This is a genomic window from Acidovorax sp. FG60 (genome assembly GCF_057808995.1).
The window spans coordinates 1-57,671 of sequence record NZ_JBMDJC010000028.1 but is presented as its reverse complement, the minus strand read 5'-3'; the positions used below and the strand labels follow the sequence as shown (position 1 = coordinate 57,671).

The following is a 57,671-nucleotide window of genomic DNA, read 5'->3' as shown; positions in this document are numbered from 1 at the left end:
AGGCATTGGCTTCATTCACGCTCAACTGGTAGGGACCCGTGATGTCGATGGATTCGGAGCCCTTGACGAACTCCAGCGGGTAGTGCCGGCCGCTTTGCGGAGAAAAATAGATCACGCTGGCGTGTTTTTCCTCAATCTCCAGCGGATGGGTGGGCGTGCCCTTGCGCGCCAGATAGTCGGGCGATGCCACCGTGATGAACTCCAGGTTGCCCACCCGCCGCGCCACCAGCGACTGGTCGCTGAGCTCGCCACCGCGAATCACGCAGTCCACGTTGTCTCCGATCAGGTCCACGATGCGGTCGCTCACCCCCAGGTCCACCTGGATGTCCGGGTACCGCGCATGAAACTCTGCCAGGTTCGGAATGATGAGCAGCTGTGCCACCGACGTGCCGACATCGATGCGCAGGCGACCGCGCGGATTGGCGCGTGCATTGGTCATGCTGGCCTCAATGTCATCCAGGTCGGTCAGCAGCCGGACGGTGCGGTCGTAGTAGGCGGCGCCGTCGGGCGTCACTGTCACGCGCCGCGTGGTGCGGTTGAGCAGCTTTACGCGCAGACGCTCCTCCAGCGCCTGCACATGCTTGGTCACGGTGGCTTTGGGCAGCGATAGCGAATCCGCTGCCCGGGTAAACGTGCCGGCCTCCACCACCCGCACGAATATGCGCATGGCCTGTATTTGGTCCATGGCTTCTCCTTGAATCTGGAACGTCAGCACCCACCAGTGGGTGCTGCGGAATTCTCACACGGGCACTGTCATTTGATTGTTGAGCTTTTGGAAACAGTGCGGTGGTGTTTGACCTGTTTATCTGAAAGGCCCGAGCCACTACATTTCATCCATCGTCAATCCAATGGGTACATGCCATGCAGCCCGACCAGCCGTCCTCGCTATCTTCCACATTGCCACCCGTTGCCAAACCCACCGAAGGGGGCAAGGCCGCCTCCGTGTGCTCCGACTCCACTATTGAAGTGACCAAGGGGCAGGATGTGGCCGTGCGCATGTATGGGCGCAAGAAGACGGGCCAGGCGTCGCCGGTGGTGGTGCATTTTCATGGAGGCGCATTTACCTCGGGGGGGCTGGACAACGGCTGCACCGTGGCCTCGCTGCTGGAAGGTGTGGGGGCCGTTGTGGTGTCGGTGGCGTACCCGCTCACCCCGTTCCCGCAGCCGGTGGACACGGGCTATGACGTGCTCAAGTGGGTGCACCGCAACCGCACCAAGCTCGGCGGGCAAGGTGCACTGGTCTACCTGGCGGGTGAAGAAGCGGGCGGCAATCTGGCTGCGGCTGTGGGGCTGATGGCGCGCGACCAGTCGCACCCGCCGCTGGCCGGGCAGATCCTGCTCTCGCCCATGCTGGACCCGTGTGTGGGCACAGCCTCGCTGCGCGAAGCCACGGGCAATGCCACTGGCTGCAAATGGGCCGAAGGCTGGCGCAATTTTCTGCGTTGCCCGCGCGATGCCGAGCACCCCTATGCGGTGCCTGCCGCAGCACACCGTCTGGCCGGCTTGCCGCCTACGCTGGTGCTGGTGGGCGACACCGACCCCATGCACGATGAGGCACTGGCCTATGCCGCCCGGCTGGAGGCGGCGGGCCTGCAGGTGACCCGCCATGTTTTCTCGAAAACGGCGCAGTGGCCCGATGCCTTGCTGCAAACCGGCCCCCACGAATGCCCTTGCGCAACCGGTGCGCAGGAACAGTTCCGCCTGTTCTTTGAAGCCACCCGATGTCCGGTGCCTTCCTGAGACCCTGAACCCGGCAAGGCTGTCTCCAGAAAGTCATTGACCTCAACTTTGGTTGAGGTTTGATACTGCGGCCTTACCGCCAACCACCTGGTTATCAACGCTGATTTTTCTGGCCCGCACGTGCCGGAGGGAGAAGCTTTGCCCACGTATTTCTGCACGCCGGGCCCATCAGGGCGCAGACGGCGGGCAGGTGCCATTGATGTCAACGATACATACGGAGGAAATCACACCATGAACAACCCGTTGGGCGACTTGCCTGTCTGCAGCCACGGCTGTCACAACACACAGTGTTGCCGCGTCTTCTGACGTCGGTTCTCAGTGTCCCGGCGGTGTGCTGCCGGGGCCTTGACTTTGCCACGGTGTCATTGCCGAGACTGCCCATCTGCCCACGGTTGTGACACCTTTTTTGATTCTTGTCGGCACAACGCCACCTACCGGGGCGCGGCAGAAAACCTCCACTGGCTCGCTCCACAAGGGCGGCCTTAACGATTGAAACGACCATGAACTCCAATCCTCTCTCCAAGAGCCGCCCGCTGGGCCTGGCCACCCTTGCCACTGCTGTGACGGCCACCGTGGCCGCCATCATCCTTGTGTTCCAGGCGCCCGCCGCCCAGGCCGATGGCACCCCTGCTGCGCCCCCGGCCATGCCGGTGTCGGTGGCGGCCGTGCTCCAAAAAGACATCGCCCTGTGGGACGAGTTCTCCGGCCGCCTCGAAGCCGTGCAGCGCGTGGACGTGCGCCCGCGCGTCTCGGGCGCCGTGCAGGCCGTGCACTTTCGCGAAGGCTCGCTGGTCAAGCAGGGCGAGCTGCTCGTGACGGTGGACCCCGCCCCTTACGCCGCCGAAGTGGACCGCGCCGAAGCCCAGGTGGTGGCTGCACAGGCACGCGTGTCGTACACCCGCAGCGAACTGGAGCGCGCCACGCGCCTGCTCGAAGAAAAAGCCATCGCCCAGCGCGAGCACGATGAGCGCCTGAACGCCCAGCGCGAAGCCGATGCCAACCTGCGCGCCGCCCAGGCCGCGCTGCAGACCGCGAAGCTGAATCTGGGCTACACCCAGGTGCGCGCCCCGGTGGCGGGCCGTGTGGGCCGCATCGAAGTCACCGTGGGCAACCTGGTGGCGGCCGGCGCGGGCGCCCCCGTGCTGACCACGCTGGTGTCCGTGAGCCCCATCTACGCGAGCTTCGACACCGACGAGCAGATCGTGGTGAAGGCCCTGGCCGATCTGCAAAGCGGCCAGCGCGGCAATAGCGCCCGCCAGCTCATCGAGCGCATCCCTGTACAGATGGGCACGGGCACCACGGGCGGCACGCCGCACGTCGGTCGCCTGCAGCTCATCGACAACCAGGTCGATGCCAAGAGCGGCACCGTGCGCGTGCGCGCCGTGTTCGACAACGAAGACGGCTCGCTCATCCCCGGTCAGTTTGCCCGCGTCCGCATGGGCCAGGCCCGCAACACGCAGGCGCTGCTCATCAACGAACGTGCCGTGGGCACCGATCAGAACAAGAAGTTCGTGATGGTGGTGGGCGAGGGCAACAAGGCCGAGTACCGCGAGGTCACCCTGGGCGCGCCGGTTGACGGCCTGCGCGTGGTCACCTCGGGCCTGAAGGCGGGCGAGAACATCGTCGTCAACGGCCTGCAACGCGTACGCCCCGGCGCCGTGGTCGCACCCCAGCCTGTACCCATGACCGCCAAGGCCGAGATTGCGGGTGATCGCAAGGAAGCCAAGAACGCCGTCAAGTCGCCAGCCGCCTGAGCGCTGGACACCAGGAATTTGCACCCATGAACCTGTCCCGCTTTTTCATCGACCGCCCCATCTTTGCCGGGGTGCTGTCGGTGCTCATCTTCCTCGGGGGGCTCATCGCATTGCGCGGTCTGCCCATCTCCGAATACCCTGAAGTCGCGCCGCCCTCCGTGGTGGTGCGCGCACAGTACCCCGGCGCCAACCCCAAGGTGATCGCCGAGACCGTGGCCACGCCGCTGGAGGAGTCCATCAACGGCGTGGAAGGCATGCTCTACATGGGCAGCCAGGCCACCACCGACGGCGTGATGACGCTCACGGTGACGTTTGCCCTCGGCACCGACCCCGACAAGGCCCAGCAGCTGGTGCAGAACCGCGTCTCGCAGGCCGAGCCGCGCCTGCCCGAGGAAGTGCGCCGCCTGGGCGTCACCACCGTCAAGAGCGCGCCGGACCTGACCATGGTGGTCCATCTGGTCTCGCCCAACAACCGCTACGACATCGACTACCTGCGCAACTACGCGGTGCTCAATGTGAAGGACCGCCTCGCCCGCATCGGCGGCGTGGGCCAGGTGCAGATCTTCGGCGGCGGCGACTACTCCATGCGTGTCTGGCTCGACCCGCAAAAGGTCGCGCAGCGCGGCCTGTCGGCCAGCGACGTGGTGACCGCCATCCGCGGCCAGAACGTGCAGGCCGCTGCCGGGGTGGTGGGTGCATCGCCCGGACTGCCCGGCGTGGACCTGCAGCTGTCCATCAACGCCCAGGGCCGTCTGCAGACCGAAGAAGAGTTCGGCGACATCATCGTCAAGACCGGTGCGGATGGTGCGGTGACACGCCTGCGCGACATCGCCCGCCTGGAGCTGGGCGCGGCCGACTACTCGCTGCGTTCGCTGCTCAACAACGACCCGGCCGTGGGCATGGGCGTGTTCCAGGCGCCGGGCTCCAACGCGCTCGACATCTCGTCGAACGTGCGCGCCACCATGGACGAGATCCAGAAGAACATGCCCGAAGGTGTGGAGTACCGCATTGCGTACGACCCCACGCAGTTTGTGCGTGCCTCGATCAAGTCCGTGATCCACACGCTGCTCGAAGCCATCGCCCTCGTGGTGCTGGTGGTGATCCTGTTCCTGCAGACCTGGCGCGCGTCCATCATCCCGCTGCTGGCTGTGCCGGTGTCGGTGGTGGGTACGTTTGCGGTGCTGCACCTGCTGGGCTTCTCGATCAATGCCTTGAGCCTGTTCGGCCTGGTGCTGGCCATCGGCATTGTGGTGGACGATGCCATCGTGGTGGTGGAGAACGTGGAGCGCAACATCGAGGCGGGATTGACCCCGCGCGAGGCCACCTACCGCGCCATGCGTGAAGTGTCCGGCCCCATCATCGCGATTGCGCTGGTGCTGGTGGCAGTGTTCGTGCCGCTGGCCTTCATCAGTGGCCTCACAGGCCAGTTCTACAAGCAGTTCGCGGTGACCATCGCGATCTCCACGGTGATCTCGGCGATCAACTCGCTGACGCTGTCGCCCGCCCTGTCAGCACTGCTGCTCAAGGGCCACAACGAGCCCAAGGACGCGCTCACGCGCGGTATGGACAAAGTCTTCGGCGGCCTGTTCCGGGGCTTCAACCGCCTGTTCCACCGTGGCTCCGAGGCGTACAGCGGCGGTGTCAAACGCGTCATCGGCCGCAAGGTGCTGATGTTTGTGATCTATCTCGCGCTGGTGGGTGCCACCATGGGTCTGTTCAAGATCGTGCCCGGCGGCTTTGTGCCCGCGCAGGACAAGCAGTACCTCATCGGCTTTGCCCAGCTGCCTGACGGCGCCACGCTGGACCGCACCGAGAACGTGATCCGCCGCATGGGCGAGATCATGAAGGAGAACCCGAACGTCGAAGACGCGATCGCCTTCCCGGGTCTGTCGATCAATGGGTTCACCAACAGCTCCAACGCCGGCATCGTGTTCGCCACGCTCAAGCCCTTTGCCGAGCGCACCCGCGCCGACCAGAGCGGCGGCGCGGTGGCAGGCCAGCTGAACCAGGCCTTTGGCAGCATCCAGGACGCGTTCATCGCCATGTTCCCGCCACCCCCGGTGGCGGGCCTGGGCACCACGGGCGGCTTCAAGCTGCAGATCGAAGACCGTGCCTCGCTGGGCTACGAAGCCATGGACGGCGCGGTGAAGGCTTTCATGGCCAAGGCCTACCAGACGCCCGAGCTGGCGGGGTTGTTCACCAGCTGGCAGGTCAACGTGCCGCAGCTGTACGCCAACATCGACCGCACCAAGGCACGCCAGCTCGGCGTGCCCGTGACGGACATCTTCGACACGCTGCAGATCTACCTGGGCAGCCTCTACGCCAACGACTTCAACCAGTTTGGCCGCACCTACAGCGTGCGCGTGCAGGCCGATGCGGCCTACCGCGCGCGGGCTGAGGATGTGGGCCTGCTCAAGGTGCGTTCCAGCACCGGCGAGATGGTGCCCCTGTCGGCGCTGATGAAGATGGAGCCGAGCTTCGGCCCCGAACGTGCCATGCGCTACAACGGCTACCTGGCTGCTGATGTGAACGGCGGCCCTGCACTCGGTTATTCATCGGGCCAGGCGCAGGCCGCCATCGAGCGCATCGCGGCTGAGACGCTGCCCCAGGGCATCACCTTCGAGTGGACCGAGCTGACCTACCAGGAAATCCTGGCGGGCAATTCTGCCGTGCTGGTGTTCCCTCTGGCCATCCTGCTGGTGTTCCTGGTGCTGGCCGCGCAGTACGAAAGCCTCACCTTGCCGATTGCCATCATCCTGATCGTGCCCATGGGCATCCTGGCGGCCATGACCGGCGTGTGGCTGAGCAACGGCGACAACAACGTGTTCACGCAGATCGGGCTCATCGTGCTGGTGGGGCTGTCAGCGAAGAACGCGATCCTGATCGTGGAGTTTGCGCGCGAACTGGAGTTTGCCGGGCGCACCCCCGTGCAGGCCGCCATCGAAGCCAGCCGTCTGCGCTTGCGTCCTATCCTGATGACCTCGCTGGCCTTCGTCATGGGTGTGCTGCCCCTGGTGCTGTCCACCGGTGCCGGCGCCGAAATGCGCAGCGCCATGGGTGTGGCGGTGTTCTCCGGAATGATTGGGGTGACGGCCTTCGGCCTGTTCCTTACGCCCGTGTTCTACGTGCTGCTGCGCAAGCTGGCAGGCAACCGCCCGCTGGTGGAGCATGGCACGCATGTGGCGCCCATCTCGCACACCCCGGGCAGCGGCGGCATTGCCCACCCGGTGCTGGCAGCGCCGCGCAAGGAGCACGAATGATGCTTTTGAAAACGGTGACAAGAAAAATCTTTGTGGCCCTCGCCACGTGCTCCGCGCTGCCGAATGCACCGGGCGTAACGACTGGGGCAGGAGAACAACCATGACCGAATTGCTTTTGAAGAAAAACTCCACCGAGGGTGCTGTCTTTGGCGTGCGCAAGCGCAGCCTGCTGGCGCCCCTGGCCGCCGCCCTGGTGCTGGCCGGTTGCATGACCCAGCCCGTGGCCCCCGCGCCGCATGCGGGTGTGCCCGTGCCCACCAGTTTCACGGCAGGCGGCGACGCACTGCCCGCGGCGCCCTGGACAGTCGCTGCCCCCGCCGAAGCGCAGCCGCGCGGCGAGTGGTGGCTCGGCTTTCAAGACCCGGTGCTGGCCGATCTGGTGCAGCGCGCGGGCCAGGCCAACACCAGCATCCAGCAGGCCGCCGCGCGGCTGGCCGAAGCGCGCACGCTGCTGCGTTCTGCTGACGCCGCGCGCTCGGTGCAAGTGGGCGCCTCGGCGGGCGTTGCGCGCCAGGCCGGTGCCAACAGCACGGGCAGCGTGGTGCCATCCACGCTTGGCACGGCGGGGCTCAACGCATCGTACGAGCTGGACCTGTTCGGCCGCCTCTCGCAAACCAGCGACGCCGCGCGCTTGGACGCCGACACGCGCGAGGCCTTGCTGCAGAGCACGCGCCTCATGGTGCAGGCTGACGTGGCGCAAACGTACCTGCAGCTGCGGGCGGTACAAGCCGAGCAGGTGCTGGTGCAAGAGAGCCTGGCCGCGTACCAGGACACCCTGCGCCTGACGCAGCGCCGCCTGCAGGCCGGCGATGTGGCCGAGCTGGACGTGGCCCGTGTACAGACCGAGGTGGCGGCCACCGAGTCCGATGCCCTGGCCTTGCAGCGCCAGCAGGCCCTGCTGACCAACGCGCTGGCCGTGCTGGCCGGCGAGGTGGCCAGTGGTTTTGTGCTGCCGCCCGCGACGGGCGACGCCGCGTTGCCGGTGATCCCGCCCGGCGTGCCTGGGACGGTGCTGGCGCGCCGGCCCGATGTGTCTGCCGCGCAAACTGCCGTGCTGGCCGCGCAAGCGCGCGTGGGCGTGGCGCAAAAGGCGTGGTTCCCGGCCGTCACGCTCACCGGCAATGCGGGGCATGCGTCGCCAGAGCTGGGTGACCTGTTCAAGTGGTCGGCCCGTGCCTGGGGTGTGAGTGCGCTGCTGTCGCTGCCGATCTTTGACGGCGGCCAGCGCGATGCACAGATCGAGGGCGCCAAGGCGCGTCTGGAGGCTGCGCTAGCGGACCATCGGGGGCAGGTGCTCAACGCGTTTCGTGACGTGGAGGATCAGCTGACCTCGCTGCGTTTGCTCTCCGGCCAGGCTGAGGCGCAGGGGCGGGCAGTGACTGCCGCGCGGCGCGCAACACAGTTGTCGGATGTGCGGTATCGCAACGGCTTGGTGAGCCAGCTGGAGTTGCTGGACGCGCGGCGCAGCGAATTGCGCAATCGGCGGCAGGAGTTGCAGGTGCGGACGGCGCAGTATGTGGCGACGGTGGGGTTGATTCGGGCGCTCGGAGGCGGGTGGGGGGATCAGCCTGCTGTGAAGGTGGCGCAGGTGTCGCAGTAGGTTTTTTGAGTGATTTTGGCTGCTGGCGCTTATCTATCAAGCGGAGGTTGCTATTATTTTTGTAGCTACTGGGGTTGACTTGGGCCGTTCGGTCTGAGCTTGTCGAAGCTGGGGCGTGCTGGTTTGAAAAGCATGCTGGGGTTGAGGGCGGAGGCCGGGTTGTCGCCCCGGCGGGCGACTCACTTTTCTTTGCTTCGCCAAAGAAAAGTAAGCCAAAGAAAGGCGACCCCCAGTCTGCGACCCCTGCGCTTCGCTACGGGGCAAACCTGCGTCGGGGCGGTTGCGGGGTGCGCCGTGGAACTCGCTTTGCTGCTGCGCAGCGCCGCTCGGACAACCACGGCGATTCAGTTCACGAAGCACGCGCGCTCCGACGCGCGTGCCACCCCACAACCGCCCCGCCGCAGGCGCAGCCAGCAGGGGTGGACAACCGAACATCCAACAGCCGAACAGCCACACGGGCCATCGCTGCGCTCGGCCCAGCTTTCGCAGCGCGTGGCGCTTGCGCCCGCGAGATTGGGCCGAGCAAAGCGATGGCCCGGATGGATGTCCGATTCGCGGGTTCCCTTCTGGATGCGCCTGGGGCGCGCAGGGCGCGGGGTGGCATGCGCGTCGGAGCGCGCATGCTTCGTGAACTGACTCACCGCAGTTGTCCGAGCGGAGCGCCGCAGGCGCGCAGCGAGTTCTGCGGTGCACCCCGTGACCGAGCACCCCAGGTTGCCCCGCAGCGCAGCGAAGGGGTCGCAGACAGTAGGGTCGCCCTTTCTTTGGTTCCTTTCTTTCGGCGACGCGAAAGAAAGGGACTCGCCCGCCGGGGCGACATCCCGGCCTCTGCCCTCAACCCAAGCACGCCGCCCAAACTAGAGAACGAGCTTCCACCGGCTCCGACAAGCTCAGCGCGAACGGGAAGGAGAGCCCCAATAACTATAAAAACAATAGCTGCTAGCGCTTATTCCAAAAGCGCCAGCAGCCAAAATCGTTCAAAAATCCCTTTCCATCACCCCTTCAACCACCCCCTCAACCTCCCCACCCCTTCCCCCAACCTCCCCACATCCCGGCTCGCAAAACACCACCGCAACCACCCCTGTGCCTCGCCCCCGAACGCACTGCCCGGCGCCAACCCCAACCCCGCCTCCCGCACCAGCAGCTTGGCCAGCGTCAGGCAGTCGTCGTAACCGTCGATGCGGAAGAACGCATACATGCCCCCACGCGGCGTGGCCACCGACACCCCCGGCACATCGGCCAGCAGCGGCACCAGCGTGTCCCGGCAGCTCTTCAGATGCGCCACCAGCGCAGGCGTCACCTCCTCCGTGCGCTGCAGCGCCACCGTGGCCCCGCGCTGCACAAACACCGGCGCGCACGAGGTGTTGAACTCGATCAGTTTGCCAACGGCATGCGTCAGCGATGGCGGCAACACCAGCCACCCCAGGCGCCAGCCGGTCATCAAAAAACTCTTGGAAAAACTGTGCGTCACCACTAGGCGGTCCTCGGGCTCGGCCACGTCCAGAAAGCTGGGTGCGGCGCCGTTGGCCGTGTCGCCTGCGTAGTACAGCCGCTCGTACACCTCGTCTGCCAGGATCCACGTGCCCGTGCGACGGCAATGCGCCAGGATGGTGGCTTGCTCCTCGCGCGTCAGTGTCCAGCCCGTGGGGTTGTTGGGGGCGTTGACGACCAGCAGGCGCGTGCCGGGCGTGATGGCGGCCAGCAGCGCGTCCATGTCCAGGCGCCATGCGCCGTGCACGTCGGCCACCAGCGGCACGGTGTGCACCTGCGCCCCCAGAATGCGCGGCTGCGCCACCAGGTTGGGCCACACGGGCGTCACCAGCACCACTTCGTCGCCCGCGTCCACCAGGGCCTGCACGGCCACCATCAGGCCGTTCACGCCGCCGGATGTCACTGCGATGCGGTCAAACCACGCATCGGTATGCTGCTGCGGGTGCAGACCGTGCATGTAGCCCGCAATCGCGTGGCGCAGTTCGGGCAGACCCAGGTTGTGGGCGTAAAAGGTCTCGCCCTTTTGCAGTGAGGCAATGGCCGCGTCGCGGATGAAATCGGGCGTCACCTCGTCGCTCTCGCCGAACCAGAACTTCAGCACATCGCTGCGCCCCAGGCCTTCGTTGGCCACTTCGCGGATGCGCGACTCTTCGAGGCTTTGGACTACTTCTCGCATGCAATCTCCTTGAAATACACAGCCATCATCGCAGGCGTATAGTCGTTTTTTTGATTTTTTCACCACCTTGGCTGACCAACCAACGCTCATGACCTATCCCAACACCCAGCTCTTCATCGCAGGCCAGTGGCAAGACGCCGCTGAAGGCAAGACCCTTGCCGTGTTCAACCCCGCCACGGGCAAGGAAATCGGCCGCGTGGCCCATGCCACCAAGGTCGATCTGGACCGCGCGCTGGACGCCGCACAAAAGGGTTTTGAAGCTTGGCGCGACATGCCTGCCGCCGAGCGCGCCAAGACCATGCGCCGCGCAGCGGCCCTGATGCGCGAGCGCGCCGAGGCCATTGCCGCCATCATGGTGCAAGAGCAGGGCAAGCCCCTGGCGGAGGCCAAGGTCGAGACCATGGCGTCTGCCGACATCATCGAATGGTTTGCCGACGAATCGCTGCGTGTGTATGGCCGCATCGTGCCCTCGCGCAACCTCAAGGCCACGCAGATGGTGCTGAAGGACCCGGTGGGCCCCGTGGCCGCGTTCACGCCCTGGAACTTCCCCATCAACCAGGTGGTGCGCAAGTTGGCCGCCGCGCTGGGTGCAGGCTGCTCGATTCTGGTGAAGGCGCCTGAGGAAACCCCCGCCAGCCCCGCCGAGCTGATCCGCGCGTTTGCCGATGCCGGCGTGCCCGCAGGCACCGTGGGCCTGGTATACGGCGACCCCGCTGAAATCTCCAGCTACCTCATCCCGCACCCCATCATCCGCAAGGTCACCTTCACCGGCTCCACGCCCGTGGGCAAGCAACTGGCCGCGCTGGCCGGCAAGCACATGAAGCGCGTGACGATGGAACTGGGCGGCCACGCCCCGGTCATCGTGGCCGAAGACGCCGACCTCGAACTGGCCATCAAGATCGGCAGCGGGGCCAAGTTCCGCAACGCAGGCCAGGTCTGCATCTCGCCCACCCGCTATCTGGTGCACGAGAGCATCCGTGCCGATTTCGTGGCTGCCTTCGCCAAGTACGCGCAGGGCCTGAAGGTGGGCGATGGTCTCACGGCCGGCACGCAGATGGGCCCGCTGGCCAACCCCCGCCGCATCACAGCGATGGCCGACCTGATGGCCGACGCCGTGCAGCAGGGCGCCACGCTGGTGACGGGTGGCGAGCGCATCGGCACCGAAGGTAACTTCTTCCAGCCCACGGTGCTGAACGACGTGCCCCTGTCGGCCCGCATCGTGAACGAAGAGCCCTTTGGCCCCGTGGCCGCGATTCGCGGGTTCGAGAAGATTGAAGACGCCATTGCCGAAGCCAATCGCCTGCCGTTTGGCCTGGCCGGTTATGCCTTCACTTCGTCGCTGAAGAACGCGCACCTGTTGGCGCAGCGCCTGGAAGTGGGCATGTTGTGGATCAACCAGGCCGCCGCGCCCGCAGCCGAGCTGCCGTTTGGCGGGTTGAAAGATTCGGGCTATGGCTCGGAAGGCGGCCCCGAGGCCATCGAGGCGCACCTGAACACGCGCCTGGTCTCGATCATGAACGTGTAAGGACGAAACGCCGGAGAGCTGGCGCGGCTGGACTGTCGCGCGCAGCCCGGCTGCGGGTGTGGCCAAGTCAAAGCCTGCGCGCGATCTTTCAGGAGCCTTCCTGCGAGATCGTCCGCAGGCTTTTGTTTTTGCGCGCTGAACCAGTCTGGCAAGCAGTGCCAGGGCAGCCGCGAAGAAATCGATTGACGTGGCCTGTCAAATACATATCATGATATATATCTAAGGAAAAAACATGATCCAAGATGTCGTCAAGGAACTCGGATTCCTCACCCTCGGCACCCGCTTCAAGCGTATTGGCGAGGCGCTGCAGGCGCAAACGCAGGCACTGTTGACCCAGCACGGCATCGACATGCCTGCAGCGCACTTCCCGCTGTTGGCGGCGCTGGATTGGCATGGTGCGCTGGGGGTGGGCGAGCTGAGCCAGGCCGTCGGCGTCAGCCAGCCGGTGGTCACGCGCTCCTTGAAAGGGCTGGAAGACAGCGGGCTGGTGCAGTCGGAGGCGGTGGAGGGTGACCGGCGTGTGCGCCGCGTGGCGCTCAGCTCGCAAGGCCAGGCACTTGTGCAGCGGGCGCAACGCGATGTCTGGCCCGTGCTGGAAGCCTCCGTAGCCCAGGTGTGTGCGTCGCTTGAAGGCCCCTTGCTGGACCAGTTGGAGGCGCTGGAGGCGGGGCTCGCGCGCACCTCGCTGCTGCAGCGCTCGGCTGTCACCATCGCCGTAGAGCACGCCACAGGCCGTCGCAAGAAAACTCCCCGTGCCCCAGGAAAGGAAACAGCACGATGACCACCACCAACCCCTTCGACCGGCCCGTCTGGGCATCGCTGACCTCCACTCCCGGCCTGGCAGAAGGTGGCGACCTGGCCAAGCGCTACCGGCGGGACGTCAACCTGTTTGCTTCGGCCCGGGATGACGCCGATGACGCCAGCCTTGCCGCGCTGGCCGGTCTGATGGCCGAGGGGGAATCGGTCTTCGTGCTGCAAGCGCAGCCCATGCCGGTGCCCAAGGGGCTGCAGGCCCTTCGCCGCGCCGAGGGCGTGCAGATGGTGGCCGGGCGGGCTATCGCAGCCGAGCCCGGCGCGGAGGCCGTCGTCGTGCTGGGTGATGCCGATGCTGCCGCCATGCTGGCCCTGGCGCAGTTGACCGAACCCGGTCCGTTCCTTGCGCGCACCCACACCATGGGCCGCTTTGTGGGCATCCGGTCCGAAGGTGTGCTGGTGGCCATGGCGGGTGAACGCATGCGTTTTGAAGGCGGCACCGAAGTGAGCGGCGTGTGTGTCCACCCCGAGTTTCGAGGGCGCGGTTATGCCCGCCGGCTTTCATCCGTGGTGGCCCACGCCATTCAACAGCGGGGGGACCAGCCCTTTTTGCATGCCTGGACCACGAATGAAGCCGCCATTGCCTTGTACGAAAGCCTGGGGTTTGAAATCCGCACGGAGGTGCAGGTGGCTGTCTTGGGAAAATAAGGCAGTAGACCGGCTGAGGACACGCCATCCCAGACCGCCGCATTTTATGCTGACCATCTCAAGGGGCTAAGCGGACTTGAGACAATGAAATTCTGAAGAGTGAAAATAAAATGCACCGCACCATTGATACTTTTTGCAGGATCAATTGAGTTAAGCAAAAATTAATCTGGCATGGCTAGCATGGAACCATCATTCCATTGGAGGCCTGTCGATGAACCATGCTGTGAGAAGCGCCGCTGCGAGTGCGGTGGGGGCCTTGGCCTTGGCTGTGTCCGCGCTTGCGGCGGAGGCCGACAAGCCGCCCGTCCAGTCGGCGGGGCCAACCAGTTTCAGCCGTGAGCGCACTGAAGATGTGTGTACGCGGGAGCCGCGAAGTCAGTGGTTGCCTGAGGCGGAAATGCGCCTGCTGGCGGAGTTTCGTGGCTACAAAATCGCCACATTCAAAATCGCCAATGGCAGTTGCTACGAAATATACGGATTCAAGAGTGGCAATATGGTCGAGGCCTATTTCGACCCCGTAACGTCGAAACTCGTGCGGCAGAATATTGCCAAATAAAACCGCTGCAAAAAAGCTGGATGCTGTAGCGTAAAAAAACCCCGCACTCCGAAGAAGTGCGGGGGTAAATAGCTGTATGTCTGCCCTCCCACCAGTTAGGGCAGCAGCGGGATCAGGCCATCAGAAGTTGTGGCGCACACCCATCGCGAAGGAGCTGAAGTCGTTGCCCGCAGTGGCCACGCCGTAGCTGGCGTTGTGGTTGTTGTTGATGCGGGTGTAGTACGTGTAGATCTTGGTGCGCTTGCTCAGGTTGTAGTTGTAGCCCACGGTGTACTGGGTGGCGGCGCTGTCGGCCACGTTGGAGTACTTGCCGGCACGGCCCACGTTCAGATGGAATTCCGACACGCCCATGATGTAGGCACCCGACAGGCGCACGTTGGTGCGGTTGCCGCCGTTGGCGAAGAACACGTTCTTGTCGCGCTGCACGTAGGCGCCCACCACGAAGGGGCCGGTCGAGTACGAAGCACGCACCGCGAACTGGTTCTGGTCGTCCAGCTTGGAGTAACCGGCGCCCAGGCCCAGCTTGCCGATCTCGTAGTTGGCAGCCAGGTCGAGGCTGTTCTTGCCGCCGGTGCCGCTGGCTTGCTCATGCATGGCCCAGCCGGCTTCGAACGTGGCGCCGCCCAGGCTGGGGGCGCGATAGGCGATCTTGTTTGCGTCGCGGGCAGGGTAGGCGTACAGCGCATCCGACGACGAACCGGTGTCGTGGTTGTGGTTGCTGATGAAGTCAGCGGTGGCGTAGTAGGACTCCGAAGTGAAGTTGCCCAGACGCAGCATGCCGAAGCCACCGGCAAGGTTCACTTCGCTCTGGCGGCCGAAGAAGGTGGAGCTTGTGGCGCCGGTGCTGGAGTCAAAGCCGCTTTCCAGCTGGAAGCCTGCCATCAAACCGCCGCCCAGGTCTTCCTGGCCCTTGAAGCCGAAGCGGGAGGAGTTGTTGAACAGGCCGGTCTTGGACACATTGCCTTCTTTTTGGTGCTCGAACGTGGTGTTGACCCGGCCGTACAGGGTGACGCTGCTCTGTGCAAAGGCAGCAGACGTACCCACCAGGGCCAGCGCGGCGAGGGCGCAGCGGTTAATCGTTTTCATTAGCAAGGTTTCCTTAAATCAAATTTTGTTTGATGACAAATAATCACCGGCCAAAAACGCACAGGGGTGATGCTTTCGGGCCGTCGCTACAAGCAAGTTTGATGCCTGTGGTGATGTGATCGTTGCACTTTGCAACGGAGGGGGATGCTAATGGCCTATTTGTATGTCCGCCACAGGGGTAAACACCTTTTACCCGTGGGGGTGTTGGTGCTGTGCAACAAAGTGGAACATTTTTCCTGCAGCGCCCCGGCTGGGCTCTCGGGCGCTTCGTCGATGCCGATGGTGCAGGCCCGTCCGGGCGAGCACCGATGCGGCGCACGGGGCTCTGTGGCCGCAGGCTCAGCACGCGGCGGGTAGGTGGTTTAGGCCTGGTCGCGTGCAGCTCCGACGATCAAGTCGTAACAGGCTTCAGAGACTTCGGGCCCAATCAAATGCTCGGATGGATATGGTGCCCATCAGGAGCGATATTTTTGAGGCGGCTAGATAATCGCTTCTACCAGGGCGCGGGCCATGGCGGGTGCTGTTGAGTATTTGCCGGTGTCGACGGATATATAGTTTCCGAGTCTTTGAATGCCATATTCCGACCGGGAGTGCAATGTGGAATCTCGGTCCGAAAGCACACCTTGCCCGACAGCAAAGACCCATCCGCCTTGAATGGTGGAGCGCTCCGCTTGCTCGCGAATTTGCGCTACCCACGGTAACAAGGATTGGAGATGGTCGAAAATGGAGTTTGGCAAGTTCTCCAAGTTCTGGGCAGTCAAATGAGGCTCCGGTGGTGAAATATCGGAGCTGTCCACGCGCAAGCCATCGGAATACCAGGAGAGATAGAAATCCCGCCCATTGTAATTTTTGATGTCTCCGAAGGGGCCGGTGGCAATGACCACACAAGGCGTATGAACCGGTTCTTTGGTGCGCAAGAACAGTGACTGGCGGTATCTGTGTGACCAAACTCCCGTGGGCTCCAGCCCAGCAGTCCGGTCTATGGCCAATCGGCCTTGCCACAGCGAGTTGATGACGTAGTCGAATGGTCCAAAGATGCCTTCGGAAGTTTCAATTTCCCACTTGCCGTCGATTCCATCTTTTGCGGGGCGCACCGCCGTGATGCGGGTTTTCATAAACTGCTGGATCGATGCTTCTGCATCCATCGCAGGTATGAATCGTTCAGCCACCCAATTGGTGTCAACGGATCTCTCAGGAGTCCGAAAGCCCGCAACAATCTCTGTCGATGAGGTCAATCCAGCCAGTTCAGAAGTGCTCAGCGGGTGAACCCGACTGCCAGACGCATCTGCCAAGTATTGCGCCGCATCTGGGTGATTGCGTACACGCTCGACGACCTTCTCCATGTACGTCTTCATTTCTGCTGCAGATGTCACGGATTTGCGGTGACACAGGTACAGATCATCTTCGGAAGTGATCGCTGGAGCGAGGGATGTGCCGACCAATTCCTCGATCAAGGGGCGAAATTTGAGCCCGCCGGGAATGACACGGTCCGCAGTGCTCAGGGACGGATCTGCGCTGTAGAGGCAGCCTAAGTGGATTTTCCCTTCATTCCATCGGCTCGCTGCGCTGAATGGTTGCTCTGCCATATCGAAGACAGATACTTCGATTCCTTTGCGGGCCAGAAATATCGCAGTCGAACAGCCCATGATTCCGGCGCCAAGGATGGCAATTCGGGGAGTCTTTCGCATTTATATCAGTTCCAGGTGGACATATATGACTCTGGATCATACGGTTCGCTGGCCAATACCAATAGTACGGAATTCGAAACGAGGTAAGTCTGGCGGCACCACACGCCTGCGCCCAAAAGTAGGCCTGGCCCCGCTGGGGTGAGCGCCGTAGTGGCATCTTCGTACCCCTTTCTGAGCAAGAGGTCGATTTTCCCTTGCAGGCAAACGAGCAGTTGTTCCCCACTGCGGTGGCCATGCTCCCCCCGGATGGAGCCGGCGGGGACGCCTGTTACGGTGAATACGCGGCGTGGCATGAACGGAAGGCGGTCGAAGTCGAGCGGTAGCAGGTTGCCACGCTCGTCTGAATGAATGGGGAGATCAACCAGGCAAGCTCGCCCTCCAAACCAGCTCGAACAGGATGCCGGGTCGGCGGTATTTATCACTTGCCCTCGCCGAGTCGATCAGGATTATTGTGGTAGAGCCATCTTGCCAAGGGACTGGCAAGCGTGAGCTTTTGCTCAGTGGTAAGGCCGGAAATCCATATTTCGCGCATTATGGCCGCGTAAACTTCATAGATCTGGTGCTTGGAAAACTGCCAGCTTCTCGACAAGCTTCCAGGCTTGTAATACTTGTAGCACAGGGTTTTGGGAACTCGGGCGAATTCTCCCAAAAGGCTCATATGGAACAGCCATGGCCAGTCTGCCGAAAATTCTCCCGCGTGGTGGGTTTTGAGGCCGTTGATTTGCCGAGCTTGACCAAGGCGGAATAACCCTCGGTTGGGCACCCACCATTTATTTTTTCCACTCATCATGAGAACACCCCGCTGAACCGGGTCACGAACGCCTTCAAGTTCGGTGAATACCCAGTGTTCTTCCGTTCCATTGGTGTTTGTGAGGTGAACGTCCGAATAACTCATGACGACCTCTGGCCGTGCGTCAAGCACTTCTGCCAGCAGCGTGATGTAGTCAGGGTTCAGGATGTCATCATGAAATGCAAAAAGTACGTAATCAGCTTCGGCCTGATTGAGCAAAAAGTTGCAGTTGCCCACATACCCTAGCCGCTGCGATTGGCGGATTACTCTAAAACGAGCATCTTTCTGAGCATGGGCGATGCAAATCTCATAGGTCGAATCATTGCACTCATCGACAGAGACGATGACTTCCAGGTGTGGGTAAGTCTGGGCTGAGAGAGAGTCGAGGGTTGCTTGAATGAACGCCGAAGACTGCCACGCCGGAACCAGCGCGGCCACTTTGGAGGGCTTTGAATGGGGTTGCATGGGTTGGGTGAAGTGAACGCCAACGCCCAGTGTAGTGGGACTGAACAGGTGGGCGGTGCGGTAACCCGCCCACCTCCACTTCACGCCTGCTGTGTGCATGAATGCCGAGGCAGAGTGGGGGCTAAGTTGGGGCACCCCACGGCGTACTCTCAGTGCGCTTGGGGCGCCCCTTCCAGTCGTCAGAACCGGTACGTCGAAGTCAGCGTGTACGTCCGCGCCTGCCCATAGAAACAATCCCCTCGCGCCAGGCACTGCGTGATGTGCACCTTGTCCGCCAGGTTCACCACGTTGAAGGCCACGCGCCAGTCGCCGGCGTCATACGCCACCATGGCGTCGGCCAGCGTGGCGGCCGGGGTGCTGATGGCGCTGGTGCCGCTCCACTGCGAGCCGGTGTAGCGCACGCCCGCGCCCACCGTCCAGCCACCACGGCCTTCGCTGGCGAAGCGGTGGCTCAACCAGGCGGATGCGGTGTGGCGCGGGGTGCTGGCAACGGGCTGGCCCTGGTCGCCGGTGTTGCTGCGGCTGATCTTGGCGTCGGTAAAGGCGTAGCCGACCGTGAAGTCCCAGTTGCGCGCCAGGCTGGCCTGCACTTCGGCCTCAAAACCTTTGACCTTGACCTCGCCGATCTGAAGGCTGTTGAGCGGGTTGCCCGGGTCGGTGGTCTTGCGGTTCTTTTCGCGCAGCTGGTAGACGGCGGCGAAGGCGTTGATGCCCTGGCCAGGCGGCTGCCATTTCACACCGGCCTCCCACTGCTCGCCGCGCTGGGGCTTGAAGGGGGTGCCGTAGGCATTGGCGCCGCCCAGCGGCTGGAAGGACTCGGAGTAGCCCGCATACGGTGCCCATCCACCATCCATCTGGTAGGTGACGCCCGCGCGTTTGCTCCAGGCCTTGTCGTCGGCTGCAGCGGCGGGTCGGCCTTCGGTGTCGCTCTTGGCGTTGTCGTGGCGCAGGCCCAGCGTGGCGGTCCAACGGCCCCACTTGATCTGGTCCTGGGCGTAGAAGCCCAGCTGGCGCTGCTCGACGCTGGGCACGCGTGCCAGGGCCGATGCCGATGGCGCCGTGAAGTTGCCGTACACGGGGTTGTACACATCGATGGCCGGTGCCACGGCGCGCCAGCTTTGCTGGCCCCAATGGTTGCGCTGCACATCGAGGCCACCCAGCACGGTGTGCTCGGTTTCACCCCAGCGCAGCTTGCCTTCGACCTGCGTATCTACCAGCAGCATGCGCGCGTTGCCCAGCGTCCACGAGGCGTCGCGCAGCACGGTGCGGTTGTCGGCGTTGAACACGGGGCGCGCGGGGCGGCCCAGTGCGGCATTGGCGGCAAAGCTGGTGTACAGCGTGCGGTAGTCCACGTCGCTCACACTGCGGCGCAGGTTCTGGCGCACAGTCCAGGCGCTGTCGATCTGGTGGCTGAACAGGTAGCCCCAGGAGGTGCTTTCGGAGTTGTAGCGGTCCCAGCCGGGTTCGCTGATGAAGGTGTTGGTCGGGATCTGCCCGTAGCGGTTGGGCAGCTGCGTGCCCTGCCAGGGGAAGAAGCCGATGAGCGAACCGCTCTTGTCCTTCTGGTGCGTGAGCTGCAGCGTGAGCGAGGTGGCGGCGCTGGGCTTCCAGGTGACGGTGGGGGCGATCACTAAGCGGTCGTCGCGCACATGGTCCACCTGCGTGTCGCTGTCGCGGCCCACGGCCACCAGGCGGTAGAGCCATTCGCCATCCTGCGTGAGCTTGCCGGTCATGTCGGCGGCGAGCTGCTTGCGTGCGTTGCTGCCCAGCTGCACTTGCACTTCGCGCTGCGTTTCGGCTTGCGGGCGCTTGCTGGTGAGGTTGAGCACACCGCCCACGCTGCCCTGGCCATACAGCACCGACGAGGGGCCGCGCAGGAACTCGACACGCTCCAGCGTGTAGGGGTCGGGCCGGGTGTCGTTCCAGTAGCCGATGAAGCGCACCATGCCATCGAGGTACTGCGTCACGTCACCGCCGCGCGCCTTGAAGGTGTCCTGGCGGCTGTCGAAATAGTTGGACACGGCGCCTGCCGTGTACGCCGTCACCTGGCGCAGCGTCTGCACGCCCTGGGCCTCCATCTGGTCGCGGGTGATCACGCTGATGGCCTGCGGGGTTTCGATGAGGGGCGTGTCGGTTTTGGTGGCGCTCAGGGCGCGTTTGGCCACAAAGCCGGTGACCGGCGCGGTGGGGCTTTCCTGCTCGGCGCCCGCACTCACGGTGACGGGGGCCAGGGCTTTCTCTGCAGCGGGCGCCGTGGGAGCGGTGGGGGCGGTGGGGGCGGTGGTGGCTGTGGGGGTGGCCTGCTGCGCATGGGCGGCGCCGCACAGGGCGAGCAGGGCCGCGTGCGCGATGGCGGTGCGGCAAACGGTGATGCCAGATTGCATGGTGCTGTTTCTCCGATGGTTGAAAAAAGGGGGCGGGCCCGAAGGCCAGGCACGGCGCGTGGAGTGCCAGGAGCGCTTGGCTTTCGGGGCTGGCGATGGGACAGGCGCAGCCTTGGCGCTGGTCTTCAGAACGTGTAGTCCAGCGACACCTGAAGGCTGCGTGGCGTGCCGGGCACCACGGCGCCAAAACCGGCGGCGGTGGTGGTGCCGTCGATGTAGTAGCGGCGATTGCCCGCGTTCTTCAGGTTGGCCTGCAGCCGCACGCCGCCTGCAAACTGGTAGCCCACGGCCAGGTCGACCACGGTGTAGCCTGGCAGGCGCCACTTGTTGTCGTTGGCCGTGAACTTGTCGCCCTGGTGCACCAGGCCACCACCCACCCACAGGCCGGGCAGTTGCGGCAGGCGGTACTGTGTCCACAGCGATGCGTTGCGGCGCGTGGCCCGCTCGACGCGGTTGCCCACGTTGGCACCGGCCGTGGTGTCGGCCAGCACCTTGGGGTCGTGGAAGCTGGTGTTGGCCGTCACCGTCCAGCCGGGCGTGATGCGGCCCTGCAGCTCCAGCTCGATGCCCCTGATGCGCTGGCGCGCGGTGAGCACCGAGTAGCCGGGGCGCGCCGGGTCGGTGGCGGGGGCGTTGGTCAGCTCCAGGTCAAAGGCCGACACGGTGGTCATCAGGCGCTGGTCCAGCCATTCCTGTTTCCAGCCCACCTCCAGCTGCTTTCCCTCCGAGGGCGGGGCCGATTGCGCCCCCCACACCAGCGTGCCCGAGTTGGCCTGGAACGAGCGCGCATGGCTCGCGTAGAGCATGGTGCCCGGGCGAGGCTCCCAGCTGATCGCCGCGCTCGGCTGTGTCTTGGTCACGTCGGTGACGGGCGTGGTGTAGGCGTCTTTGAAGCGGTCGTGGCGCAGGCCCAGCAACAGGCCGAAATCGCCCAGCACCATGCGGTCTTGCACAAACACACCGGTGTTGCGGGCGTCGGAGGAGAGCTTGCCCACGCCCGTGGAGGCCACGGGTGGCACCAGGCCTGCAACGGGGTTGTAGAGGTCGATAGCGCCCAGGTTGCCTGTGGTGCGCGCGCCATAGAAGCCCGCAATGGCGCGCCAGTCCAGGCCCGCCAGCACCGTGTGCTTGACCGCGCCGGTCTGCAGCTGCGCGCGCAGTTCGGCCAGAGCCGTGTCCGACGTGTATTTTTGCCCCGGCGCCATCCAGTAGCCGCGCGCCACGCGGCCGTTGGTCACCGGGCCCATGGGCGACACGATGTTCACGTTGCGAAAGGTCTCGTTGCGCGACAGGTGCACGCGGCCTTCCACCTGGTCCGAAAAGCGGTGCTGCAGCTCGGTGGAATAAAAGCGCAGATGGCCATCGGTTTTCAACCAGGGCTCGCCGTAGAACGCGCCCACCGGCAGCACATCCGCGCTGCGTGGATTCTTGGGGTCGGGCACGGCCAAACCGGAGGTCGAAGTGCCGTCGATGCTTTGGGTCTCGGCCTGCGCGCGCCAGACGGTGTCGGGCGTGATCTGCCACTCCAGGCTGCCTGCAATGCCTTGCTTGCGCGGGGTGTTGCCATCCACAAAGCTGCCGCCCCGGCTGGCGCCACCGTCCAGGCGGTAGCGCAGCGTGCCGTCGGTGTTGAGCGGGCCGGTCAGGTCAAACTCGGCACTGCGCCAGCCATGGCTGCCTGCGCCGATCTTCACGGTGCGCAGTGGGTCGGCCTGGGGGCGCTTGCTCACGTAGTTGACGAGGCCGCCCGGTGCGACCTGGCCAAACTCCAGCGCGGCCGGGCCCTTGATGACTTCCACCCGCTCGATGTTGAACAGCGGTGGGTCCAGCAGGTGGATGAACTTGGCGCCGTCGCGCAGGAAGTTGTAGGTGTTGTTGGCCCACAGCCCCCGGATGGAGAACTGCGAGTACGAGCCGTAGTACTCGCTGCGCGACGACACGCCCGAGGCATTGCGCAGCACATCGCGCTCGGTGGTGGCCATTTGCTGCTCCAGCAACGCGTTGTCGATCACGCTGACCGAGCGCGGCGTCTCCAGCACCGACAGGCCCAGGCGCGAGCTGCTTTGCGCGCGCCGTGCGGGCGTGGCGGCTTCGCCTGCCGTGGAGTCGATGACATCGACCTGGCGCAAGGAGGGGGCGGCTGCTGGAGCGTCGGAGGGTATAGGTGCGGGTGCTGTGCTGTTCTGCGCGAACGCGGTGCCGCACACAGCCAGCAGTGCGGCTTGCGCCACCGCGGTGCGCAAGAGATTGGGGTGAATCATGGCGCTATCGAAGTAATAGCTGTCGGCGCTTTTACGTAAAGCGCTACAGCCCATTTTTAGTGATATGAATGCCAGCCGCCCGAGCGTGCCAAGGCAGTACCACGCGCCCCGAGAGGGCGGTGGTTTGTGCGGCTAGCAAATCGGCGGTGGCGGCAGCCGGGGCTCAGTGGGCCTTGGGCGGCTCGGGCAGGGCGGGCGACGCCATGCCGTCGGCCAGCACAAACGTGAGCGTGGTCACGTAGCTGGCTTCGCCGTACTTCTCGCCTTGCACTTCGCCGGGGGTCTTGTCGCTGTGCTTTACCTCGGCCACGTACTGGCCCTTCCAGGGGGTGATGAAGGTCACCGTGCCGTCTTCACCCGCCTCGGCTTCGCGCGTCCAGCCCGACGGGGCGGCCAGCTGCACCTTGGCCTTGGGCAGTGGCGCACCCTTGTAGACCACCTTCAGCTCGCCGGGCTTGCCGGTGGGCACCAGGTCCAGCGGCGCGGTGGGTGCCACGGGCTTGGCCAGGCTGGCCACCCAGCGGGCGGAGGGCTGCCAGATCATGGCAGGCAGGTTGCGCTTGCTGCGGTCGATCAGCGGGTAGGTGGCGGCGGCGAACAGCGTGTCGGGCGTGCCCGTGGTGGTGTAGACAAAAGCGTCTTTGGCGAGCTGGCCTTCCACGCGCTGGGCGGCGGCACCTGCGCGTTGTTGTTCCAGTGCGGGCACACCCTTGAACTGGTCCAGCCGGCCGGGCGAGGTCTCGCGCAGGTTCTCGTTGAACTCGCCAAAGTGCAGGCGCGCCTGGCCGCCAGCGTTTTCGAGCCAGACCTGGTGGGCTTGGGCGGAGTTCACCGCGGTGAGGGCGCCGCAGGCCAGCAGGGCGGACAGCAGCGGGGCTTGGAGGCGTTGGTTCGAGGACATGGACGTTTTCCTTTCGGTGGTTTGGTGACAGCAAAAACAGCGGAGCGCAGTGCTCCACACCCCCGGCGCTACGGGGGAAAATACTCATTTTTTGATAGCTGCCTGCGCTTGTTGGATAAGCGCTGGGTGGCTTTTCTGACCCTGAAATGGGTCTTGGCAGTGCCTGTGTGGCGCGGGTTGCCGCTTTAGAAGTCCACGCTCACGCTCAGCGACAAGGTGCGCGGCGCACCCACCACCAGGTAGCCCGAGCCGGGGTAGCCGCCGACTGAGGCCCAGTAGTTGCGGTTGGTCAGGTTGTCGATGCGGGCGCGCAGCGTAACGAGCTTGCCTTGCACTTCCGTCATATAGCGGGCACCCACGTCGAGCCGGTTCCAGCCGGGCACGCGCAGGGTGTTGGTGGCGTTGGCATAACTGGCGCCGGTGTGCACCCAGCGGCCGTCCACGGCCAGGCCCGGCACGCCGGGCACGTCCCATTCCGCCCCCAGGTTGGCTTGCAGCTTGGGCACACCGATGACGCGCTGGCCGTCGGTGGCGGCAGCGCCGGTGGTCAGCTGCTTGGCATCCAGCCACGTTAGGCCGCCCAGCAGGCGCAGGCCCTGGGTGGCCTCGCCTTGCACGGCCAGCTCGATGCCCTGGTGGCGGTCCTTGCCGCTGGTGCTGAAGAGGTTGGCCGCGTTCAAAAACGCACGCGGCTTGGTGGTGGAGAACAGCGCCACGCTGCCGCCCACGCGGCCGGCGTCAAACTTGATGCCCACTTCCTTTTGTTTGGAGACATACGGCGCCAGCATCTCGCCCCGGTTGGTCGCCGTGCTGGGCGCGGTCTGGCCCTGGCTCAGGCCTTCCACATAGTTGGCATACACCGACAGGCCCTTGTTGACCTTGTAGACAGCCGCCAGCAGCGGGCTGGTGCGGCTCTGGTCGTAGCGGTCGGTCTGCAGCCCGGTGCCGTAGTCGTAATTGGCGATCTCCATCTTCTGGTGGCGCAAGCCCACGGTGAAGAGCATGCGGTTGTCCATGAACGCCATCGTGTCACCCAGCGCAAAGCTGGACAGGCGCGTGCTGCCGGTGCGCAGGGGATTGGCCAGGTCGCCGCCAAACAGGGTGTTGGCGCTGAAGCCGGGCAGGTTGGTGGCTATGGGGTTGTAAAGATTGGTGGCGTGCGTGTTGCGCCAGTCCATGGCGTAGGCGTTCTTCTTTTCGAAGTCGTAGTGCGACGCCACCGCCACCCATTCATGCCCAACGCTGCCGGTCTGCAGCTTGCCACGCAGGCCCAGCTCGCCGGTGTTCACGCTGTCCTTGCGGGTGTTGTCAAAGCGGTAGGTGGTGGCGGCGCCGCCGGCGGCGTTGGTCACCGTGAGGTTGGCCAGTGAATTGGCTTCTTCGCCACGGCGCGCGCCCGCCGCAGCCCAGGCCGTGGTGCTGGGCGACAGGTCCCACTCGCCACGCAGCGTGCCGAACACATCGCGTTCGTTGGAGTAGCTCCAGGGCTGGGCAAAGTTGGTCTGGTTGTCGGGCACGCTCGGCACCGTGGTCACAACGCTGCCCAGCGTGACGTTGGTGCGGGTGTTCTTGAGCTTGTGGTCCTGCCAGCCGATGTCGCCCGACAGGCGCACGTCACGGCTGCGCCAGTCCAGGCCCACGGCCAGCAGGCCGAGCTGCACGTCTTCGTGGTCCACCGCCGTACCGCCATTGCGGGCAGCAGCATTCACGCGGATGCCAGTGTTGCCATCCGGCCCGAAGCGGCGGGCAATGTCGGCCGCCACCTGCGTCTGGCCGCCGCTGGCTACGCCAAAGGTCACGCGGTTCAAGGGCTCGTTGGGCGCGCGCTTGGGCAGCAGGTTGATGCTGCCGCCCAGGCCGCCGCCGTTGGGGCTGGCGCCGTTCAAAAAGGCCGATGCACCGCGCAGCACCTCCACACGCTCGAACAGCTCGGTGGCGATGTATTGGCGCGGCAGCAGGCTATACAGGCCGTTGTAGGCCGTGTCGTCCGAATCGAGGATGAACCCCCGGATGAAGAACGCCTCCTGAAAATTGCCAAAGCCACGTGCCACGCGCACCGTGGGGTCGTTCTGCAGCACATCGCCCACGCTGCGGGCATGGCGGTCCTGGATCAGTTCGTTGGTGTAGCTGGTGATGGAAAACGGCGTGTCCATCGCGTCCTTGGTGCCCAGGATGCCCGCACGGCCCCCACGGGCCACCTGGCCGCCGGGGTAGGCGGGCGACAGGCCTTGCACCGATGCGTCGGCGCTGGCGTTGACCGTGACGGTGGACAGGGTTTTGCCGTCGGGCTCGGTACCGCTGGCCGTCGCTTGCGCCCAAGCGGCGGGCGCGGCCAGTGTGAAGAGCAACGCGGCGGCCAGTGCGGCTGGGGTCAGGGTAGGGCGGCGAGGGGAATGGGAATTGCGCATGGCGTGGTGAAGGTGCGGGGAATTTTCAGAGTGGCGTGGCGTTGGCGTTGGTGCCCGCTTCGTCGGCATCGGTGTGGGGTTTGTCATGGTCGCGTTGCGCAGTGGCCCTTGGCGTGGTGCGCGGCCAGCAGGTCCAGCCCATCACCACCACCGGAATGCCCAGACCCACCCACGACCACCAGTCGCCCCAGGTGTCAGACACCAGTGCCGTGATGAGGCCGGTGGTGGTCAGCACACCCATCAAGATGGGCCAGCCCCACAGCGACCAGAAAGGGCTCGCCTTCATGCGCGGCCCTCCGTGCTTGGCAGCGCGCCGCCAGTGCGTGCGGCAGCCGTTGGCGGCAGGCCGGTGTGGCCGTGCACGGTGGCGGCCGCCGTGGCGGTGCTGGTACTGGCGTTGCCCGCCTGCGCACCTTTGCGCAACCACAGGTACAACCCGCTGCCCAGCACCACGATGGTGGCAATGTCGAGCAGCGCCCAGAGGATCTTCATCGGCATGCCGCCGTAGTCGCCAAAGTGCAGCGGCTGCGAGACCAGCAGCGCAGTCAGGTACCACGGCAGCTGGGGCGCGGCAGTGACCTGCGCCGTGCGCGCATCCACCAGCACTGGCTTGAGCAGGCGCGAGGTGAGCGGCTCGTTGCCACGCAGAAAAAACGTGTTGTGATGCGGGCTGGAGAACGCCGTGCCCGGGAACGCAATGAACGACAGCTTGGTGCCCGGCGCCTGGGCCTGCGCCACCTCCAGCGCTTGTTGCAGCGGGCCACGCTCTGCGGCGGGCACGATAGGCTGGCCCTCATAGGGCTTGAGCAGCACCGACAACTGGTCGTACTGCCAGTACTTGATGAGCAGATCGGCCCACGTATTGATCATGCCCGTGCCGCCCACCACAAACGCCCACACCAGCGTGACGATGCCCAGCAGGTTGTGCAGGTCCAGCCACTTCACGCGGGTCGAGCGATCACGCCGCACCTCGCCAAACGCGAGCTTGCGCATGAACGGCGCATACAGCACCACCCCCGTGACGATAGCCACCAGCAGCAACAAGCCCATGAAGCCCAGAAACAGCTTGCCCGGCAGCCCCGCAAACAGGTCCACATGCAGCTTGAACATCACGTACATGAACCCCTCGTCAAACCGTGGCTGCGCCAGCACCTGGCCCGTGCGCGCATCCACCGCCACGGAGCGGAAATCGTCCGTGGGCGCCGGTGTGGGCGTGAGCGTGACGAACCACACGTTGTCATCGTCCTCCGCGTGCGACGCGAACTGCACCACACGATCCGGGTGCAGCGCCTGCGCAGTGGCCAGCACCTTGTCGAGGCTGGCGCGCGGCGTGTTGGCGGGCATCGCAGGCGCCTCCACCTCGGTGCCCAGCAGGTGGCCAATTTCGTGGTGAAAGATCAGCGGCAGGCCGGTGATGCACAGCAGCAGCATGAAGACGGTGCACACCAGGCTGGACCACTTGTGGGTCCAGCTCCAGCGGCGCAGGGCGGTGGGGCTCAGCATGGTGTGGAGGTGGGGTGGCAGGGGCCGGGCTGGCGCACACCCGCCACGCCGGCACCCGGAGCGGGCATGGCGGCAACAGAGAGGGGGCAGAGGAAGGAGTGGTTCAAGCCAGACAACCCGAAAACATCGAAGGACGGTGGGTGCTGGCTGCAGCCTTAGAGCAGGTCTAAGTGGGAGGCTGTGGCTTGCGTGTACCTAATTTTACATTGCAAATAGGAATTGTTTGTATTCGTAATGATGATGGGGCTGGGTGTGTTGGGAAAAAGCCCGATCCCGTGGTGCGAAGAATGGTTTTTTAGGGGGCAGGGCAGAGGATTTGTGGAAGCAACCATCTGGCCGTGGCGGCCTCCGGTATCGTGTTTGCAGACCCTGGGGCGCTACTTGGGGGTCACAGGCGGCGATGGCGTTGCATTCCCAGCCGCGTCGGTTCCATTCGTTCTGCCATTGGGTAGCCCGGAAGTTGGCGGTCCAGCACGCGCCTTGTACCTGTTTGCAGGCTATGGTCTCTCCGACCCAGCGTGCTGATTTTCACGGGATTTATGCTTGGACACATGAATGGTGTGTATTGGTTGCAAGCCCTCGCCGTAAGTTGTTCACAGAAAAACACTTTGCCAAAAATTCTCGAAATTATTAAAATTATCCCTTGAGTTCTTTGAAATGAATTATTTGAGTGTCAATTTATACTAGGATTGTAATATGGGCGAAGCCGTTTCATTAATATCCGTTGTCGCTTCTGTTTTAAGTGCTGTCGGCGGTGCGTTTGCTTGTGTTGCCGCCTTTAGATCAGCCGGGCACGCAAAAGAAGCTTTTAATGACAGTCAAAAAGCAGAAAAGAGGTTTGCCCTCAGACAGCTTTCTCTAACAGCACATCAAGTTTGCGCGGAGGTGGATCGTATTAAATGGGTGGCCCAAGGACTTAAGGCTGCCTATCAGACGCTGGCAGTTTTTTCCGGCGTAAGTGAAGGGTCTCGTGTAATTCTCTACGACAAAGAAATAGATGAAAAAATTAAGGTGGCTGACGCCTTGGTAGGAAAGGCGAGACCTTTCATTGAATTTCAAAAAGCACTACTCAATGGGCCGCTTGACGAAATTAGCGGTAGAGAAATTGCGATGTCGCAGCACTTGGTTGAGGCAATGGCATTGAGGGAAGAAATTGAAATTGAGCTATCCGAAGTTCAGGTCCAAAATGCAGTACATAGAGAAATGGCTATAAAAAATGCCAAGGGTAATTCTTCATAATATGGGATTAAACCTTGCTCCTTGTGGTCGCTGGTCGCTGCGCGATGAAGCCACGCAGCGCCGACTAGCGCTACGCTAGACCGCATGGGTTGCATCATTCACTTCGCGGGCCGCGAGGCTGATGTGGAAAGCCTTGTCGCGCTGAGTCCGGTTGAGCCGTGCCGCGTTTGGCGGCGCGGTGTCCCGTGCAGTTCCCGGCCGAATAGTCGGCCTGCAGTGACTTCTGGGCTGACCTTGGTGGTGAGTGACGCTGAGTTTGAAGACCTGGAGCAGCAGCAGGCCGACGCAATCCAGTTTCTCCGTGCCCATTCAAGCATTTTGAAGAACATGAGCGAAGTCGCAGGCGTGGAGCACGCGACTTTGGACTTTGGGATCGCTATGCGCGATGTGGTCGTACAGTCTGACCATTTCCCCGTCGACCTGATTGCGGCGCTGGCGGTCGCTGGCTGCGGCATGGAGTTAACGCAGTTTCCAACGGGACGCAAGGCGAAGAACCTCAAACGCTATCGCAAGGCGCTGCGTTCCGGTCAGCTTCGACGTTAAACCTCTGCAGTTCCTGCCCCATGCTTGCCTCCGGTCGTTTCGAGCTCCGCCCCTTCGCTGAATCCGATCTCCCCTCCTTCGTCGAGGCCGTTCTGGAGTCCACTGCCACCGTCGGGAAGTGGATGCCCTGGGCCCATCCCAATTACTCAACCGCCGATGCTGCATCCTGGTTTGCGCATTGCGAGTCCGAGTGGGAGCGCGGTTCCAGCTACGAGTTCGGCATTTTCGACGCCGGGTCCAATACCCTTGTGGGCGGCTGCGGCCTCAATCAATTCAACCTAGTCAACGGCTTCTGCAACCTGGGCTACTGGGTCCGCCAGTCCTGGCAGCGCCAAGGCGCAGCGCTCGCCGCCGTTCAGGCACTCAGTCAGTTCGCCTTTGCAGAGCTCAAGCTGGGCCGCGTTGAAATCGTCGTGGCCCAGCCCAACACACCCAGTCTCAGCCTGGCCGAGCGGTCGGGCGCAGTGCGAGAGTGCCTCGCGCGGAATCGGCTCAAGGTGCATGGCATCTTCACCGATGCCTATGTCTTTTCCCTCGTCCCGCCTCAATACCGCGCCTTGAGCGCCACCGTCACACGCCGCGGCTCGCCATAAAAGTTCTGGCGCGAAATGCCTGACACCTTCTCGTAGTAGGTCTTGTCCAGCAGGTTGTCCACCGACAGGTTCAGAGACAGGTGGTCGTTGATCTGGTAGCCCACCTGGGCGTTGAACACTGCGTAGCCCGGTGCGTTGATGCGCAACGCACCGCTTTGCGCAAAGAACTCGCTGCGGTAGGTCATTCCGCCGCCCACGCTGAAGCCGCGCAGCGCCGGGCTGGTGAAGGCATAGCGGGTGAACAGGTTCACGCTGTGGCGCGGCGTGACGGGGCTGAACACCTGGCCCTGCTGCGCCACGGGGGCCTGGAGGTAGCGGGTGTCGTTGTAAGCGTAGCCCGCCACGATGTCCCAGCCGGGCTGGAGCTGGCCGCTGACCTCGGTTTCGAAGCCTTGCGCGCGCACCTTGCCGCCGGCGATGTAGGCGTTTGCCACCACCGGGTCGGCGATGGCGCGGTTTTCGTCAATGATGCGAAACAGCGCTGCATGGGCCTGCAGGCGCTTGTGCAAAAACTCGCCCTTCACGCCCAGCTCCACTTGCTTGCCTGTGCGTGGGGCAAGCAATTGCTTGGCCGCGTTGAGCTGGCTTTGCACCACGAAGGTCTCTGCATAGCTGGCGTAGCCGGTGTACTGCGGGTGGAAGTCCCACATCAGAGCCAGCGACGGCACGAACTGGCGGCCGGGGTCTGCCGATGCGGTGACTGCGCCCGTGCTGGTGCTGCGCGTCACCACCTCCGCCCACGACAGACGCCCGCCTGCCAGCAGCTTGACCGTGTCGGTCAGGCCGATCTGCGCCTGCCCGTACAGCGCGTTCTCGCGGCGCGTGACGATCGAGGTGAAGCCCGGTAGCCGGATGTCTGGGTAGGCCAGGTCGTAGTGGGGCTGCCGCAGGTTGAACGGCACGCTGGGGCCGTAGGCGTAGTTGCCGTCCCAGCTCTTGCCCTCGTTGTGGCTGGCGCCCACCAGCAGCTTGTGGGTGCGGCCTGCCACCTGCACCGGTGTGGCCAGGAAGGCGTCGTAGTTGCGGGTGCGCACGTGAAAGTCGCCGTCCACGGTTTCCATGGTGAAGCTGCCGTCGGCGGCCAGGGCACTGTTGGCGCGGGCCGAGCGGTAGAACGCCGTGCGGTCGATGTCGCGCGCGGACAGGCGCACCAAGCCGCCGCCATCCAGCCGGTGTTCCAGCTCTGCGAAAACGTCGGTGGTCTCCAGGTCTTGGCGGTTGGCGCGCAGGCCGGCAAAGGCGCCGCGGGGCAGGTCGGCCAGGCGGCCATCGGCATAGGTGGGCAGGCCCTGGTCGATGGCGGCGCGCACGCGTTGCTGCGCCGCGCCCACCGACACGGTGGTGGAGGGCGCGATGTCCCATTCCAGCGTGCCGTAGCCCAGGCGCTTGTTGTTGAACAGGGTGTCTACAAAACTGTCTTTGTCTTCCACCACCGCGACGGCGCGCGCGCGGATCGTGCCTTCGGCATTGAGGCCGCCGCCCACGTCTACGGTGCCCCGGCGCAGGCCGAAGGAGCCCGCCGCCGCATCGGCGCCAATGGCCAGCTTGGCCGGGGCGCGCTTGCGCACCAGGTTCACGGTGCCGCCGGGCTCGCTCGCGCCCTGCAGCAGGCCGGCCGGGCCGCGCAGCACTTCGATGCGGTCATACATGGCCGTGTCGAGCGTGCTGTAGTTGCCCTGGGGGATCGGAACGCCGTCGAGCTGGATGGAGCCCAGATCGAACCCGCGCGCCTGGAAGGTGTTGTAGTTGCCCGCACCATCAAAGCGCGTGACCGTCATGCCGGTGCTCAGCTTGATGGCGTCTTCCACCTTGGTCAGGTTGCGGTCATCCAGCTGCTGGCGCGTGACCACGCTGAGGGACTGCGGCGTCTCGCGCGGTGCCTGCTGGAGCTTGCCCACGCTGACTTCGCGGGCGGTGTACTGGCCCGAGCCTTCGGTCCCCGCGCTGTTGGCCTCGTCGGTCACCTTCACTTCGGGCAGCGCTGTCGTGGTTGGGTTGCCCGTGGTGGGACTGGAGCTGGTCTGTGCTTGCGCCGTTGCCACGGTGGCCAGCAGGGCGGCAAGGGCCAGTGGGTGCATTTGCATGGTGCTTCTCCTCCTCGGTGTTTGATATATGCTATTAAATTAATAGCTTCTAGCGCTTATCCATCAAGCGCTAGCAGCCAAAATTCTTCAAATTTGCGTGCTGCGCCTGCAGGCGCAGCATCAGAACCGCGTGCGCAGCGTCACCTGCACCGCGCGCGGCGAGCCGGGCAGGATCAGGTTGTCGTTGCTGCCGTGGGCCGACACGTAGTACTTGCGGTTGGCCAGGTTCTTGATGTTCACGTCCACATCCCACTGGCCGAGCGTGTACTGCAGGGCCGCGTCCAGCGTGGTGTAGCCGGGCAGGGTGACCAGATTGGTCAGCGAGGTGAAGCGCGCACCCACATAGTTCACGCCGCCGCCCACGCGCAGGCCGTGGCCCAGGTCCTTCATGGCCCACAGGAACGCCGAGTTGCGCGGCGTGAGTGCGGGCACCTTGCCTTGGGCGGCGATGGCGGCGGTGGGCAGCTGTGTGGATGTGGTGGTGGCCAGTGACTTCGTCATGCGGCCGTCCAGCCAGGCATAGCCGGTGCTCACGTCCCAGCGGCCGGGCAAGCGGCCGTTGGCGGTCAGCTCCAGGCCGTTGGTGCGCTGGGTGCCCACGTTGATCTGGCGTCCAGGGTTGGCGGGGTCTGTGTTCTTGATGTTGGTGCGCTCCAGGTTGAAGAGCGCGCCGGTGACATTGAGGCGGCCGTCCAGCAGGTCGAGCTTGACGCCGATTTCCTTGTTCTCGGTGATCTCTGGTTCGGCGCCGGTGTTGTTGGCGGCCAGCGCAAACGCTTCGGCCGAGGGCTGGAAGGATTTGCTGTACGACACGTAGTACGACACCACATCGCTCGGCTGCCACACCAGGCCCGCGCGAGGGCTGAACTTTTTGTCGGTGCGCGAGAGCGTTGCGAGCTTGCGGTCGAACGTGGTCTCTTGCCCGAAGACGTCGTAGCGGGCGCCCACCAGCGCCTTCCATTGGGGCGCCAGCGTGATCTGGTTTTGCCAGTACAGCGCGGCCGTGTCTTGCGTGGTGTGGCTGGGGATGGCGCTGTCGGCGTTGTAGTTGGCCGTTGGGATGGCGGGAGCAGGGCGGTTGCCGGGGTTGAAGAGTGGCACGCGGTCTGCGCCACCGGTGACGGACTCGGAGCGTTTCTTTTGCTGGCCCAGTTCCACACCCATCAGCCACTCCTGCTTCAAGCCGCCGAGCTGGTTGCGCCACGTCACGTCGGTCTGGTTGAAGAAGCCTTTTTCATCGCGCAGGATGAACGAGCGCGTGCGGCCCACGGTCAGGTTCACCGGGTCGGTGGTGCCGCCGGGCAAGGTGTTGTAGCGGTCCAGCGTGTAGTCGTACAGGCGCGTGACGTTGCGCACCGACCAGTCGTCGTTGAAGCGGTGGTTCAGCGTGGCCGCGAACGACTGCATGGTGCTGGTGGTGGTGTCGTCCTGCGCGGCGTTGCTGGAGCCGTAGTAGGTGCTCGCGGGCACGTTGACTGGGCGGCCGTTGAGCGCAGGGATGCCGAAGTCCGTCAGGCGCTTGTCGCGCGCGTTGGTGTACTGCAGCAGCAGGTCGGTCTGCGCCGCGAGCTTGAGCGCGAGCGAGGGCGCGAAGTTGTGGCGCTTGACGAACTGCTGGTCGCGGTAGCTGCCCGAGTCTTCGACGGCGGCGTTGATGCGGAAGGCGGCGGTGTCGCTGATGCCCACATTCACGTCGGCCGTGGCGCGGCGGTAGTCAAAATTGCCCAGGCCCAGCGATGCCTCGCCCGAGGTCTCGCCAAACTTGGGCTTCTTGGTCACGCGGTTGATCAGGCCACCCGACGATCCGCGCCCGTACAGCACTGCGGCAGGGCCCTTGAGCACTTCCACACGTTCGATGTCGGCCAGGTCGCGGAAGTACAGCGCATCGTCGCGCACGCCGTCCACAAACTGGTCGGCAATGGCGGTAAAGCCGCGTATCACCACCTGGTCGCGCTGGCCGTCGCCATGGCTCATGGCCACGCCCGGCACGTTGCGCAGCGCGTCCTCCATGGAGCGCGCGCCCTGGTCGCGCAGGAGCTGCGCGGGCACCACGTTCACCGCCTGGGGCACGTCGCGCAGCGGCGCGCTGCCCTTGGTGGCCGTGCTGGCGGCGGCGGGCGAATAGCCGTCGTCGTCCGCGCTGGATTGCACGGTGACCTCGCCCAGCGTCTGCGGCGTGGTCTGCGCAACTGCAGGGGGCGGCGCCGTCGTCTGCGCCAGTGCTGTGCCACACAGCGTGGCAAGCAGGGCGGCCACCAGCGGGTGGAGGCGATAGGGGGTTGGTGTGTAAGCGTGCATGGTTTTCCTTGGAGTGAGCGCAACGCGGTTGGCGAAAAGCCCTTGCACCTCGTGGCCTGGCGCGTGCCGCGAAGGCCCGCTGTCTGGGATGTGGTGGGGCCGTGAAAACAGAAAAGCGAGATCGAGCCCGAGCGGGCTCAGCGCACGGCTGCGGGAGCGTGGAGCCTGGCTATCACCACCCCAGCGCCCGCGCCAGCAGGCCCGCCAGCAGGGCGGCGCCAGCCAGTTCGGGCGTGCGCCGGGGCTGCCAGGTGACGGTGGCCGTGACCGCCACGGCGGCCACCGACAGGGCCACGGACCATGCCGTTACGCCCAGGGATGCCGGCACGCCCCCCGGCGGGTGCGCCGCTGCCAGCCACAGCGAAAGCACCAGCAGCAGCCAGCCCGAGCGGCGCAACGCCACCAGGCGGCGCATGGAGCCTTCCTGGCCCAGGGCGTCTTCGTGGTGGCGATCCATGCCCAGCGCAATGGCCGACCAGGCGGCAAAGCACAGAAGAAAGGCAGACATGGCTCAGGCTCCCGAGGTGGAGGTTTCGGCAGGCGCCACGGGCACCGACGGGGCAGGCCGCGCGGGTCGCGCACTCCGTGCAGGCGCACCGCACCGGGGCGTGCGACCAGGGCGCACACGCCACGCCAGCCAGCCCAGCAGCAGCCCGGTGGCCAAAAACGACAGGTCCATGCTGGCCCACACCCATTCGCGCGCGGGCAGGCTCACGCCCAGGTGGGTGTGTGTGGTCAGCGCGTTGATCAGCGGCAGCGCGACCCACACCAGGCCCGCAGCGGCCAGCGGCACCGTCCAGCCCAGGCGGTGCGGGCGCACCACCGCGCAGGCCAGCGCCCACAGCAGCGTGATGCCCCAGGCGCTGAAGAACCAGGCCAGCTCTGCATCCGCTCGGCCCTCGATGCCCACAGGGATCAGGCGGTTGGCGGCCAGGTACACGCCACACGCCAGCGGCAGCCCGGCCAGTGTCGCGATGTTGATACCAGCCACCAGGCGCTCGCCAAACGGCGCTTTGGGGTGCGCAGCGGGCGCGTTGCTGGTTGTGTTGCTGGTCGTTTTGGCCGCCCCTTGGCGGCTGGCCTGTGTCTGCGACTTGGCGCTGCGCTTGACCGACCACAGCACCATGCCCGTGGCAATCATCAGGCTGCCCAGCACCCCAAAACCGAACAGCGCCCAGCGCAGGCCCACATCGGCAAACCGCGCCATGTGCAGGCCATACAGCACACCATAGGTCTTGACGGCGGGGCTGATGGCATCGGCCTGGTCCAGCCATTGGCCGGTGGTGGCATCAAACAGCAGGCGCGGTGGGCGGTACTGCAGGCGGTCGCCTTCGTGGCGCGTTACCTCCACCACGGCGCGGCCGTTGGCATCGCGGCGCGCCTGCACGCTGCCGATGCGCCCGCCCTGCCAGCGGGTGGTGGCCGCGTCGATGATGGGCTGCAGGGCGATGGCGGGCAGGGGTTCCACCTTGTCGCCCGCACCCCGGCGGGGACGGCTTTCGGGCTTTTCGCCCTGCAGGTCGGCAAAGTACGCGTTGGAGTCCACGCCTTTCTCGTTCTTGTAGTTGGCGGCAATGCCCGCAGGCATGTACAGCGTGTGGAAGATCATCAGCCCGCTGAAGGTGATCATCAGATAGAACGGCAGCACCAGCACGCCGCTGACGTTGTGCGCATCCAGCCAGGCACGCTGCCCGCCCTTGGTAGGGCGGAAGGTGAAGAAGTCCTTGAAGATGCGGCGGTGTGTGATCACGCCGGTGATGAGCGCCACAAACATCAGCATCGTGGCCACGCCCACCACCCAGCGGCCTTGGATAGTCCAGCGGCCTTTTTGCGCAGTGCGCAGCTCGAAGTGAAAGCGGTAGAAAAAATCACCGCCCATGGTCTGGCGCGCCTCGATGGGCTCGCCCGTCTGCGGGTTCATGCGCAGCGTTTCAAAGCGCCCGTTGCCGGTGCCGCGCCAGAGCATGTTGACGGCTGGGTCGCGGTCATCGGGCAGGTGCAGGATCCACTGGGTGACGTCGGGGGCCTTGCGCACCAGCGCGTCCACGGACTTCTGTGCCACCTGCGCATCGGCCGCGTCGGTGCGCGGCAGCCCGTGCATCTCGGGCCGCATCCACAGGTTGAACTCGTTCTTGAAGAACGACAGCGTGCCCGTGAGGAAGATCGCAAACAGCAGCCAGCCGAGGATGAGCCCTGCCCAGGTGTGCAGCCACGACATCGCTTGGCGAAAGCCTTCGCGGTCGGCGCTCTTGCGCACGGTGGAGGTCGCTGTTGTCATGGCGTTCCCCTCATCCATTGCGGCGCCATGGCGCACGCGCCCAGTGCCAGGGCGGGCAGCAGCGTGCCGCCCCAGGCGCCCCAGGCCGTGCGCGCATAAAACGCCCATCCCGCCGCCATGGTATAGGCCAGCCAGGCCAGCATGGTGGCGGTCAGCACGGCCTCCACGCGCGGCATCCACAGCGCCAACACCAACGAAAGCGCAGCGGTGAACCCTGCCGCCAGCGCATAGCCGCCAGCGATGGCCGCCATGGCGCGGGAGGTGATGGCCAGGCGGTAGCGCCAGTCAACGCGGGCTGCCTTCATGGCCGACCTGCGGCGGCACCCAGCGCGGTGCGGCCTTCAAAAAAGGAGAGAAGCAGAACTCCTGCAGGGCAGGGGCTGGCGGTGCTGCGCGGCATCAGAAAGGCTCCAGGCAGTAGGTGTCGTACGGCAAACGTACAAACGCTGGCTGCAGCGGCGGAGAGCCCGGCTGACTGGCTGGCTAGGTGTTAAAGGGAATCACGGGACCTGCCCTTGCAGATCGGGAGCTGCAAGAAGGAATGGCCTTGGTCGTAAGAACGCATTCTACTTTTGTTGAGAAGCATTCGCATTTATAAAAATGCTATTTGCGCTGGTTTGATGTGTGCTTGCAACAGCTTGTGACATCGGGGTAGGGCTGTGCTTCGCAGCCCCGTGCAATCGGGGGAGCTTGGTGATGGCGTGGGCACAAAAAAACGGGCCTCGGCCCGTTTTTTGTTGTTCTTCTTGGTACTTTTCGTGGAGCGCTCTGGTGCAGTCTTGGCGTTACTCCACGTCACCCATCTGCGATTGCAGGTAGTTCTGCAAGCCCACCTTGCCGATCAGATCGATCTGGGTTTCCAGGAAGTCGATGTGCTCCTCGGTGTCGTCCAGGATCTTTTGCAGCAGGTCGCGCGAGACATAGTCACGAACCGTTTCGCAGTGGGCGATGCCATCCTTGATGGTGGCCTGGGCGCCTTGTTCGGCGCGCAGGTCGCAGGCCAGGATCTCTGGTACGTCTTCGCCGACCTGGATCTTGGCCAGGTCCTGCAGGTTGGGCAGGCCATCCAGCGTGAAGATGCGGTCCATGAGCCAGTCGGCATGCTTCATCTCGCCGATGGATTCCGAATACTCCTTCTTGGCCAGCTTGTCGAAGCCCCAGTGCTTGAGCATGCGGTAGTGCAGGAAGTACTGGTTGATGGCCGTGAGTTCGTTCTTGAGCTGGGCCTGCAGATGGCCAATGACCTGTGCGTCACCTTTCATGGGGACTCCTTGTTGTGTTGTGTTGATTCGGCCCCGATTGTCGTGAGCCATATCAACACGCGCAAGGCATATCCCTGCTAGAGCGCGCTGGCTGCGTGTGAGGTTGATAGGCGTTCGCGTTCACCCCGGCTGACCCCATCCGGCCCGGTAGGCCCGATGGGGCTGCGCAGGCCGTGCGCGGGGCTATTGTGCGGCGCGTGGCGCGGCGGCCTGTGTGCCCATGGCGGTTGCGGCTGCAGACGATGGCGCCGTGCGCCGCTCACGCCAGTGCGCCAGGCCCAGCCATACCGTGGGCACCAGCACCAGGGCCAGCGAGATGGCCTGGGCAATGGTGCCTTCGGCCAGATCTTCGGTGGCCGCATGCCAGTAAGCGTTGTCGATGCCGGGTATCGCTGCGCCTTCGGTGAACTCATGGAACGCATACACCACCAGTTGCACCGCAAACACCGCCATGAACCACGACGTGACGCGGAAGAACCGCGCAAGGTTCACCGCGCGACCGTAGCGCGTCCAGGCCCAGGCGATGGCAATGGCCAGCGCCAGGCCCGCCAGACCGCCCCAGGCCATGTAGCCCAGCTCGGCGCTGCGGGCCAGGGCGGCGAGCATGGTGGCGGTTTCCACGCCTTCGCGGCCCACCATGAAGAGGGCAAACAGGAACACCGCCACCCAGGCGCGCGGGCCTTCCAGCACACTGGCGCGGTCCATGCGCTGGGCAATGTCCTGGCCCATGCCTTGGCCCGCACGGCGCATGTGCACCACGCACCAGGCCACGGTGGCGGCAGCCACCAGCGCCATGCCACCCTCGGCTGCGGGCGACAGCGCACCCACCTGCGAGAGCACCCAGCCCAGCACCAGCGAGAGCAGGGCTGCCACGCCCACGCCCGCGCGCAGTGGCAGCAACAGGTGCAGGCGCCCGGTCTTGCGCAGGTACAGGGTGGCAATCGCCACCACCAGCAGGGCTTCCAGCCCTTCGCGGAAACAGATCAGAAGTGTTTGGAACATGGTGTTTGAGGTCTTTGCTATAAATTTATGAGCTGCTTGCGCTTATCAATAAGCGCTGCAGGCCGTTTTGACCAATATTTCAGAGGCGTCGAGCTTTGGCTGGCCCACTGCAGCAAAGTGGCATGGGCGGCGTTGCTGCAGTGCGGTAGATGATAAAACTAAACGCGAATCAGTTGTATTTGAATGTTTGATATGCCGCAAGGGTTGACCGGGTGGGCGGTGGTTCTTGCAGCGGCTTCCTTGCGGTCTTTGGGGGTTTAAAAGGGGGCAAAATGCCCGCCCCGGCCTGAGGGCAGGGTGTCACTGTATAGTCACAGGCAATTGATTCAATCAAATCAATTAATTGGATTGATGGTCTCGAAAGGCCTAGACTTCAGTCCTGTTCAGTTAACCAACCACTAAGGAAACAGCAATGTCCCTGATCAATACGCAAGTTCAGCCCTTCAAGACCACCGCTTTCGTCAACCGTGACGGCAAGGGTGAATTCATCGAAGTGACCGAGCAGTCCCTCAAGGGCAAGTGGTCCGTGCTGATCTTCATGCCCGCAGCCTTCACCTTCAACTGCCCCACCGAAATCGAAGACGCTGCCGACAACTACGCTGAATTCCAAAAGGCCGGTGCCGAGGTTTACATCGTGACCACCGACACCCACTTCTCGCACAAGGTGTGGCACGAAACCTCCGACGCCGTGGGCAAGGCCAAGTTCCCCCTGGTCGGCGACCCAACGCACCAGCTGACCAACGCTTTCGGCGTGCACATTCCTGAAGAAGGTCTGGCACTGCGTGGCACGTTCGTGATCAACCCCGATGGCGTGATCAAGACCCTGGAAATCCACTCCAACGAAATCGCCCGCGACGTGTCGGAAACCCTGCGCAAGCTCAAGGCTGCCCAGTTCACCGCCGCCAACCCTGGCCAAGTCTGCCCCGCCAAGTGGAAGGAAGGCGCCAAGACCCTGACGCCTTCGCTGGACCTGGTCGGCAAGATTTAAGAAGGTGTGAAAGAGCCCGCCATGCCCGCTCGTCCCGCAAAAACGCGCACCCTCGTCGTTGCAAATGCTCGCCATAGCCCAAGCTATGCCTGCGCTTTGCGCCTAGACGGAGCACGTTTGTGCGGCCCGCTCTGGCACGCCGGGCCCCTTCCCACCTTCTAGCCGCTTTTCTCGGCCTCTGAAGCCGGACAGCGTCATGGCGCCTGTGCGCCGTGCCGTCCGGCTTTTTTACGCCCGGAGTTTGACCCGCAGGCTTGATCTGAATCCCGCTTGCCATCACGCTCCCCACATACAACTCCAAATTCAAAGGACGCCACCATGCTCGACGAACAACTCAAGACCCAACTCGCCGCCTACCTGGAGCGCGTGCAGCAGCCGTTTGAGCTGGTGGCATCCCTGGACGACAGCGAGACTGCGCGCGACATGCGCGAGCTGCTGACAACCATCCAATCCCTGCGCAGCGACAAGATCACCTTGCGCACCGACGGCAACGATGCGCGCAAGCCATCCTTCAGCCTGCAGCGCGCGGGCGCCACCAACAGCCTGCGTTTTGCCGGCCTGCCCCTGGGCCATGAATTCACTTCGTTGGTGCTGGCCCTGCTGTGGACGGGCGGCCACCCGCCCAAGGTGGAGCAGGATGTGATCGATTCGATCAAGGCCCTGGATGGCGACTTCAACTTTGAGGTCTACATGAGCCTGACCTGCCACAACTGCCCGGACGTGGTGCAGGCGCTGTCGCTCATGGCCATCGTCAACCCCAAGGTCAAGACCACTGTGATCGAAGGCGGCGCCTTCCAGCAGGAAGTGACCGAGCGCGAAATCATGGCCGTGCCCATGGTGTTTTTGAATGGCCAGGTCTTCGGCTCCGGCCGCATGACGATTGAAGAAATCGTCGCCAAGCTCGACACCGGCGCCGCCGCCCGCGAAGCCGCCAAGCTCAGCGCCAAGGCCCCGTACGACGTGCTCATCGTTGGTGGTGGCCCCGCTGGCGCAGCCGCCGCCGTGTACGCCGCCCGCAAAGGCATCCGCACCGGCGTTGCTGCCGAGCGCTTTGGCGGTCAGGTCAATGACACGCTGGCGATTGAAAACTACATCTCGGTGCTCGAAACCGACGGCCCCAAGTTCGCCGCCGCACTCGAAGCCCATACCCGCGCCTACGGCGTGGACATCATGAACCTGCAACGCGCCGACAAGCTCATCCCCGCGGCCGAGCCAGGTGGCCTCATCAGCGTGCAGATGGCCAACGGCGCCACGCTGCAGTCCAAGACGGTGATCCTGTCCACCGGCGCCCGCTGGCGCAATGTCAACGTGCCCGGCGAAGCCGAGTACAAGAACAAGGGCGTGGCCTACTGCCCGCACTGCGACGGCCCGCTGTTCAAGGGCAAGCGCACGGCGGTCATCGGCGGCGGCAACTCGGGTGTCGAGGCTGCCATCGATCTGGCTGGCATCGTGGCCCACGTCACGCTCATCGAGTTTGCCGACCAGCTCAAGGCCGACGCCGTGCTGGTCAACAAGCTCAAGAGCCTGCCCAACGTGACCATCCACACCAACGCGCAGACGACAGAGATCACAGGCGCCGACGGCAAGGTGAACGGCCTCAAATACAAGGACCGCGCCACCAACGTGGAGCACCTGGTGCCGCTGGAAGGCGTGTTCGTGCAGATCGGCCTCGTGCCCAACACCGAGTGGCTCAAGGGCACGGTGGAGCTGTCCAAGTTCGGCGAAATCATCGTCGACTCGCACGGCCGCACCAACATCCCCGGCGTGTTCGCAGCGGGCGACTGCACCACGGTGCCTTTCAAGCAGATCGTGATTGCTGCGGGCGATGGATCGAAGGCGGCGCTGAGCGCGTTTGACCACCTGATCCGCATGCCGGTGGTGGCTGCGGCCGAAGGCGCCAAGGCTCCCGAAGCGCAGCGCGAAGCCGTGGCAGCGTAAAGCTGCACCGCACGTCCCCTCTCCCCAACCCCTTCCCGCAAAGGTAGGGTTAGTGATGCGGGGAATACTCCAACAAAATTGGCCCCTAGCGCTTGATGGATAAGTGCTAATAGCTATAAAAATAAGAGCGACTGGATGTTTCGGCATCCAGTCGCTTTGTTTTGGGGTGTCTGTCCGGGAGGGGCTGAAGTCGCCCAGGCGGTGTTGCGTTGGATGGCTGGATGGCGCCGACGTTTGCGGAGAAAGCGGCTGTGCTTGGGCCTGTAAAGCACCATCAAGAAGGGTTTTAAATTGTTGCTATTGAGAATTATTCTCATATAATTTCATCCCATCAGCCAGCTACAACGGCCCATCCTTCTGTCCGCAGAAGCCAGGACCGTCTGCATGGAGCCAGCTCTGTATTCGTTGTCGTTTCAGAGAAGGATTCCCCTCCGTGGCGCAGGCATTCCGTTCCCCTCCGTTTTCTTCCCGGTGCGCACAGGCGCACGCCTCCGATCAATGGCTGCAAGGCCGTCTGCGGCCGCTTGCATGGCTGGTGGCCTGTGCGTGCGCCGCCATCGGCAACGCGCATGCGCAAGATGCGGCCCAGTTGGTGGCTGCAGCGCCGCAGCTCAAAGAAGTGGTCATCAGCGGCTCGCGCAGCGAGCAGGATCGCGACGAGCTGCCCATGAGCATCGACGTGATCAATGCGCAGGCCATCGAGGAAGGCCAGGTGCGCGACATCCGCGACGTGGCGCGCGAGTTGCCCAACGTGTCGGTCACACGGTCGCCCGCACGCTTCACGCTGGCCAGTGGCTCTACGGGGCGCGAGCAGAACGCGGGCTTCAACATCCGGGGGCTGGACGGTAACCGCGTGTTGATGATGGTGGATGGCATTCGCCTGCCGCGCAGTTATGTCTTCAGCGCCAATGCCTTCGGGCGCGACTACCTGGACATCGGGCTGCTGCAGCGCATCGAGGTGGTGCGCGGCGCCACCTCGGCGCTGTATGGCTCCGACGGCATGGCGGGCCTGGTCAACTTCATCACGGCAGACCCATCGGCCTTCCTCGACGGCGACAAGCGCATCGGCGGCCGGGTGAGCCTGGGCTATGACGGCGACGAGCACGGCAAGCGCGTGGGCGCCACGGTGGCGGGCAAGGCGGGCGACACGGTGCAGTGGCTGCTGGGCGGCAACGTCACCCGCGCCAGCGAGCTGGACAACATGGGCACCAACGATGCGGCCAATGCCGACCGCACCAAGCCCAATCCGCAAAAGGACAAGAGTGGCGCGCTGTTGGGCAAGGTCATCCTCACGCCGGGCGGCGGCCAGCGCCATGTGTTCACGCTGGAGCATGTGGACAAGACCTCCGACTACGAGCTGCTCACCGCACGTTCCAAGCCGCCGCTGGCCGCCACGTCCGTGCTGGGCTCCACGTCGTTCACCGACATGCAGCGCAGCCGCGCGACGTGGGAAGGCAACTGGCGCGTGAACACTGCGTTTGCCGATGATGTGAAGGCCACGCTGAGCTGGCAGGACGCCCATTCGCGCGAGTACATCACCGAAGACCGCAACACCGCCGCCGACCGCGTGCGCGACGTGACCTACGACGAGCGCACCTGGCAGGCCAACCTGCAGGGCAGCAAGGTGCTGCGCAACGGCGGGCCGTGGGTGCAGAAGATCACCTACGGGCTGGACTACACGGCGGCCAAAGTCGAGAACCTGCAGACCGGCGTGACGCCGCCCACGGGCGAGACCTTCCCGCTCAAGCGCTTCCCCGACACCACCGAGACCAGCACCGCCCTGTATGTGCAGGACGAGTTCGTGAGCGGGCCCTGGAGCATCACGCCCGGCGTGCGCTTCGACACCTTCCGCATCAAGGCCGACCAGGCGGGCTTCGGCGCGCAGGCGGTGTCCCTGTCGGGCAATGCGACCTCGCCCAAGTTCGGCGTGCTGTACCGCGCCAGCGAGCAGTGGAGCGTGTTTGGCAACTATGCAGCGGGCTTCCGTGCGCCCAATGCGGGGCAGGTCAACGCCTTCTTTGAGAACCCGGTGGGCAACTACCGCACAGTGCCCAACGCCAACCTCAAGCCGGAGAAGAGCCAGAACTTTGAGCTGGGCGTGCGCGGGCGTATGGAGCGTTTGTCCATCGAAGCCGCAGCATTCACTGGCCGCTACAAGGACTTCATCGAAGATCTGCGTCAGGTCAGCGGCACGGGCGCGCCGGGTAACCCGCTGGTGTTCCAGTCGGTCAACATCGGCCGCGTCAAGCTCAATGGTTTCGAGGTCAAGGGCGACATGCGCTGGGGCCAGTGGGCGGGCGGGCAGTGGAGTTCTCCGTTTGCCTATGGCCAGACACGCGGCCGAGATACCACCACCGGCAAGCCGGTGAACACCGTGGACCCATCGCGCCTGACGGCGGGCCTGCGCTATGACAGCGGCGGCTGGCTGGCGCGGCTGGACATGACCCATGCCGCCGCCAAGAAGGCCAGCGACGTGAGCGTGGCCACGGGCAGCACGCAGTTCCTCACGCCGTCGTACACGGTGCTGGACCTGGCGGCGCAGTGGCGCATCCGCAAGGACCTGCGCCTGAACGCGGGCATCTACAACCTCACCGACAAAAAGCACTGGCGCTGGGCCGACGTGCGCGGCCTGGCCGCGAATGCCAGCTTCATCGACGCCTACAGCCAGCCGGGCCGCGCAGTGCGCGTGTCGCTGGTGGCGGATTTTTAAGGCACAGCCCATCAAGGAGACAGACCATGAGCCATGCACCTGACACGCCCGATACGCCCACCTCCGGCGCCCATTGCGATGAGGAATACAGCCTGCCCTGCGCCGAGGCGCTGCTGGCGGGCACCCTGGCCCTGATGACGGGCTATGTGCAGGCCTGCTGCGACAACCACCGTGGCGCCATGGGCCGCAAGATATCGGCCAACCTGCAGATGCTGGCCGATGCGGAAGGCTTCACACCGCATTTCCGCACCGTGGTCTGGAGCCTGCAAGGCCGCTGGGACCAGCAAAACAAGGCGCGCCAGGACGTGGCCGCCAGCGCCGCGATGGTGGCTGCCGAACAACGCCGCGTGCTGTGGCACACCGCGCCGGAGGCAGTGCAATGAATGCCGCAGTGACGAACCCCCCAAGCGCTCCGGCCCATCCGCCGCAAGCCGCCCCCGACATCCGTGAGAGGTTCGCCGCAGCCCGCGCAGCGGGCAAGCGTGCCAAGGACGCAGCCGAGAGCCTGGGGCTGTCGGAAGGCGCAGCCGTGGCCGCCCATGCAGGCGAGCACGGTCACCCACTCAAGGCCCAGCCGCTGCAGGGCTCGTGGCTGGAGCTGCTGCAGTCGCTCGAAGCCTGCGGCCCGCTGATGGCGCTCACGCGCAACGAAGGCACGGTGCACGAGAAGACCGGCGTGTACACGCACGTGTCGGCCACCGGGCCGGTGGGCATTGCGCTGGGCGAAGACATCGACCTGCGCCTGTTCTTTGCGCAGTGGCATGCGGGTTTTGCAGTGACCGAGCTGGCCAGCGACCCCGCCAAACCGCCATCGCGCAGCCTGCAGTTCTACAACGCGCATGGCCGTGCTGTGCACAAGATATTCACGCGCGATGCCACCGACCTGGCTGCGTTCGACGCAGTGGTGAGCCGCTTCGTGCAACCCAGCGCCGGTTACGTGTTTGGTCCGGAGCCCGCGCCAGCGGCTGTGCTGCCCGACGCCGACATCGACGCCCAGGGCTTGCGCGAGGCCTGGGCCGCCATGCAGGACACCCACGAGTTCTTCGGCCTGACCAAAAAGTTCGGCGTGGAGCGCCAGCAGAGCTTTCGCCTGGTCGAAGGCCAGTTTGCCTGGCGCGCCGCACCGCAGGCCGTGGCGCGCCTGCTGGACGAAGCGGCGGTGGACGGCCTGCCCATCATGGTGTTCGTGGGCAGCGGCGGCTGCATCCAGATCCACACCGGGCCGGTGCGCAACATCCAGCCGCTCGATACGCCGCGTGCGCAGTGGATCAACGTGCTGGACGAAGGCTTCAACCTGCACCTGCGCACCGACATGATTGCCAGCGTGTGGGTGGTGGAGAAGCCCACGGCCGATGGTGTTGTCACCTCGGTCGAGGCTTTTGACCGCGCGGGCGAGCTGATGGCCATGTTCTTCGGTGCACGCAAGCCCGGCAAGCCCGAACTGCAGGGCTGGCGCGACCTGGTGGCACGCTTGCCTGGCGTGCAGGAGCTGGCCCATGCTGCGTGATCCGATGGCCGTGCAAAGCTGGGGGCAAGGTGGCGCGCGTCGGCGGCTGCTGCGCAGTGTGGCGGCTTTGCCTTGGTTGTCTGCGATGGGGGCCGGGGCCGCCTGGGCCGCCCGCCCGGCGCGCATCGTCTCGCTGGGCGGCGCGCTGACCGAGGTGGTCTACCTGCTGGGCGCACAAGGCCAGCTGGTGGGCACCGACACCACCAGCCTGTTCCCCGAGGCCGCGCTCAAGACCGCCAAGGTCGGCTACATGCGCCAGCTCTCGGCCGAGGGCTTGCTCTCGCTTAAGCCCGATGCCGTGGTGGGCACCACCGAGGCCGGGCCGCCCGTGGTGCTGGACCAGGTGCGCAGCGCTGGCGTGCGCGTGGAGCTGGTGCAGGCCGACCACACCTGGGACGAGGTGCGGCGCAAGGTCGCCATCGTGGGCCGCGTGGCGGGCCGCGAGCGCGAGGCCCAGGCCCTGCAGGCGGACCTGGATGCGCAGTGGGCGGCAGTGCAAAAGCAGGTGGCAGCCACCACGCGGCGCCCGCGCGCCATCTTCATCCTGTCGCACGGCGGCAGCCCCATGGTGGCAGGCACGGGCACGGCGGCCGATGCGCTGATCCGCTTTGCGGGCGCGACCAATGCCATCACGCAGTTCGCAGGCTACCGGCCCCTCACGGCCGAGGCCATGGCCAGCGCGGCGCCCGAGGTGCTGCTCAACAGCACGCAGGGCATCGAGGCACTGGGCGGCGAGGCCGCCTTCTGGCAGCGGCCCGAGCTGGCGCTCACGCCCGCTTTCCGCCGCAAGGCGCTGGTGGCCATGGAGGCCAGCCACCTGCTGGGCTTTGGCCCGCGCCTGCCCGGCGCCGTGCGCGAGCTGCACACCCGCACCCAGGCGATCACCGCGTGAGCAGTGTGGCTGTGGCGCAGCCGGGTGCGCGCTGGAGTCCCGGGCGCCTGTCTCCCCGCACGGCGATAGGTGTAGGGGCAGTGCTGGTCGTGCTGGCCTTGGTCTGGGCCAGCACGCGGGGCGCCTACGCCATTGCACCCGCCCAGCTGTGGCAGGTGCTGCTGCAGGCTGTGGGCGCAGCGCCGTCGGCCGAGCAGGCACCCGAATACCTGGTGTTCATCAACATCCGACTGCCGCGCCTGCTGATGGGCGTGGCCGCCGGGGCGGGCCTGGGGCTGGCCGGTGCGCTGATGCAGGGCCTGTTTCGCAACCCGCTGGCCGACCCCGGGCTGGTGGGCGTGAGCAGCGGCGCCGCGCTGGCGGCGGCCGTCACCATTGTGCTGGGCAGCCACTGGCTGCCCGACCTGCCGCGCACGCTAGGCAGCTGGACACTGGTGGGCATGGCCTTTGGCGGCGGCCTGCTCGTCACGACGCTGATCTATGCACTGGCGCAGGCCGATGGCGGCACGCGCATGGGGCTGATGCTGCTGGCCGGTGTGGCGGTCAATGCGCTGGCGCTGGCGGGGCTGGGCTACCTCAATTTCATCTCTACCGACGAGCAGCTGCGCAACCTCCAGATGTGGCTGCTGGGCAGCCTGGGCGGTGCGCGCTGGAGCGCCGTGGCGCTGGTGGGCGCCATCGTGGCGGTGGCCTGCGGCCTGGGCCTGGCGCTGGCGCGCCCGCTCAACGCGATTGCGCTGGGCGAGGCGCAGGCTGCTCTGCTGGGCGTGCCGGTGGAGCGCACCAAGCGCCTGGCGGTCCTGGTCACCGCGCTGGCCGTGGGCGCGGTGACGGCGGCCACCGGCATCATCGGTTTCATCGGCCTGGTGGCACCGCACTGGGTGCGCCTGGTGGCGGGGCCGGACCACCGCGTGGTGCTGCCGGGCTCGGCCCTGCTGGGCGCCGCGCTGGTGCTTGCGGCCGACGGCGTGGCGCGCACCATCGTGCAGCCTGCCGAGCTGCCGCTCGGCGTGCTCACGGCCTTCATTGGCGTGCCGCTGTTTCTGGCCATGCTGCGCCAGTTTCGGAGCAAGGTATGAATGCCGCCGTCGCATCCCCGGTCACCACCACCGCCGATCTGCTGGTGTGCGACCAGCTGGGTGTGGGCGTGTCCGGCAGGCCCTTGCTGGCCACCGTGCATACGCAGTTCGTGCCCGGGCGCGTCACGGCCATCCTGGGCCCCAACGGCGCGGGCAAGTCCACCCTGCTGGCCATGCTTTCGGGCCAGCGTGCGCCGCGCTCGGGCCATGTGTGGATGGGCGGGCAACCGGTGTCCGGCCAAGGCGCCCAGGCCCTGGCCCGCCAGCGTGCCGTGCTGCCGCAGGACACGGCCGTGGCCTTCGACTTCACGGTGCGGGAGGTGGTGGAGATGGGGCGCTTTCCCCACCGCCAGCAGCCCAGCCGCCACGAAGCGCGCATCGTGACCGAGGCGATGCAGGCCACCGGCGTGGCCCACCTGGCCGGGCGCAGCATCAACACCTTGTCGGGCGGCGAACGCGCCCGCAGCCACCTGGCCCGCGCGCTGGCCCAGATCTGGGAGCCCCTTCCCGATGGCGCCACCCGCTGGCTGCTGCTGGATGAGCCCACCGCCGCGCTCGACCTGGCGCACCAGCACCACACGCTGGCCCTGGTGCGCCGCTGGGCGGTGGAGCAGGGCGTGGGCGTGGTCGCGGTGCTGCACGACCTGAACCTGGCCCTGCGCTACGCCCACGACAGCCTGCTGCTCGCCCCGGGCCTGGCGGGCCCGCGCAGCGTGCACGCCACAGCCCACCTGCTCACCCCCGCCACCATCGCGCAGGTGTGGGGCGTGCACAGCACGCCAGTGCTGGCGGCCGACGGGGTGCCGCAGTACCTGGTGGCGGCGCAATGAATGGCGTTTTATGACAAAAGTGGCCTCTGCCGCGCTATGGGTCTCAAAGATTGCTATCAAAAATGAAGCGTCTGCATGGTGTGCCTGTGCAACCCATGGAGGTAGGCCCCTCAACCCGTCAGGCTATCTGGCGGGGCGGGTGGTGCGGCCTGCTTAGAATCCCGCTGCCCATGCGCCGCTTGCTGCTCGTCTTTCTGTTGGTGTTCATGCCGCTCCAGTCCATCTGGGCGGCGGCCTCGCCCTATTGCGGGCACGAGTCAGCGCCGCAGGCTTCGCACTTTGGCCACCATGTGCACGAGCACCATGGCGACGAAGGGGCCGACCACTCGGTCCCGGGGGGCTCCCCCAGTACCCTGGCCGACATGGACTGCCATGCCTGCCACGGCACAGGCGGCGGCCTGGCGCACAGTGCCAGCGCCCAGGCCATCGTGGTGGCCGTGGCGCACCCGCCGGGCCAGGCCGCACCCGCCTGGCCACCCGCACCCCTTACGCGGCCCGAACGCCCCAACTGGTCCTTCTTCGCCTGAGCGGCGAGGCGGGGGCTTGGGTGGCTCCGTTTCTTTTCCTGATGCTGTTGGAGACCTGCCTTCCCAGGCAGTAGCGGTGCTCGTCTTGCTGTTGGCATGCGTGCCCCTCTGACGTCCCCTCCGTGCATCGCGCCTCGCCGATTTCAACCTGTGGCCCCGGCCACTGCAGAGGAATCGGATGCAACCAACGAAACAACGACAACACACGCCCATCGCCGCGCTGGTGGTGATGGCGCTGGGCTGGGCACTGCTGGGCAGTGCCGCACAGGCCCAGACCTCCAACCCCGGCACAGCGCCGCTCACGCTCCAGGCCCTGTTCGAGCAGGCCTGGCAGCGCCAGCCCGAAGCGCAGTCTGCTGCCTTGCGGCGCGAGGCCGCGCAGGCCACACACAGCGCGGCGGCAGCCTGGACGGCCGAGCCCATGGCATTGGAGCTGTCCACCAAAACCGACCGCCCCGGCAGCAACCAGGGCAGCCGCGAGGCCGAAGTGGGCCTGGCCCTGCCGCTGTGGCTGCCCGGCGAGCGCGCCCGCAAGGCAGCGCTGGCCGATGCGGAAGCGCAGGCGCTGGACAGCCGCCAGCGCGCCGCGCAGCTGCAACTGGCCGCCACTGTGCGCGAAGCCTGGTGGGCCGCGCAGCGCGCGCAGGCTGACTGGGCCCTGGCGCAAGACCGGCTGCTGAACGCGCAGCGCCTGGCCGCCGACGTGGCGCGCCGCGTGCGTGCTGGCGACCTGTCGCGTGCCGACCAGGCCCAGACCGACGGCGCCGTGGCCCAGGCCGAAGCCGCCACGGCCGAGGCCCAGGGCGCGCGGGACGCAGCGCAGGCCGCACTGGCCGCCTGGGGTGTGCAGGCCGCGCCCACCCTGGCGCTGGCGGACGGGGCGGAGCCCGAGCCCCCTGTGTCAGACGCCACGGCAGCCGCTGCCCAGCACCCTGCGGCGGCCGACTGGCACGACCAGGCCGAGGTAGCCCGCCGCGCTGCCGACCTGGCTGCCGTGCAAACCCGTGCTAACCCCGAGCTGACGGTGGCCGCCACGCGCGGCCGCGAGCAGGCGGGCGACCGCTACCAGCAGACCTTCACCGTGGGCCTACGCATACCCCTGGGCGGGGGCGATCGCGCGCAGGCAAAGCAGGCCACAGCCCGCGCTGATGCCATCGATGCCGAGGCGCGTGCTGCCGTGGAGCAGAGGCGCCTGGCCGCCGACATCGCCGCCGCCATGGCCCGCGTGAAGGCCACGCAGGCCCAGCGCGATGCGCTGGCACGGCACGCGGCGCTGGCGCAGGGCACACGCGGCTTTATCGACAAGGCCTTCCGCCTGGGCGAAGCCGACGGCCCCACACGCCTGCGTGTGGAGCTGGAGGCCGCCCAGGCCGAACGCCAGTTGGCCCGCGCCCGCATCGACGCAGCGGCCGCCATCTCCCACCTGCGCCAGGCCCTGGGCCTGTTGCCGCAATGAACTCACTGTGAATCCCGACCAATTTTTAAGACAACCATGACACTCTCTTCCGCTTTCTCCACCCTGGGCCTGGCCCTGCTGCTGGGCTTGCTACCGCCGACCGCGCTGGCCGGTGCTGGTCACGACCATGGCGAAGCCCCCGCCGCAGCGGGCACAGCCCTGCCGCGCTTTGCCGCCACCTCCGACCTGTTTGAACTCGTGGGCGTGCTTGACGGGCAAAAAATCGCGCTCTACCTGGACCACGCGGGCGACAACAGCCCCGTGAAAGACGCCCGGCTAGAGCTGGACATTGCAGGCACCAGCGTGCCCGTCACCCGCGTGGCCGAAGGCGAGTTCCAGGCCACCCTGGCCGCCCCGCTGGCCGAGGGCGTGAGCCCCGTCACCGCCACCGTGGCCGCAGGCAATGAGACTGACCTGCTCGCAGGCGAGATCGACCTGCACCCCGCCGCCCACACCGATGCCGCACCGGCAGGGCTGGCCCGCCGCACCGCGCTGATCGCAGGCGCCGTGGCCGCCGTGCTGTTGGCGCTGTTTGCCGCTTGGGGACTGCGTCGGGGCCGTGCTGCCCGCATTGGCAACACCCAGCGCGTGGGAGGTGCAGCATGAAGCGCTTCCACCCCATGCCTTCCTTGCTGGCTTTGCTGATGGCCGCCGCGCTCAACGCCCCCCTGCCAGCCCTGGCAGGCCCCGGCCACGACCATGGCGACGCGCCGCCCGCGCCCACCGGCAACGGCCCCAGCCGCCAGCCCGATGGCAGCGTCTTCCTGCCCAAACCCGCGCAGCGCCAACTGGGCGTGCGCACTCTGGTGGCAGCCACCGGGCAGCACACCAAGGCTTTTGAACTGGCGGGCACCGTGGTGATGGACCCCAACGCGGGCGGCAAGGTGCAGGCCGTGCTGGCCGGCCGGCTGGAGGCCGGGCCCAAGGGCCTGCCTGGCGTGGGCCAGGCGGTGCGCAAGGGCGAGGTGCTGGCCTATGTGGTGCCCACGGCGGGCGCCATCGAGCGCTCCAACCAACTGGCCCAGCAGGCCGAACTGCGCGCTGCACGCGACCTGGCCGCACGGCGCGTGGCGCGCCTGACGGAGCTGGCCGACACCGTGCCGCGCAAGGACATCGAGGCAGCCGAGAGCGATCTGCACAGCCTCACCCAGCGCCTGGGCGCCGTGGGCGCGGGCCTGGCCACACGCGATGCGCTGGTGGCCCCCGTGTCGGGCGTCATCGCCTCAGCCAATGCCGTGGCCGGGCAGGTGGTGGATGCGCGCGAACTGGTGTTTGAGGTGGTGGACCCATCGCGCCTGCGCATCGAGGCCCTAGCTTACGACCCGGCACAGGCCCAGAGCGTGGCCGGTGCCACGCTGGCCGTGGCCGGGCAGCGCGTGCCACTGCGCTTTCTGGGCGCGGCGCGCAGCCTGCGTGATCAGGCGCAGCCGCTGCAGTTTGCGGGCGACTCGTCTGCGCTGGGCACCTTGGCCCTGGGCCAGCCGGTGCGCGTGTTCGTGCAGTCCACCGACAAGGTCGATGGCGTGCAGGTGCCCGCCGCAGCGTTGCTGCGCAACCCGGCCAACCAGACCATCGTCTGGGTCAAGGAGTCGCCCGAGCGTTTTGCGCCACGGGTGGTCACTGCTGTGCCGCTGGATGGCACCTCGGTGGCCGTGACCTCGGGCCTGAAGCCCGGCGACCGCGTGGCCACGCAGGGCGCCACGCTCATCAACCAGGTCCGCTAAGGAGTCACGATGTTCAAGTGGCTTCTCGAAAACAGCCTGGCCCACCGGCTGCTGGTGCTCATCGCCGCCGCCGTGCTCATGGCCTATGGCGCCTTCACGCTCTCGCGCACGCCGGTGGACGTGTTTCCCGACCTCAACAAACCCACCGTCACCCTCATGACCGAGGCGGGCGGCATGGCCGCCGAAGAGGTGGAGCAGCTCATCACCTTTCCGCTGGAGACCACGATGAACGGCCTGCCCGGCGTGGAAAGCGTGCGCTCCACCTCCAGCGCGGGCCTGTCGTTCATCTACGTCACCTTTGACTGGAGCACCGACATCTACCGGGCGCGCCAGATGGTGTCCGAACGCCTGTCGTCCATGGAAGAGGGCCTGCCCAGCGGCATCACGCCGCGCATGGGGCCCATCAGCTCCATCATGGGCGAGATCATGCAGGTGGCCATCCCCATCGACGCGGGCAAGACCACGCCCATGGCCGTGCGCGAGTACGCCGACTGGGTGCTGCGCCCGCGCCTCATGGCCATTCCTGGCGTGGCGCAGGTGATCCCCATCGGTGGCGAGGTGCGCCAGTTCCAGGTGCTGCCCGACACGGCGCGCATGGCAGCGCTGGGCATCACGCACGACCAGCTCACGGGCGCGCTCAAGGGCTTTGCGGCCAATACCTCGGGCGGGTTTCTGGAGCTGGGCGGGCGCGAATACCTCATCCGCCACCTGGGCCGCACCTCGCGGCTCGAAGACCTGCAGAACCTGGCCCTCACCGCCAAAAACGGCCAGAGCGTGCTGCTGCGCCAGGTGGCCGATGCCACCTTTGCCGCCGCCACCAAGCGGGGCGATGCAGGCTTTGAAGGGCAGGGCGCCGTCATCCTGGGCATCCAGAAGCAGCCCACGGCCGACACCATCGGGCTCACGCGCAGCATTGAAGCCGCGCTGGTGGACCTGAAGAACTCGCTGCCCACCGGCATGGAGGCGCCGCGCGTCACCTTCCGCCAGGCGAGCTTCATCGAGGCATCGGTCACCACGCTGCAGGGCAAGCTCATGGGCGCCTCGGTGTTTGTGGCGGTGATTTTGTTCGTGTTCCTCGGCACGCTCAGGCCCACGGTGATTGCGCTCACGGCCATCCCGGTGTCCATCTTCATCACGGCGCTGGTGTTCCAATATTTCGGTCTGTCGATCAACACCATGACGCTGGGCGGCCTGGCCATCGCCATCGGTGGCCTGGTGGACGACGCGGTGGTCGATGTGGAAAACGTGCTGCGCCGCCTGAAGATGGACCGCGCCAAGCACCCCCACCACCGCCTGCACCCCATCGAGGTGGTCAAGCTCGCGTCGATGGAAGTGCGCTCGGGCATCCTGTATGCCACGGCCATCATCGTGCTGGTGTTCTTGCCGCTGTTTGCGCTGCCGGGCATCGAGGGGCGGCTGTTTGTGCCGCTGGGCATTGCGTTCATCGTGTCCACGCTGGCCTCGCTGTTGGTGTCGGTCACCGTCACGCCGGTGCTGGCCTTCTACCTCCTGCCGCGCATGAAGAACCTGGACCATGGCGACACGCGCGTGGTGGCCTGGCTCAAGGCGCGCTACCGCAACGGGCTCTCGGCCGTGCTGGCGCGCCCGCGCACGGCCCTGGCCGTGAGCGCGGTGGCGGTGGCGCTGTCGGCAGCGGCGGTGCCGTTCTTCCCCACCACGTTCTTGCCACCGTTCAACGAAGGCACGCTGCTCATCGGCATGCGGCTCAACCCCGGCGTCACGCTGGCCGAATCGAGCGCGCTGGCGCGCCAGGCCGAGGTGCTGGTGCGCCAGGTGCCCGAGGTCACGCACGTGGGCCGGCGCAGTGGCCGCGCCGAGCTGGACGAACATGCCGAAGGCGTGCACGTGAGCGAGCTGGACGTGGGCCTGCTGCCTGCGGCCGAGCTCAAGCGCAGCATGGCCGAGGTGCAGGCCGACATCCGCAGCCGCCTCGCGCACTTGCCTGCGGCCATCGCCATCGGCCAGCCCATCTCGCACCGCATCGACCACATGCTCTCGGGCGTGCGCTCGCAAATTGCCATCAAGCTCTTTGGCGACGACCTGGACACCCTGCGCGGCCAGGCGGAAGCCCTGCGCGCGCGGCTGGCGGGCATCCCCGGCCTGGCCGACCTGGAGGTGGAAAAGCAGGTGCTGGCGCCGCAGATCACCGTGCGCGTGGACTACGCCGCCGCCGCCCAAATGGGCGTGCCCGCACCCCAGGTGCTGGCCGCGCTGCAGACGCTGGTGGAAGGCGAAAAAGTAGCCCAGGTGGTGGAAGGCAGCCGCCGCTTTGCACTGGTGGTGCGCCTGCCCGACAGCGCACGCTCCATCGATGGCTTGGCGCGTGTGCTGATCGACACGCCACGTGGCCCCGTGCCCCTGTCGCGCCTGGCCACCATCGAAGAAGGCGACGGCCCCAACCAGATCAGCCGCGACGACGGCAAGCGCCGCATCGTGCTCTCGGCCAACGCGCAGGGCAGGGCGCTGTCCGACGTGGTGGCCGACATCCGCCAGGCCGTGGGCGACACGCGCCTGCCCGAGGGCTACTTCATCACTCTGGGCGGCCAGTTCCAGGCGCAGGAAGAAGCCAGCCGCCTGGTGGGCCTGCTGGCCATCGTTTCGCTGGTGCTGATGTTTGTGGTGCTCTACACCCGCTACCGCTCGGCCACGCTGTCGGCCCTCATCATGGCCAACATCCCGCTGGCGCTGGTGGGCGCGGTGCTGGGGCTGTGGGTGTCGGGCCAGCCGCTGTCGGTGGCGGCGCTGATCGGCTTCATCACGCTGGCGGGCATCTCGGTGCGCAACGGCATTTTGAAGGTGAGCCACTACCTCAACCTGATGCGTGTGGAAGGCGAGCGCTTTGACACCACCATGATCGTGCGCGGCTCGCTGGAGCGCCTGAGCCCCGTGCTGATGACCGCCCTGGTCACCGCCTTTGCTTTGGCCCCGCTGCTGCTGGAGGCCGAGCGCCCCGGCACCGAAATCCTGCACCCGGTGGCGGTGGTGATCTTCAGTGGCCTCATCAGCTCCACGCTGCTCGACACCTTCCTCACCCCGGCCCTGTTCTGGCTGTTTGGCCGCAAGGATGCCGAACGCCTGCTGGACGACAAGAACGCCGAGGCGTTCTGAGCTTTTCTTGTTTTGTATTTGTTCTCTTTATTTGTTCGTTTGCTTTTTCATTCACCCGTTGAAAGGACTCTCATGAAAACCACCCGCCAACTTTTCGCCGCCCTGGCCCTCGCCGCTGTGGCCACCACCTCCGCCCATGCCGCAGGCGACCACGGTGCAGGCCACGACCACAAGCCCCAACACGGCGGCATCGTGGCCGAGGCCAACGACATGGACTACGAACTCGTCGCCAAGCCCGACACCCTGACCCTGCACCTGCGCGACCACGGCAGACCCGCCAAAACCGAGGGCGTGAGCGCCAAGCTCACTCTGCTCAACGGCACCGAAAAATCCGAGGCTGTGCTTGTACCGGCAGGCGAGGGCAGGCTCGAAACCAAAGGCATCTTCAAGGTCGCAGCAGGCACCAAGGTGGTGGCGCTGGTGACGCTGCCGGGCAAGAAGGCGGCGAATGTGCGGTTTGCGGTGAAGTAAGCCGCTGCCGGAGAGAGAAAGAAAGCGTCGTGCGCCACGCGCCGCTGCGTTGGCTTTTGCTGACGTGGCGGTGTGTGGTCTGTCCCAGTTGCAGTGCGCCATGAGCGCGGGCGAGGTGGGTGCGCGCGTGGTGTCAGTGGTGAGGTGTACTGAAATTTGAAGAAAAATTGGGCTCTACCGCTTGTCTATAAAGCGCTTATAGCTATCAAATTAGTAGTGATGTGATTGATGCCGGGCGCAAGGTGCTGAGCGTCAGTGGGCGGGGAAAGTTGGATTTTTGGGCGCGCAGTGCCTGGCTTTTTAGGCGGACTACTGTCTATTGATTCTTTCCCGGCAATGCTGACGTTCTTTCTGGCTGCGCTAAGTCCAGATCTTGACCAACTCGGCAATCTTGTCGGCGATCTGGGCCAGTGTGTCTTCCTTGGTGTCTAGACCAGACCGGGATGCAAGCAAAGGACTCACGTTTCGCAAGTCGTCGTAGGTTGTCTCGTGCACGATGGGGACCAGACGATTGCCGGCAAGTAAGGCGGAGAGTTCTTTGTCGGCGACACCCTGATTTGGAAGTCCCTTGATGAAGTTCGGCGTGACCAGCACAAGACCGATGCGCGAATTCGCCAACCCCCGGTCAATAGTTCGCATCATCGGCACACCCAGACCTAGGTCCAATTCACTAAACCATGTTTTGACGCCAGCTGCTTTGAGCGCGTCGTCAAGGTCCTTGGCTGCACCCTGCCGGTCGGGCCATGCATGGCAAAGGAAACAGTCACGTAGATCGGGCTGTTGGACAGCCACTCTTTCGACGGCCTCACGGATTGGCGTGAGGGATTGCACTTGTGCCGGGGTGTACAAGACGGTGGAGCCTGTGCGCGACCAACGCGGGCGGGAACCGCCGCTTGAGCGACTGCTACTGCTCCCGGTCGTGGTGGATGACGAATACGAAGGGTGGGAGGGGGTGCTGTACCCGCCGCTATAGCCATAACCCCGGCCGTAGCTGTATCGACACGCAGGACAGGCGGCCGCAGCTGCTGCCGAATTGTGTCCACGAACTGGTGCTGTGCATTTAGCCATTGCTTGAATCCCCGATTGCTGAGACAGGCGCATCGTAAGCCTGGAACAGATAAATCCAATTACCGCAATTGTTGCGGACCGGTCATTCACTTGTGAAGGCAGTTGGACCGTAACGGGCCCGAAGCCGACGGTAAATACGATAAATCCCCGACGTAGTCATCGACTCATTACCCGCTTACTCGCAGTCCGAAACAGCCGTTAGACAGCACGGCCCTTGCCTGCGAGCAAGCTATAGTTTGCTGAGCTTCCCGGAATTTTTATACCTGAATGTTTGAACAGAACGGCGCTTGCAGACTTAAGCTGCAAGCCACTTTCAGGAGAAAGCAGTGTCGGAAATATCCCGCTCGGTCCAATTGGTCCTGCAGGTTTTTCGGTCTAAATTGTTAGATATCACAACAACCAACTATGTCGTCTCGTCCGCTCCTAGAATCTGTCCTCAAGGACCGCAATGAACCGCCCCGGGTTTTGAGGAGGCTCTTTTCTCTGAGAGGATTGAGCTATGAG

Annotated in this window: 45 protein-coding genes (1 of these 45 running past the window's edge); 25 read left to right on the top strand and 20 right to left on the bottom strand. The window is 65.3% G+C overall.

Features of this window, described 5'->3' with window-relative positions; genetic code table 11:
* On the bottom strand, window positions 1-685 hold the 5' portion of the coding sequence (locus ACODS0_RS25750) for a LysR family transcriptional regulator (protein WP_055400927.1). It extends 233 nt beyond the left edge of the window; 685 of the gene's 918 nt are visible here — the first part of the coding sequence; it begins with the start codon at window positions 683-685; its stop codon lies beyond the left edge, outside the window.
* A gap of 176 nt (window positions 686-861) precedes the next feature.
* Here ACODS0_RS25750 and ACODS0_RS25745 point away from each other — a divergent pair, with 176 nt between their 5' ends.
* The 4 genes from ACODS0_RS25745 to ACODS0_RS25730 all read left to right on the top strand — a co-directional run bounded on the left by ACODS0_RS25745 (window position 862) and on the right by ACODS0_RS25730 (window position 8,354).
* Window positions 862-1,740: an alpha/beta hydrolase gene (locus tag ACODS0_RS25745; protein ID WP_176886528.1), complete on the top strand. Its 879-nt coding sequence runs from the start codon at window positions 862-864 to the stop codon at window positions 1,738-1,740.
* A gap of 500 nt (window positions 1,741-2,240) precedes the next feature.
* Window positions 2,241-3,494: an efflux RND transporter periplasmic adaptor subunit gene (locus ACODS0_RS25740; RefSeq protein ID WP_488838002.1), complete on the top strand. Its 1,254-nt coding sequence runs from the start codon at window positions 2,241-2,243 to the stop codon at window positions 3,492-3,494.
* A gap of 26 nt (window positions 3,495-3,520) precedes the next feature.
* Window positions 3,521-6,754, top strand: coding sequence for an efflux RND transporter permease subunit (locus ACODS0_RS25735; protein WP_488838000.1), 3,234 nt, complete (start codon window positions 3,521-3,523; stop codon window positions 6,752-6,754).
* Between the two features lie 100 nt (window positions 6,755-6,854).
* Window positions 6,855-8,354 carry an efflux transporter outer membrane subunit gene (locus ACODS0_RS25730; RefSeq protein ID WP_488837998.1) on the top strand — a complete coding sequence of 500 codons (1,500 nt, stop codon included), beginning with the start codon at window positions 6,855-6,857 and terminating at the stop codon, window positions 8,352-8,354.
* 994 nt (window positions 8,355-9,348) lie between these two features.
* Here ACODS0_RS25730 and ACODS0_RS25725 read toward each other — a convergent pair.
* Complete coding sequence (locus ACODS0_RS25725; protein WP_121505853.1) at window positions 9,349-10,521, bottom strand: pyridoxal phosphate-dependent aminotransferase; 1,173 nt, start codon at window positions 10,519-10,521, stop codon at window positions 9,349-9,351.
* Between the two features lie 88 nt (window positions 10,522-10,609).
* Here ACODS0_RS25725 and ACODS0_RS25720 point away from each other — a divergent pair, with 88 nt between their 5' ends.
* The 4 genes from ACODS0_RS25720 to ACODS0_RS25705 all read left to right on the top strand — a co-directional run bounded on the left by ACODS0_RS25720 (window position 10,610) and on the right by ACODS0_RS25705 (window position 14,063).
* Entirely contained in the window at window positions 10,610-12,046 is a 1,437-nt protein-coding gene (locus tag ACODS0_RS25720) for an NAD-dependent succinate-semialdehyde dehydrogenase (protein WP_431149830.1), read from the top strand.
* Window positions 12,047-12,278: 232 nt separating this feature from the next.
* Window positions 12,279-12,827 carry a MarR family winged helix-turn-helix transcriptional regulator gene (locus ACODS0_RS25715; RefSeq protein WP_487260673.1) on the top strand — a complete coding sequence of 183 codons (549 nt, stop codon included), beginning with the start codon at window positions 12,279-12,281 and terminating at the stop codon, window positions 12,825-12,827.
* Complete coding sequence (locus ACODS0_RS25710) at window positions 12,824-13,507, top strand: GNAT family N-acetyltransferase (protein ID WP_431149827.1); 684 nt, start codon at window positions 12,824-12,826, stop codon at window positions 13,505-13,507. Before ACODS0_RS25715 ends, ACODS0_RS25710 begins: the two co-directional genes overlap by 4 nt.
* A 211-nt stretch (window positions 13,508-13,718) precedes the next feature.
* Window positions 13,719-14,063, top strand: coding sequence for a PepSY domain-containing protein (locus ACODS0_RS25705; RefSeq protein ID WP_487260672.1), 345 nt, complete (start codon window positions 13,719-13,721; stop codon window positions 14,061-14,063).
* A 120-nt stretch (window positions 14,064-14,183) separates the two neighbouring features.
* On the opposite strand, the gene ACODS0_RS25700 is transcribed toward ACODS0_RS25705, so the two are convergent.
* From ACODS0_RS25700 to ACODS0_RS25655, 10 genes are all read right to left on the bottom strand, one after another.
* Complete coding sequence (locus tag ACODS0_RS25700; RefSeq protein WP_055399553.1) at window positions 14,184-15,149, bottom strand: porin; 966 nt, start codon at window positions 15,147-15,149, stop codon at window positions 14,184-14,186.
* 479 nt (window positions 15,150-15,628) lie between these two features.
* Window positions 15,629-16,837 carry an NAD(P)/FAD-dependent oxidoreductase gene (locus tag ACODS0_RS25695; protein ID WP_488837994.1) on the bottom strand — a complete coding sequence of 403 codons (1,209 nt, stop codon included), beginning with the start codon at window positions 16,835-16,837 and terminating at the stop codon, window positions 15,629-15,631.
* Between the two features lie 5 nt (window positions 16,838-16,842).
* Window positions 16,843-17,259: a sugar 3,4-ketoisomerase gene (locus ACODS0_RS25690; RefSeq protein WP_488837992.1), complete on the bottom strand. Its 417-nt coding sequence runs from the start codon at window positions 17,257-17,259 to the stop codon at window positions 16,843-16,845.
* Window positions 17,256-18,092 carry a glycosyltransferase family 2 protein gene (locus ACODS0_RS25685; RefSeq protein WP_176886518.1) on the bottom strand — a complete coding sequence of 279 codons (837 nt, stop codon included), beginning with the start codon at window positions 18,090-18,092 and terminating at the stop codon, window positions 17,256-17,258. The genes ACODS0_RS25690 and ACODS0_RS25685 overlap by 4 nt, the downstream gene beginning before the upstream one ends.
* Window positions 18,093-18,271: 179 nt before the next feature.
* Window positions 18,272-20,476 carry a TonB-dependent siderophore receptor gene (locus ACODS0_RS25680; protein ID WP_488837990.1) on the bottom strand — a complete coding sequence of 735 codons (2,205 nt, stop codon included), beginning with the start codon at window positions 20,474-20,476 and terminating at the stop codon, window positions 18,272-18,274.
* Between the two features lie 125 nt (window positions 20,477-20,601).
* A complete protein-coding gene (locus tag ACODS0_RS25675; protein WP_488837988.1) occupies window positions 20,602-22,737 on the bottom strand; it encodes a TonB-dependent siderophore receptor in 2,136 nt (711 codons plus the stop codon).
* A 163-nt stretch (window positions 22,738-22,900) separates the two neighbouring features.
* Window positions 22,901-23,638, bottom strand: coding sequence for a TonB-dependent receptor (locus ACODS0_RS25670; RefSeq protein ID WP_488837986.1), 738 nt, complete (start codon window positions 23,636-23,638; stop codon window positions 22,901-22,903).
* Between the two features lie 185 nt (window positions 23,639-23,823).
* Window positions 23,824-26,046, bottom strand: coding sequence for a TonB-dependent receptor (locus ACODS0_RS25665; RefSeq protein WP_488837984.1), 2,223 nt, complete (start codon window positions 26,044-26,046; stop codon window positions 23,824-23,826).
* Between the two features lie 25 nt (window positions 26,047-26,071).
* Window positions 26,072-26,332 carry a hypothetical protein gene (locus tag ACODS0_RS25660; RefSeq protein ID WP_488837982.1) on the bottom strand — a complete coding sequence of 87 codons (261 nt, stop codon included), beginning with the start codon at window positions 26,330-26,332 and terminating at the stop codon, window positions 26,072-26,074.
* Window positions 26,329-27,549, bottom strand: coding sequence for a PepSY-associated TM helix domain-containing protein (locus tag ACODS0_RS25655; protein WP_488837980.1), 1,221 nt, complete (start codon window positions 27,547-27,549; stop codon window positions 26,329-26,331). The genes ACODS0_RS25660 and ACODS0_RS25655 overlap by 4 nt, the downstream gene beginning before the upstream one ends.
* A gap of 696 nt (window positions 27,550-28,245) precedes the next feature.
* Here ACODS0_RS25655 and ACODS0_RS25650 point away from each other — a divergent pair.
* The 3 genes from ACODS0_RS25650 (at window position 28,246) to ACODS0_RS25640 (ending at window position 29,924) form a co-directional block, all read left to right on the top strand.
* The gene (locus tag ACODS0_RS25650) at window positions 28,246-28,788 is read left to right on the top strand and encodes a hypothetical protein (protein ID WP_488837978.1); all 543 of its coding nucleotides are present in this window, start codon (window positions 28,246-28,248) and stop codon (window positions 28,786-28,788) included.
* A 240-nt stretch (window positions 28,789-29,028) separates the two neighbouring features.
* Entirely contained in the window at window positions 29,029-29,331 is a 303-nt protein-coding gene (locus ACODS0_RS25645) for a hypothetical protein (protein WP_488837976.1), read from the top strand.
* A gap of 20 nt (window positions 29,332-29,351) precedes the next feature.
* The gene (locus ACODS0_RS25640; RefSeq protein ID WP_488837974.1) at window positions 29,352-29,924 is read left to right on the top strand and encodes a GNAT family N-acetyltransferase; all 573 of its coding nucleotides are present in this window, start codon (window positions 29,352-29,354) and stop codon (window positions 29,922-29,924) included.
* Here ACODS0_RS25640 and ACODS0_RS25635 read toward each other — a convergent pair.
* From ACODS0_RS25635 to ACODS0_RS25605, 7 genes are all read right to left on the bottom strand, one after another.
* Window positions 29,876-32,008, bottom strand: a complete 2,133-nt coding sequence (locus ACODS0_RS25635; RefSeq protein ID WP_488837972.1) for a TonB-dependent siderophore receptor — start codon at window positions 32,006-32,008, stop codon at window positions 29,876-29,878. The genes ACODS0_RS25640 and ACODS0_RS25635 overlap by 49 nt on opposite strands.
* 120 nt (window positions 32,009-32,128) lie before the next feature.
* Window positions 32,129-34,306, bottom strand: a complete 2,178-nt coding sequence (locus ACODS0_RS25630; RefSeq protein ID WP_488837970.1) for a TonB-dependent receptor — start codon at window positions 34,304-34,306, stop codon at window positions 32,129-32,131.
* A 172-nt stretch (window positions 34,307-34,478) separates the two neighbouring features.
* Complete coding sequence (locus tag ACODS0_RS25625) at window positions 34,479-34,814, bottom strand: DUF3325 domain-containing protein (protein ID WP_488837968.1); 336 nt, start codon at window positions 34,812-34,814, stop codon at window positions 34,479-34,481.
* A 3-nt stretch (window positions 34,815-34,817) separates the two neighbouring features.
* A complete protein-coding gene (locus ACODS0_RS25620) occupies window positions 34,818-36,584 on the bottom strand; it encodes a PepSY-associated TM helix domain-containing protein (RefSeq protein WP_488837966.1) in 1,767 nt (588 codons plus the stop codon).
* Window positions 36,581-36,889, bottom strand: a complete 309-nt coding sequence (locus ACODS0_RS25615) for a DUF3649 domain-containing protein (protein WP_488837964.1) — start codon at window positions 36,887-36,889, stop codon at window positions 36,581-36,583. Before ACODS0_RS25615 ends, ACODS0_RS25620 begins: the two co-directional genes overlap by 4 nt.
* 480 nt (window positions 36,890-37,369) lie before the next feature.
* Complete coding sequence (gene bfr, locus ACODS0_RS25610; RefSeq protein WP_055398627.1) at window positions 37,370-37,846, bottom strand: bacterioferritin; 477 nt, start codon at window positions 37,844-37,846, stop codon at window positions 37,370-37,372.
* 183 nt (window positions 37,847-38,029) lie between these two features.
* Complete coding sequence (locus tag ACODS0_RS25605; protein ID WP_228899542.1) at window positions 38,030-38,848, bottom strand: FTR1 family iron permease; 819 nt, start codon at window positions 38,846-38,848, stop codon at window positions 38,030-38,032.
* Window positions 38,849-39,260: 412 nt separating this feature from the next.
* Here ACODS0_RS25605 and ahpC point away from each other — a divergent pair, with 412 nt between their 5' ends.
* The 14 genes from ahpC (at window position 39,261) to ACODS0_RS25535 (ending at window position 56,099) form a co-directional block, all read left to right on the top strand.
* Window positions 39,261-39,836: an alkyl hydroperoxide reductase subunit C gene (gene ahpC / locus ACODS0_RS25600; RefSeq protein ID WP_055398629.1), complete on the top strand. Its 576-nt coding sequence runs from the start codon at window positions 39,261-39,263 to the stop codon at window positions 39,834-39,836.
* Window positions 39,837-40,154: 318 nt separating this feature from the next.
* Window positions 40,155-41,774 carry an alkyl hydroperoxide reductase subunit F gene (gene ahpF / locus ACODS0_RS25595; RefSeq protein ID WP_488837961.1) on the top strand — a complete coding sequence of 540 codons (1,620 nt, stop codon included), beginning with the start codon at window positions 40,155-40,157 and terminating at the stop codon, window positions 41,772-41,774.
* 502 nt (window positions 41,775-42,276) lie between these two features.
* Window positions 42,277-44,484 carry a TonB-dependent hemoglobin/transferrin/lactoferrin family receptor gene (locus ACODS0_RS25590; RefSeq protein ID WP_488838009.1) on the top strand — a complete coding sequence of 736 codons (2,208 nt, stop codon included), beginning with the start codon at window positions 42,277-42,279 and terminating at the stop codon, window positions 44,482-44,484.
* 26 nt (window positions 44,485-44,510) lie between these two features.
* Window positions 44,511-44,867 (top strand): hypothetical protein, encoded by a 357-nt coding sequence (locus tag ACODS0_RS25585; RefSeq protein WP_488837959.1) that lies wholly within the window; start codon window positions 44,511-44,513, stop codon window positions 44,865-44,867.
* Window positions 44,864-45,991, top strand: coding sequence for a hemin-degrading factor (locus ACODS0_RS25580; protein ID WP_488837957.1), 1,128 nt, complete (start codon window positions 44,864-44,866; stop codon window positions 45,989-45,991). Before ACODS0_RS25585 ends, ACODS0_RS25580 begins: the two co-directional genes overlap by 4 nt.
* An 85-nt stretch (window positions 45,992-46,076) precedes the next feature.
* Window positions 46,077-46,883, top strand: a complete 807-nt coding sequence (locus ACODS0_RS25575) for a heme/hemin ABC transporter substrate-binding protein (RefSeq protein ID WP_488838007.1) — start codon at window positions 46,077-46,079, stop codon at window positions 46,881-46,883.
* Window positions 46,880-47,962 (top strand): FecCD family ABC transporter permease, encoded by a 1,083-nt coding sequence (locus ACODS0_RS25570; RefSeq protein WP_488837955.1) that lies wholly within the window; start codon window positions 46,880-46,882, stop codon window positions 47,960-47,962. The genes ACODS0_RS25575 and ACODS0_RS25570 overlap by 4 nt, the downstream gene beginning before the upstream one ends.
* Window positions 47,959-48,792, top strand: a complete 834-nt coding sequence (locus ACODS0_RS25565) for a heme ABC transporter ATP-binding protein (protein ID WP_488837953.1) — start codon at window positions 47,959-47,961, stop codon at window positions 48,790-48,792. The genes ACODS0_RS25570 and ACODS0_RS25565 overlap by 4 nt, the downstream gene beginning before the upstream one ends.
* A gap of 170 nt (window positions 48,793-48,962) precedes the next feature.
* A complete protein-coding gene (locus ACODS0_RS25560; protein WP_488837951.1) occupies window positions 48,963-49,319 on the top strand; it encodes a hypothetical protein in 357 nt (118 codons plus the stop codon).
* Window positions 49,320-49,497: 178 nt separating this feature from the next.
* Window positions 49,498-50,775 (top strand): TolC family protein, encoded by a 1,278-nt coding sequence (locus ACODS0_RS25555; protein ID WP_488837950.1) that lies wholly within the window; start codon window positions 49,498-49,500, stop codon window positions 50,773-50,775.
* Between the two features lie 36 nt (window positions 50,776-50,811).
* Entirely contained in the window at window positions 50,812-51,381 is a 570-nt protein-coding gene (locus ACODS0_RS25550) for a hypothetical protein (protein ID WP_488837948.1), read from the top strand.
* Window positions 51,378-52,499 carry an efflux RND transporter periplasmic adaptor subunit gene (locus tag ACODS0_RS25545; protein WP_488837946.1) on the top strand — a complete coding sequence of 374 codons (1,122 nt, stop codon included), beginning with the start codon at window positions 51,378-51,380 and terminating at the stop codon, window positions 52,497-52,499. The genes ACODS0_RS25550 and ACODS0_RS25545 overlap by 4 nt, the downstream gene beginning before the upstream one ends.
* Before the next feature lie 9 nt (window positions 52,500-52,508).
* Complete coding sequence (locus ACODS0_RS25540) at window positions 52,509-55,628, top strand: efflux RND transporter permease subunit (protein WP_488837944.1); 3,120 nt, start codon at window positions 52,509-52,511, stop codon at window positions 55,626-55,628.
* Between the two features lie 72 nt (window positions 55,629-55,700).
* Window positions 55,701-56,099 (top strand): hypothetical protein, encoded by a 399-nt coding sequence (locus ACODS0_RS25535; RefSeq protein ID WP_488837942.1) that lies wholly within the window; start codon window positions 55,701-55,703, stop codon window positions 56,097-56,099.
* A gap of 360 nt (window positions 56,100-56,459) precedes the next feature.
* Here the strand turns inward: ACODS0_RS25535 and ACODS0_RS25530 are convergent, their stop codons facing one another.
* On the bottom strand, window positions 56,460-56,930 hold the full coding sequence (locus tag ACODS0_RS25530) for a toll/interleukin-1 receptor domain-containing protein (protein WP_233573445.1): 471 nt from the start codon (window positions 56,928-56,930) through the stop codon (window positions 56,460-56,462).
* Window positions 56,931-57,671: the final 741 nt, after the last annotated feature.

Bases quoted from the DNA above. Each gene is read 5' to 3' on its own strand.
- ahpF (WP_488837961.1), top strand. From the start codon at position 40,155: ATGCTCGACGAACAACTCAAGACCCAACTCGCCGCCTACCTGGAGCGC.
- ACODS0_RS25560 (WP_488837951.1), top strand. From the start codon at position 48,963: ATGCGCCGCTTGCTGCTCGTCTTTCTGTTGGTGTTCATGCCGCTCCAG.
- ACODS0_RS25680 (WP_488837990.1), bottom strand. From the start codon at position 20,476: ATGCAATCTGGCATCACCGTTTGCCGCACCGCCATCGCGCACGCGGCC.
- ACODS0_RS25640 (WP_488837974.1), top strand. From the start codon at position 29,352: ATGCTTGCCTCCGGTCGTTTCGAGCTCCGCCCCTTCGCTGAATCCGAT.
- ACODS0_RS25635 (WP_488837972.1), bottom strand. From the start codon at position 32,008: ATGCAAATGCACCCACTGGCCCTTGCCGCCCTGCTGGCCACCGTGGCA.
- ACODS0_RS25665 (WP_488837984.1), bottom strand. From the start codon at position 26,046: ATGCGCAATTCCCATTCCCCTCGCCGCCCTACCCTGACCCCAGCCGCA.
- ACODS0_RS25580 (WP_488837957.1), top strand. From the start codon at position 44,864: ATGAATGCCGCAGTGACGAACCCCCCAAGCGCTCCGGCCCATCCGCCG.
- ACODS0_RS25535 (WP_488837942.1), top strand. From the start codon at position 55,701: ATGAAAACCACCCGCCAACTTTTCGCCGCCCTGGCCCTCGCCGCTGTG.
- bfr (WP_055398627.1), bottom strand. From the start codon at position 37,846: ATGAAAGGTGACGCACAGGTCATTGGCCATCTGCAGGCCCAGCTCAAG.
- ACODS0_RS25550 (WP_488837948.1), top strand. From the start codon at position 50,812: ATGACACTCTCTTCCGCTTTCTCCACCCTGGGCCTGGCCCTGCTGCTG.
- ACODS0_RS25625 (WP_488837968.1), bottom strand. From the start codon at position 34,814: ATGTCTGCCTTTCTTCTGTGCTTTGCCGCCTGGTCGGCCATTGCGCTG.
- ACODS0_RS25715 (WP_487260673.1), top strand. From the start codon at position 12,279: ATGATCCAAGATGTCGTCAAGGAACTCGGATTCCTCACCCTCGGCACC.
- ACODS0_RS25740 (WP_488838002.1), top strand. From the start codon at position 2,241: ATGAACTCCAATCCTCTCTCCAAGAGCCGCCCGCTGGGCCTGGCCACC.
- ACODS0_RS25745 (WP_176886528.1), top strand. From the start codon at position 862: ATGCAGCCCGACCAGCCGTCCTCGCTATCTTCCACATTGCCACCCGTT.
- ACODS0_RS25695 (WP_488837994.1), bottom strand. From the start codon at position 16,837: ATGCGAAAGACTCCCCGAATTGCCATCCTTGGCGCCGGAATCATGGGC.
- ACODS0_RS25615 (WP_488837964.1), bottom strand. From the start codon at position 36,889: ATGAAGGCAGCCCGCGTTGACTGGCGCTACCGCCTGGCCATCACCTCC.
- ACODS0_RS25670 (WP_488837986.1), bottom strand. From the start codon at position 23,638: ATGTCCTCGAACCAACGCCTCCAAGCCCCGCTGCTGTCCGCCCTGCTG.
- ACODS0_RS25555 (WP_488837950.1), top strand. From the start codon at position 49,498: ATGCAACCAACGAAACAACGACAACACACGCCCATCGCCGCGCTGGTG.
- ACODS0_RS25660 (WP_488837982.1), bottom strand. From the start codon at position 26,332: ATGAAGGCGAGCCCTTTCTGGTCGCTGTGGGGCTGGCCCATCTTGATG.
- ACODS0_RS25655 (WP_488837980.1), bottom strand. From the start codon at position 27,549: ATGCTGAGCCCCACCGCCCTGCGCCGCTGGAGCTGGACCCACAAGTGG.
- ACODS0_RS25735 (WP_488838000.1), top strand. From the start codon at position 3,521: ATGAACCTGTCCCGCTTTTTCATCGACCGCCCCATCTTTGCCGGGGTG.
- ACODS0_RS25725 (WP_121505853.1), bottom strand. From the start codon at position 10,521: ATGCGAGAAGTAGTCCAAAGCCTCGAAGAGTCGCGCATCCGCGAAGTG.
- ACODS0_RS25545 (WP_488837946.1), top strand. From the start codon at position 51,378: ATGAAGCGCTTCCACCCCATGCCTTCCTTGCTGGCTTTGCTGATGGCC.
- ACODS0_RS25705 (WP_487260672.1), top strand. From the start codon at position 13,719: ATGAACCATGCTGTGAGAAGCGCCGCTGCGAGTGCGGTGGGGGCCTTG.
- ACODS0_RS25650 (WP_488837978.1), top strand. From the start codon at position 28,246: ATGGGCGAAGCCGTTTCATTAATATCCGTTGTCGCTTCTGTTTTAAGT.
- ACODS0_RS25720 (WP_431149830.1), top strand. From the start codon at position 10,610: ATGACCTATCCCAACACCCAGCTCTTCATCGCAGGCCAGTGGCAAGAC.
- ACODS0_RS25730 (WP_488837998.1), top strand. From the start codon at position 6,855: ATGACCGAATTGCTTTTGAAGAAAAACTCCACCGAGGGTGCTGTCTTT.
- ACODS0_RS25565 (WP_488837953.1), top strand. From the start codon at position 47,959: ATGAATGCCGCCGTCGCATCCCCGGTCACCACCACCGCCGATCTGCTG.
- ACODS0_RS25620 (WP_488837966.1), bottom strand. From the start codon at position 36,584: ATGACAACAGCGACCTCCACCGTGCGCAAGAGCGCCGACCGCGAAGGC.
- ACODS0_RS25700 (WP_055399553.1), bottom strand. From the start codon at position 15,149: ATGAAAACGATTAACCGCTGCGCCCTCGCCGCGCTGGCCCTGGTGGGT.
- ACODS0_RS25540 (WP_488837944.1), top strand. From the start codon at position 52,509: ATGTTCAAGTGGCTTCTCGAAAACAGCCTGGCCCACCGGCTGCTGGTG.
- ACODS0_RS25575 (WP_488838007.1), top strand. From the start codon at position 46,077: ATGGGGGCCGGGGCCGCCTGGGCCGCCCGCCCGGCGCGCATCGTCTCG.
- ACODS0_RS25685 (WP_176886518.1), bottom strand. From the start codon at position 18,092: ATGCAACCCCATTCAAAGCCCTCCAAAGTGGCCGCGCTGGTTCCGGCG.
- ACODS0_RS25605 (WP_228899542.1), bottom strand. From the start codon at position 38,848: ATGTTCCAAACACTTCTGATCTGTTTCCGCGAAGGGCTGGAAGCCCTG.
- ahpC (WP_055398629.1), top strand. From the start codon at position 39,261: ATGTCCCTGATCAATACGCAAGTTCAGCCCTTCAAGACCACCGCTTTC.
- ACODS0_RS25675 (WP_488837988.1), bottom strand. From the start codon at position 22,737: ATGATTCACCCCAATCTCTTGCGCACCGCGGTGGCGCAAGCCGCACTG.
- ACODS0_RS25630 (WP_488837970.1), bottom strand. From the start codon at position 34,306: ATGCACGCTTACACACCAACCCCCTATCGCCTCCACCCGCTGGTGGCC.
- ACODS0_RS25585 (WP_488837959.1), top strand. From the start codon at position 44,511: ATGAGCCATGCACCTGACACGCCCGATACGCCCACCTCCGGCGCCCAT.
- ACODS0_RS25710 (WP_431149827.1), top strand. From the start codon at position 12,824: ATGACCACCACCAACCCCTTCGACCGGCCCGTCTGGGCATCGCTGACC.